Raw genomic sequence first — 55,282 nt, forward strand, 5'->3', positions numbered from 1 at the left:
CCGAATTTTGGTCATTGGAGACTGCGTTTACAGCTCCTGACCACCGGCCGCATGCCGATGACATCAGTATGGAGTACGCCCTGGTACTCCACGCCCAATATCCACCCATGCACCATTCGGGATTTTCTCGCGTTATGTGAGGAGGAGGGGTACATTGTGCAGCAGTGGCTCGCCATCGACGAGGATGGATTGAAGGCTCCGTGGCGCCGCTCAATCCGCTTCGCAAACCTTTTCGGTGAACAGGCGCTTTTTCTGCTGCGACGCGGGTAGAGGGTCAGTTCTTTTCTCTCTGTGCATCATTGATGCGCAGGAAGTTCGCGATTTTGCAAAACGCGTTAAATAATAATGATTTTTTAGAAATCGGACCTCTCAACTCCCTTGCAGGGCAAGGGAAGCTGCCTTACATCCGTTTGCAGATATCCTTGTGTGAAAGCAGGGAGATGCTGACGGTCTCTTCGTCATGCTGGTCGATTGAGCACACGGTGCTTTGCTTCTCTGACTTTGGTGGGAAAAGTGAAGTGGGCAATGTGCAGGGCTTTTTTGGCTCTTGCACATGTCCAGCTGTGTGTCTGCGTCTCAGTTTGAAGGTTCGTCTTTCATCAACTTTCTAGGCTCAAAGCAGGCATTTTATTCGTGCATTCAAAAGTGCGAACTAGCTGTGCGAGCCAGGCCTTGTTATCCCTCAGGAGGGGTCCATGACCAGTTTCGCAGAGCTCAAACTTGCCGAGCCACTTCAGAAAGCACTTGCTGAAGAAGGTTACACCACGCCAACGCCTATTCAGGCTGGCTCTATTCCTTACCTGCTGGAAGGCCGTGACCTTCTTGGTCTGGCCCAGACCGGCACGGGTAAGACAGCTGCGTTCGCGCTGCCAATCCTGGACTACCTGCTGCGGCATCGCCGTCCGGCAGCTCCCAAGAGTGTCCGGGTGCTGGTTCTGGCGCCGACGCGTGAGCTTGCTTCCCAGATCGACGAGAGCTTTGCTGCATACGCACGCCACATGAAGCTGACGCATGCAGTCGTGTTCGGTGGTGTAGGGCAGGGACGCCAGGTCGAGGCAACGCGCCGTGGCGTGGATGTTCTCGTGGCTGCGCCGGGCCGTCTGCTGGATCTGGTTGGGCAGGGTCACATCGACCTTTCTGCCCTGGAGGTTCTGGTGCTGGACGAAGCCGATCGTATGCTCGACATGGGCTTCGTTCGTGATATCCGCCGCATCATGGCTCTCTTGCCTGCGCGTCGTCAGACGGTTCTGTTCTCGGCAACGATGCCGCAGTCCATCAGCGATCTTGCGCATTCCCTGCTGAAGGACCCTGCTACTGTTCAGGTAACGCCTGAATCCAGCACGGTTGATCGCATTCGTCAGGCTGTGATGTTCGTGGAGACGGACAAGAAAAAGGATGCGACACTGATGCTCGTTGAGAGCTCAAATGTCGTACGTGCAGTCGTGTTCACGCTGATGAAGCATGAAGCGAACAAGGTTGCGGAATTCCTGAACAAGAACGGCATTACGTCCGAAGCACTGCACGGGAACAAGTCCCAGGGTGCGCGTGAACGTGCCATGGCTGGCTTCCGCAACGGGACGATCAAGGTTCTGGTCGCAACGGATATTGCCGCACGTGGCATCGACGTTGATGATGTTTCTCACGTCTTCAATTACGATCTGCCAAATGTTCCTGAATCTTACGTTCATCGTATCGGTCGTACGGCGCGTGCAGGCCGTGATGGTTGGGCAGTATCACTCTGCGATGCGGAGCAGCGCGCATGGCTTCGGGATATCGAGAAAAAGATCGATAAGGCTATTCCTGTCGTAACTGATCACCCGTACCACTCCGACGCTGCTCAGAATTCCACAATGCGTCCGCCAGTGCTTGGTGGTGGTCGTGGTGGTGGCGGTCAGCGAGGCGGTGGTGGAAATGGCGGCGGGCGCCGTCGTTCCGGCCCTCCTGCTGGCGGACGCAGTGGCGACGCCGCTCGCCGTGGCGGGGGTGGTGGCCGTCCGACGGGGCGTCGTTGATCTGTTCGTAGTGAATATTAAATAACAGTATGCATTCCTGAAAAGGAATCTCACTTCTCCGCCTATTAAGTTAGGCGGAGATTTTTTGTATTATCGATGATAAAATATTTCCTTAATATATTATTACTAAATAAAAATATGCTTCTAAAATAGTGCAAGATATTAATTTTTTATAATATTTATCTAATAACTGACTGTTTATTCGAGTGAATACAGCAGTTAATAAATATATTGTGGAATTTGTTATTTTTTATATTTGCAAATCATAAATTTATGATTTGCAAATATAATTACATAATCTGGAGTGAAAATTAGAAAACTAAAAATTTAGCGTGCAATCCAAGCGGCCGTGATCGCTGGGCTTATGAGGGTGCTGATCAACTGATTAAACTTGTAGAAACGGTCAGTCTTGGCATTCGCGATCAGGATCACGTCCTTGCTCTTGATGGGTATCCGCTGGGCAAGGAAGTAGCTTGAAGGGTTCATCATATCCAGCTTGTAGATTACGGGAATACCCTGGAGAGTTTCAGGAGTCTGCAAATTTAGAGCTTTAGCAGCTACAGTGTCCTCGAAACGAAATAGGAAAACAGCGTTAGGGTCCGCCAAGCTGTCATTCGGGCCGCCCACGCGTGCGATTGCTTCTGCAAGATTTACAGTAGGGGAATTAAAATCAACTTGCATGGCATTCTTGGAAGCTGCGCCAAACACAGTATAGCTGCGCGGCTGATAGACAACATGAATGCGATCTCCAGGTCTGGCTGGAATATCTTCCTTGGGATAGGTCTCTAATGTTCCTAGATCCGTCCCCCCAGACTTATTGCCGCGAACGAGTTGAACGAATGTATCTTCGGGAGGATAGTTTGCGCCTCCAGCAATGGCGACAACGTCCGAAAGGCGTTCCTGTGCTGTGCTCAGCAGAACTCGTCCCGGATGATGAACCGCCCCAGAGATGATAACGGTGTTGGAAATGTCGGTACCGATATGGACCATCACTTCTGCGTTCTGAGACTTCCCCGTTAGTGCCGTACGAATTTTCTCTGCAAGATTTTGAGGTGTCATCCCGACGACATGTAGACGCCCTACATAAGGGATGGTCAGTGTTCCATCAGCTTCCACTTCGGTGGGCGGAAGAGTCTGGTGAGTTACACTTCCCGTTGCACCGGATGCGGCTGAGAGATCGGTGTTGGAACTGACACTGGGGGCTGCCCCCGAGAACAGGCCGCTTCCGAGTTCGAAAACCGTAATGTTGAGCACGTCCCCCACGCCAATACGGTCATTAGGTATTAAGCGTGAACTATCAGCGTAAAGGGACGAGATAAGGGGAGGGTGTTCGGTGGCGAGCACCTTTGTGACTTCGGGCGTAACTTGTGTAACAAGGAAACCCAAAGGGTTCTTATTTTTGTCGGTAGCGGCTTTCAGTACAACACTCTCGGTGGGTGCGTTCCCCGGGAGTGCACTGCAGCCGCTGAGCGACAGGGCGCCGAGTAGTAGTGCCATTCTGAGGGGTGAGCGGTTGCTGCTTGGAAAACAATCGACACGCATAGAGTAGAGAAGCCTTCGAATGGGAGAAAAGAGAGGGTGTGCTCACGCGGCGGCAATGCTGTTATAGAAGGATGCCAGTCCTTGGCTATAGGCCCTTACTAAGAAAGAGATCTGCCTTTCGATTTTTTCGTAGTGCTTGATCGTTCTTAACGGACAGGAAAGAACTCAACATCTACCTGAAACACGGTCAAAGAATGATCGCTTTGGTCCTATAGTGGCCATTTTCCTTGTAATATAGCTCATAATTTCAGAACCCTCAAAACCTATAGGTTTTGAGGGTTCTCTATGATTTTATTTCTTCCGTTCTGAGGGGGGCAATATGAAGCAATGTGACTTCTTGGATGCTAAAGCGCGACAGGTTCACCTAAGTATGCTTGGCGATCTTACGGAAACTTTTGGTCGATCTCACGGCGGCTTTACGAGCAATCCATGCTCGATGTGACAATCAGGGACTTTGTACAAAGCCATAAATGTCCTGATGGCACTTCCAACTCCAAGCTACAGGGCCCATGGCCGTCGATCGGGGCTATGACAGCGACAGCTTTGACCATGATCTATTTATCCATGGGATCCTGGCGGGTATTCCATCACGCAGAATCCGAAGTGCGCCGTAGAAGCCAGACTGGCAGCGTTACAGGAATTGTCACCGCATCAGGAGGATGTTCAACTGTGTCTTATCGCAGCATGCTGTGACAAACCGCTCTATCTTTCATAGGCTTCTTCCGTCTCGCCGCTGCAAGGCTCTGGGGCCAGATCTTTTATTAACGTAATCTAAGGCATGGATTTCAAACGTTGAATTTCACGATGTTCAAGCTGCATGAGAACAGAACGACTTTCAATAACTCTTGTCCGCAAACTGGAATTTAGGCTGATCTGAAATCGCAGATGGGGCTGTTCACCCGCGCCCTTTCTTTTTACGTGGAGAGGTCAGCGGCGTCGTGAAATAATGCAGGGCACAGTGTCTTCCGCTTTGCGGCAAACAGTGAAACAAAAGTCCCCTTGGAGAAAACCATCAAGATCGGTTTGTTGAGCACCAAGCTAGACTTCACGAACTTTCAATTAACGGTTCTTGGATCTTGCTATGTTTCTTGAGTTTTTGCCGACGTTAGGGACCGCTGGAAGTCTGTATCAAATACAGACTTCCAGCGGTCTGTGCTTCGTGACAGTGCGATCTTAACGCTGGCGCAGCTGAATTAAATAATGTTTGGCTGCTGTTGTCCAGCGAGAAACAGGAAATAAATACTTAATCACAATGCTTGAAGTGCGACTTTTTTGTACTTTCCTGCTGACGTGCAAAGGTAAAGATTATCGTCATCCCACGTTACTTGCCCTTTCTTGCATTCTGTTGCGGGTTTGGGAGACGAGGTGGCAATAAGGCGCAAACCTTGAATATCCAGATAGCCGTTCTTGTCGAGGTGAGATGTTTCCGTGTGTTGTTGGTCAAACGTTTCTAGGAAAAAGCCAGCTTCGGTGGGCTGTGTCTTATAGAGTTGAATCATGTTCGTGGCATTGCGGATTGAGATTCCAGTTGTCCAAGGAAGCCACGAATGGTCATAGGCGACATGCATGATGTCCAGTGCGACCGAATTCGTCTGGTTTCCGGCCGCGCCTCCGCCAGTCAAGAATAGCCCACGAGACCATTTGCCATCCAGTACTTTGCCGTTAAAATTGACATCAACTTCCATATCTGTTGCAGAATTGGTGCTGAGGTTTAGAACATCGTTGTCAATTTCTGAACTGATGGACGTGTTCTTGCCACCGCCCGTCCCGGAATCCATGCCCCGGTAGATACAGGCAACCCAGTTTCGGTTCGGATTGGGATTATGAGGGTTCGGGCGATTGGGGCGGCACTCTAGAGAAACAGCCTGTGTGGTAACGTGGTCTTTTTGCGGAAGTGCCGCTGGGTCAAATACATATTTCAGGTTAGAAGTAACATTCCACGGATTTGTATAAGTGGCGTTGAATGTTCCGCGCCCGTTTTCAGGTGCACCGATACCTGGACCAGAAAAAATATTTCCATTTAAATGATAGGTGCCGAGCGTATTGCTGGGTAGAGCCTTGGAGAGGTGATATCCTTCGGTTGAAGGCGGAAAATAGACATCCGGAGCGGATGTGGTGGTGAATGCCTTTTCTATTTCTGTTTTTTCGGAGGTAACTCCTCGAAAATTTGCCGATTCTCCGTGTTCTGTGATGATTACGGGCTGTCCGAAGGCAACCCCCGACGCACCAATGAATGTCGTAACTGCAATAATTAATGTGAGTTTTCTTTTCATGATGTCATCCGTCCGTTGAAATAGGGGCTAATGTCCCGGTTACCGGTACGTTTCTATGATCTTGACGAATGATCGTACGATAAGTTTCACAAAAGCCTCGGCGAGTGATGATTATTGCTACTGTTGGGAGGCTAGACATCAAAACGACAGGAGGCCTTCCCTGAAAAGGATACCTCCTGTTTGATCCGTCAGATCGTTGCAGGCCAGTGAGTAGGAAATGAGGGGATCAATTCCTGTTCAATAGGGTGCTCCATTAAACCGAGAGGTTTGTCGAATTATCCATAGTATTGTCGTTGATGATGCTGCTCTCGATCATAAAGCCGTAAACTTTGTTGACGATGTCGAGTTTTGTTTTGCGGGAAGTTTGTGCGTGATCGTGGAAAGTTTTTGCCTTTTTATTCCAGTCGTAGGAGAAACTGAAATCATGCATGCCGATGATATCGAAGCCAGAGCCCATTTCGATCAGCGATAGGTGTTTGACGTCATAGTAAGGGACACTTACAGCCGCGCAAAGGCCGCGGGCCCCCATCATTGAAGCGACAAGGTGGGCATGAAAACGTGTCGAGAAAACAAAATCATTCGAACTGATTTGGAAGCCGTTTTTCCAGAGATCATTGAAGTCCCGAACAATGATATCAGTCCGTCTGGATATGCTAACTACCTTGTCAATGATAATGTGGTCAGAAATAGCGTCCAGAGTAAGAAATTCAATCCCATTCTGTGCCTGTGGGCAATGCTCGATAAGCTTCAGGAGAAAAGAGACGACGAGGAAAGGGTTGTTTCCTGGTTGAGCAGAGATAATTAATTTGCCTGGTCTGCCCACATTACTTTGAGGTATAGGAGAAAGGAAGACATCGTCACACGAAAAGGACGCCTTGTTTTTTAGGCCCCAATGAAGCAATCGCTGATAGCTTTTTTCGTCGCGGACATCGATCCATGAAAAGACCTTGAAGAATTCTCCGATGATGCGCTCGTATGCTTGATCGATAGGCTCTAGACCAAGGCCGGTACCGAAAAGCTCGAACCCGGCTTCTTTCTTTAGATTTGCCAGAATTGCGATGATTGCGTAGTTAAAATAAAACTCACTATTCATGTAGCCGCCGCCAATCATATGAACGCAGCGTGCTGATTTAATTAATTCGAGCCCATTGGCGAACGCAACTCCGCCGTCTTTCTGGAAGGCGAGGTCCAGAATGTAATCAATATCCCTGTCAATGGAATTTCTGGATGCAGTCCATAAAGTGTCGGTAAATCTTATATTTTTGTAGTCTTTAAATACCACTGCAGATACGCCGGGATTGCACGTATCGACCCAGATTTCTTCTAGCGGAAATTTGTTCGTCAGGAAATTGATCCATGTTTTAGCGATTAATTCGTCACCAAAATTCAGATAACCAGAGTGGCAAACCAAATATATCATAATGTTTCCGTTATGGCAGTTAATATCCTTGATTTTCTATTATTTATAAAAATATTAAAAGATATGATATATTTTGTACCAAAATGCTTCTTTCGTATGTGAAGCGGTAAACTGAAGCTGAAAGAGTGTGAGTTTGCTTTGGTCCTTCTTGCTTCTGTTATGTTCTCAAGGGGATGTCTATTCCGGAGGTTATGATAGCGACAGCGTCCGTCAAGAACTGTTAATCCACGGGATTCTGGTGGTTGTTCCATCACACAAATGCAACGCTATAAACAGACTCAAGTAGAGACGTCGTATCGCAACACGCTATGACAATACGGCTATGTCTTTCATGAGCTTTCTCGGTCTCGCTGCTGCAAGACTCTTGACCAGATCTTTTGTCAAAGTGACCTGGGATTCATAATTCGACAAATGCAGGAAACTTGGGAAAATTTTCTGGGTGCTTGTCGGAGATGCTTTTAACTTGTGGTACGGAGCAGCCGTGATGATTTTTTAGAATGCTGCAATTTTGTGAAAGAATAACGCGTTGAAAATTTTATATTAATTTTAGGAAAATAAAATAATATATTTTTATGTGAAAAATTTGGATACCGGTGAATCTTGGGGTTCTCTAAGAAAAAATTGAAGACTAAGCCATCGTATCGTTCGAACGCTGAGGGAGTTATTATTGAAGGCTTTCTGGTGGAGTATCCGCCAACTTGACCTTCGAAAAGGTGAATGCGACAATCTTTTTCTCTTTGAGAAGGTCTTAGGTGGGTTTGAGGAGTGCTAAATTTTCAAGGCGAACCTTGCGGTAGGGGTATGTAAAGAGGTTGTGGCGAAGGCGGGTCCTGTTTGGGAGCCATTTCGTGCATGATATTGTTTGGTGTCGTTCGTGCCTTATTCCGTTCTTTTGAATATTGCGGTTTGCGTTTCTGGCAGCCCGTTGTAAAGGTCGTCTTCGTTCATGAGTAATGTCAAGAAACTTGTCTCAGACTATTTGTTTCTAGGGTTCGTTGTCGTTCCGACGCTGCTTTCGATTCTCTATTTTGGGTTTCTTGCGTCGGATGTTTATGTTTCGGAATCGCGCTTTGTTGTGCGGTCTCCTGAAAAACCTTCGATGAGTGGGTTAGGTGTCATGTTTAAGAGCGCTGGGATTGCCAATTCCAGCGATGAGGCATACGCCGCTGACGACTACATTATTTCCCGTGATGCGCTGCATTCCATCAACACTGACAACGCATTTGTTCGTGCGTACAGTGATCCACGTGTTTCAGTTTTCAACCGCTATGACCCGATAAAAATCTCCTCGTCTTTCGAGGATCTGTATCTCTATTTTCAGCGTAAGGTTAAGGTTGATAACAATTCCACAACTGGAATTACAACTCTGACGGTACGAGCTTACCAACCTCAGAATGCCCAGAAGTTCAACGAAGAACTGCTGAAGATGGCTGAAGACACTGTCAACCATCTGAACGAGAGGGCACGTTCAGATCTAATTCAGTTTGCAACGCGCGAAGTGCGAGAAGCTGAGGCTGGTGCTCAAAAAGCTGCAATTGCTATTGCCGATTACAGAAATAGCCACAGGATCATAAATCCGGAGCAGCAGGCATCTGGGCAGTTGCAGATGCTTTCCAAGTTCGAGGATGCGTTGATTGCAACGCGCGCCCAGCTTGCGACGATGCAGAAAACGACGGCTAACAATCCCGGTATTGCAGTTCTTCAAAACCGCATCATGAGTCTCTCGAAAGAGATGACAAATGAGGTTACGAAAATTTCCGGTACTGAGGGCTCTCTTGCATCCAAAGCGTCGGATTATCAGGGGCTGATCCTTGCAGACCAGATTGCGGGTAAGCAGCTTGCCGCGGCTGTTTCCTCCCTTGAGCAGGCACAAATGGAAGCGCGGCGTCAGCAAAGCTATGTCGAGCGGATTGCTCAGCCTAGCCTGCCGGACGCTTCTGAGGAGCCTTATCGTATGAGGGATATTTTCGCGACATTCCTCATGGGGCTCATTCTGTGGAATATTGCCCGGATGCTGAATGCAAGCGTTCGGGAACATATGGATTGAAGGTCATGAGTTCGCATGGCTCTTTTGCCCGCTCTTTCGTTATCCAAAGGCGTGTCATCTGGGCGCTCTTTCTGCGCGAAACGCTGACACGTTATGGGCGGCACAACATTGGTGTGCTGTGGCTTTTTGGCGAACCGATGCTGTTTACGCTGGGAATCACGACGCTCTGGACGCTGGGACACATGTCTCACGCGTCTAATATTCCTATCGTTGCTTTCGCCCTCACCGGATATTCCACCGTTCTTGTATGGCGTAACATGCCCAACCGCCTAAATAAGGCGGTGGAGATTCATCTTGGCCTTATGCACCACAGGAATGTCAGGCCCATAGATATTTATGCAGCGCGTCTGCTTCTGGAAGTTGGGGGCGTTACCACATCATTTGTTGTTCTCTCCGCCTTATTCTGTAGCATAGGCTGGATGGATCCTCCGGAGAATATTCTGGAAGTGATAGGAGGATGGGTACTGATGGTCTGGTTCGGGGCGAGCTTGGCGATCCTCGTCGGTTCTATCAGCGAGCATTCAGAGCTCTTTGAGCGGCTCTGGCACCCCATAACCTATCTTATGATTGGATTTTCAGGACTCGGCTTCTTGGTGGATGCCATGCCTGCTGCATCGCAGTATTACCTCTTGATGATCCCGATGGTAAACTGTTCCGAAATTATCCGAGATGGGTATTTCGGGTCTCTTTTCACCGCACATTTCGATGTGATGTATGTTGTGATCTGGAACATCATTCAGTCTTTTCTTGCGATGATCGGCGTGAGGTTTGTTTCCCGAGGCATGACGTTGCAATGATCGAGTTTCGGGATGTCCGTAAAAATTATCATGTTCGAGGAGGGATTAATCGGGTTCTTAGGGGAGCCGATCTCTTAATCCGTCCAGGAGAGAAAGTTGGAATTCTCGGTCGGAATGGTGCGGGTAAATCGACCACAATCCGTCTCCTGAGTGGTTCGGAACTGCCGACTTCCGGTACTGTCGAGCGGCAGATGTCTGTATCATGGCCTTTGGCATTCGGTGGGGCTTTCCAAGGTGCTCTTACCGGGAGGGACAATGCGAAGTGTATTTCACGCATTTATGGGCGGGAAATTGAGGACACTCTGCAGTTCATTCAAGATTTTGCCGAACTTGGCCTTTATTTTGACGAACCAGTAAGGACCTATTCGTCCGGAATGGCCGCGCGTCTGGCGTTCGCCATCTCGATGAGTATTGAGTTCGACTGCTTTCTCATTGATGAAGTTGTCCATGTTGGAGATCACAAATTTCATGAAAAGTGCCAGATCGAGCTTTTTGAAAAACGAGCGAACCGGGCACGAGTTATCGTTTCACATAACGAGGATTTTGTCCGGGAGCATTGTGAGCGGGCATATGTGCTTAAAGATGGTCTATTCCACTCGTTCGAAGACGTTGATGAGGCCATCGACTTTCACATTAATACCCTGCATGGAAACACTGGCTCTGGGGATATGAGTAAGCTGACTGTTGCCGGACCACGGCACGATCCGAATTCGATTTATGTTCCTCATCCCGCGACCGAACGTCGATCCGATGTGCCGGAGGGAACCCAGATTACACTATCAATCCCACCGTCTTCCATTTTTCCAGACTGTCGACATGAAGCATGGCTTTATCGGCCAGCTGGGTATGACGGAAATAGTGCTCTGCCGCTGATGGTGTTTCAGGACGGGTGGTGGTTCAAAGCTGATGATGGTCCGTGGCAGGTACCCGTAGTTCTGAACAATCTGATAGCGGATGGCCTGCTTCCACCTATGGCTGTGTTGTTTGTAGAAGCGGGGAAGCCGAACCAGAAGCACGGGCTGGCGAGCGAGCAGCGTTCTTTTGAGTATGACAGTTTGACGGATCATTATGTCCGCTTTCTCGACGAAGAGGTTTTCCCCGAGGTCCGCAAGCATGTCACGATCACGGACGACCCCTCCCAGAGAGCGATCGGGGGGTTCAGCAGTGGCGGCATCTGTGCGTTCACAGCGGCGTGGCAGCGTCCAGACGTGTTTGGAAAGGTCTTTTCCGCTTGCGGCAGTTTCGTGGATATCCGCGGGGGCGGGGCGTACCCGGATATCATAATGCAGTCCGATCCGAAGCCATTGCGGGTATTCCTGCAGGTTGGGATCAACGCTCAGTTGTCCGGGCGCTTTGAAGGGCTGGACTGGCCGGCAGGAAATCGCACTATGGCTAGGGCTCTGGCCTTCAAGGGGTACGATTATCAGCTCGTGACCGGGGAGGGGGATCTTTCTCATGTTCATGGAGCCTCCATCTTGCCGGACGTCTTGCAATGGCTGTGGCGTTAAGGGCTCTTTTTAGGGTAGCTCGTTGACGAATTTTCTGAATGCCTCGGATGCGTCAATCTTTTTGGGAGTCTTGAATGCGTTATCTCGTTACTGGGGGCGCTGGTTTTGTCGGCAGTCATGTCGTTCTTGCTTTGCTGGACGCGGGTCATGAAGTTGTCGTTCTCGATAATTTGAGTACGGGTTACCGTGCAGCTGTTCCGGCGGGTGTGGCCTTTCACAAAGTGGATCTGCTCGACTATCAGGCAACTGCCGAAGTTGTTGCTCAGGGCCCCTGGGATGGTGTTCTGCATTTCGCGGCTCTGTCCCTTGTCGGGGACAGTATGCGTGACCCGCTGCACTATCTGCGACAAAATTACCTGACGGCGTTGAATCTCGTACAGACCTGCGTCGAGCAAGGGGTGAAGAAAATAGTTTTTTCTTCCACCGCAGCTCTTTTCGGGGGGCCTGAACGCTTGGATCCCATCCCTGAAACCGCGCCGGTTCAGCCCGGGTCGCCTTACGGTGAGAGCAAGTTCATGATCGAACGTGTGCTGCATTGGGCTGACTCGATATATGGTTTGAGGAGTGCCTGCCTACGGTATTTCAATGCTGCAGGTGCAGATCCGGAGGGGCGGGCAGGGGAAGATCATCGTCCTGAGACCCACCTGATTCCCCTAACCATTGATGCCGCCTTGGGGCGTCGTCCGGCACTCAAGCTGTTCGGTACGGACTATCCTACCAGAGACGGTTCTTGTATCCGCGATTATATCCACGTGACAGATCTTGCTGATGCCCATGTGCGCGCGCTTGGCCAGATCGACCATCGTAGTGTCACGTATAATATCGGTAACGGACAAGGATATTCCAATCTTGAGGTCATTCGCAGCGTAGAGCGGGTAAGCGGTCGGAAAGTACCTTGGGAGGCAGCGCCGCGACGTGCGGGCGACCCTTCTCTACTTGTGGCTGACTCCACCACTCTCCGGAAGGAGACTGGCTGGGAGCCGCGTTTTGGAGATCTTGATCGCATTGTGGAGACCGCGCTGCGTTGGCGCGAAAATCATCCCAATGGATATGCAATATAATCTGGCAAAAATTTTTAAACTTGGAATAACGTTATGAGATTTTGTATTGTCGGTGCTGGCTTCAGTGGAGCCATTATTGCTCGTCACCTCTCGGAGAAGGGTCATAAGGTCCTTCTTCTTGACGAACGGTCCCACATCGCCGGAAACTGCCATACCGAACGCGATGAAGCGACGGGCGTGATGGTGCATCGCTATGGCCCGCATATTTTTCATACTGCTGACCAGCGCGCGTGGGATTACATCCAGCAATTCGGGACGTTCCAGCCTTACATCAATCGGGTGAAGGCGATTTCCCAAGGGCGTATGTACACGCTCCCGGTCAATCTCCTGACGATCAATCAGTTCTTCAATACGACTATGTCCCCTAAGGAGGCACGTGCCTTTATCGAAGAAAAGGCTGACACGTCGATCAAGGAGCCGAAGAACTTCGAGGAGCAGGCACTCTCGATGATCGGTCCAGAGCTCTACAAAGCTTTCTTTTACGGATATACGAGGAAGCAGTGGGGACTGGAACCTACCGAGTTGCCTGCTTCTATTCTCAAGAGGCTTCCACTGCGCTTCAACTATGATGATAATTACTTCAATCATCCCTATCAGGGAATGCCGGAAGAGGGATACTCAGCCATTGTCGAGAACATTCTGAAATCCGAGAATATCGAAATTCGCCTGAATACGAAATTCGAAGATCTTTCCGAAGAATTCCAGCATGTTTTTTATACTGGGCCGATCGATCGTTATTTCGATTTTAGACTTGGACGGCTGGGGTACCGGACTCTTGATTTCGAACGCATCGACAGTGATGGAGACTATCAGGGTGCAGCAGTAATTAACTATTGTGATCAAGATGTTCCGTTTACACGCATCTCAGAGCACAAGCATTTTGCACCATGGGAAGCGGATTCTTTAAAGAAAACTGTCTCTTTCCGAGAGTATAGTCGTTTAGCTGAGCCAAAGGATGTTCCGTATTATCCGATTCGTCTCGCTAACGAAAAAACAATGCTCGACAATTATATTTCTCTCGCGCGGGACACTAAGGGTGTATCCTTCCTGGGGCGTCTAGGCACTTACCGTTACTTGGATATGGACGTGACGATTTCAGAAGCTTTGAAAGCTTGCGATCAAATCGATGAACTTTTGGCAGCAGATACCCCGCTACCGGCGTTCTTCATTGATCCTTCCTGAGTAAATTTTTTGTCTTGCTAGCCTTGCTATACGCGTTTCGCGGAAGTGAGGCTTTGCGGTATGAAGTGTGTTAGTAAATTTTTGCAGGTAACGGTTTCTTCATGAATGTTCTTAATCGCACCCCAGAGGTAAGCAAGTACTCGCATGCTGACCTTTTCCCGTTTTTTCCTATAAACTTCTCGCCAGACCAGAGAAGTAAGTCCCTGTATATGGTGAAGCCGTATACAGACCTTGATGACAACGGAAATGTTATTGTCGAACGTGGGCGTGTAGTTACATTTGACGGCTTCATGACTGCGCTTTATGAACGTGAAATCAACCACATTGTTCCGAATGCGAAGCTCTATCTTGAACTTGAAGTACAAGGAAGCTGTCGTGTTGGTCTGTTTCATCGCTCACAGGCTGGTGTGGTCACCGAATTTGCGATGGAAAAGCATGTCGGCAAAGATCCCCACGAAGTCCGTACAATTCGCATTGATTTCGATATTGTAGGAGCTGAGGCTAAACTTGGCCGATGGTATTTTACGATTGAAGCACTGGATTTCTATTCAGCGGCCCAAGAAACTAATGAAAAGTCCGAAGCGGACGGCGGCACTCTTCTGCATAAAGCGTACCGGAGTGCATGGAATGCGCTGGGTGTCGAGGGAACGCCAACTGACGTCATTCTGCGCCGCGCAACATGGGGTGTGTATAATGCGAAGCTGCAGGAAGTCCGTCCCTGCTTCGTAATTTGCACTTTCCGTCGTGAGAAACAACTTGCAGGCAATGTGGACCGTCTGGTCAGCGCGCTTGAAGCAGAATACCCCGGGTACGGTATTATCATTGTCGATAATGCCCGGACGGTAGAACGTCAGGAGCATTGGCCCGAAAACGTCCGCGTCATACAGCAGCGTAACGTTGGTGGAGCTGGTGGTTTCGGACGTGGTATGTTTGAAGCTTTGGAAAACGGCGGCTACACACATATCGTGATGCTCGACGACGATGCCGATGTTGAGAAAACGGCAATCGCGCGTATGACCAATTTGTTTCGCCTCAGCCTAGACCCGGAAGTGTTTATTGGCGGCGCACAGCTTGACGTATACGACCCGTCTCGCTTGGCAGATGGTGGTGCGCACTGGGTTCCAGATCGCTTCGAGCGTCCTTTCGCGCGACTTGCCCCGAGTGATTTGGGTGAGTTGTCCGCGAAAGACGCCCTCATGCGCAACCATTCGCTAAATTTTAACGGCTGGTGGCTGTTCGGCGGTCATGTGGATGGTTTCCGCAAGTTTGGAATGCCGCTTCCCTGTTTCGTGCATTTGGATGATGTCGAATATGGCGTGCGTCTGACAATGCGGGGCGGCCATGTACTGTCTATCCCGGGGATCGCAGTCTGGCATGAGCCATATTATGCAAAACCTGAAGGTTGGTTCGCGTACTACAATATCCGCAATGAGTTGATTCGTCTCTCCTGCCATATCGAGGTGCTGTATGCGCTTCTGGTCGGAGACAGCTTCGAGACGTCTCGCGAGGAGGTCGATAAGCGTATTTCCAAGATCATGCGTCGTGTCACGCGTTTGCTTCTTCGGCGCTTCCGCGGCTTTGCCGATATTTATCATTACGGTTCGGCTATGCTGCTTGTTCTGGCAGTTGAGGACTTTCTTAAGGGCCCAGGCATTCTTGCAGACACGGATGCTGCGGATCTGCATGCGGACATTATGAAGGTCTACAAACGCTTCAACGCCAATCACCGCTTCGAGAAGTCTCTTCCAGTTGGAGTGATTCCGACCCCACCTGGGACGTCTGACAAGTTCATTGTTCCATGGGTTAGCCGTACGAAACGCGGACGGGGTGTTCTTCTGCGGGGCTACAATCTCTACCAGCGTCTGAGCCGTAACGGGAACGTATCGCTGATGACGAGAAAGAAGACGCCGCTCGATGCGATCTCGGCACGTCGCCGTCAGATGACGGTCTTTAATAGCCGTAATGATATTAACTGGCGCGATATCCGCTCTGGTCGTGACTGGGCGTATTATGATCCTCAGCAGATCGGATACCATATCTTTTCGAACGACCCCGAGCTTTATAAGGAAGCGCGCGAGCGTCTGTCCAAGGCGCTACGTGCCTACCGCAAAGACGTCTCCAGCGTTCAGCTTCAATGGGCGAACGAGTACGATCGTCTGATTTCAGAGCCATTCTGGCGTGATCTGGTCCAGACGTTCGATCGCGTCTGAATGTAAGGTCAATGCCAGCTTGGTATCTGTTACAACCTTCGAGAGCATCTTCTTCCCTAGAGGTGTTTTCGAAGGATCTGTTTCCGCAGGCTTGGGTTGCTCATGCGCGATTTAGGCATGTGGGACTTCGGGTTCAGGCAAAAGCAGAACTGCTGGTAAAAATTTTCCGACACCTAAAAGGGGCAACTCCAGAATTAATTCTGGAGTTGCCCTCTGGGCCGGGTGAGATGGTTCTTGCTCTGCCGCCTCTGACTGAATGCGGGGACCGTCTTTCGTACACTCTGTATGAGGGCAATCGCGAAATTCTGTTGCAGACCCAGAGTATTGTAGTGGATTGGGTTTGTGATCGCCCTCCCGAACGCCACGTTGGTATTGCGGTCGTAGTATGTACCCGAGATAGGGATACGCAGCTTCAGGTGCTCGTTGATCAGATCGCCCCCCAAATAGGGGATGTGGAAGGCTGCATCATCGTCAATCAGGGAAAGGTCGCTCTCAAGGACAGATTAGTTTGGGGGGTGGATCAGAGAAAATATCGGATTTTTGAGCAGGATAACCTAGGGGGTGCGGGCGGCTTTACCCGCGGGATCATGGAGGCCTTTAAGGACCAAAATGTTACGCACGTCTTGCTTATGGATGATGATGTAGAAGTCGATGCAGGTTTGTTTTGTCGTCTGCGTTCCGCCTTGGCGTATGTTGTTTCTCCAAAGACATGCCTTGGCGGAGCAATGATCGATCTTGATGATCGGGATCGTCTCCTATCCATCGGGCATGGTTTTGATTATACCAAGGCAATAACGACAGATCTTTTGCCTCGTGAGGGAGTACGTTTAAGAGAAACGGAGGCTCGTTCCTTTCTTGAGCGACCTGTCGATGTCGATTTCTGCGGGTGGTGGTTCTTCTGCTTTCCTCGTCAGGCTGTAGAGGTTAGTGGGCTGCCATTGCCTTTGTTTCTTCGCGGAGACGATGCGGAATATGGTCTGCGCTTGAAGCGTGCAGGTTTTCAGACCGTTATGTGGCCAGGGATTTATGTTGCTCACCCGCATCTTCTGAACCAGACAAGACCATGGCATCAGTATTACGATCGACGAAACGCGCTTGTCTGCGCAGCACTTCAGTGTGGTTCCGTACCGTCTCCGGCTATCATTCGGCTTGTTCGTGGAGTTTTTAACGCTATTGCTTTGTATCGCTACGCAGAGGCACGTGCCGGGGTTCGAGCGTTGCAAGCATATTTTGATGGGGCAGAGGGTCTAGAGCGCTGGAGCGAGAAAGAGCATCGTGCCCTTGTAAAAGATGATGAGGTGATGTGTCAGTCTTTGGAGTATGGGCAGATTTTTTTAAAAGTGTTCCATACTTCTTTGTCACGAACCGCCATCACGGTTCTTCGGGTCTCTAGAGATATTTTGGCTCGAGAAAACGCTATGGCTACTTCGGCTGTAAAGGTTGATGCCGACTGCTGGAAGGTTGGGACGGTTAGTCGGCCTGGTAGTGTATGGCTAGTTAGCGATAGGCAGGTAACACACGTTTGGCGCGATCCGGTGCAGGCACGCGACATAGCGTTGAGTTTGCTTCGCGTAGTATTTTTTCTCACAATACGGCCGTCACGAAAGCCTGAAACTCTGCTGAGGTTGGCAACTCCATCATGGTGGGCCAGACGTCTAGGCATGTCGGCAAACTGAGGCTTTCTGGAGGGGGATTTCCAGCGCCGGACCTAAACCGTGCGATGCCGTTTTCACCCAAGATGCGTCAAAGAGTGAGCAGGATCGCTGCTCGCCAGATCGGATCCAGTCTTCTATAAAACAAACATGTCCTTCAATACATTGAGCGATAGACCAGCGTGCTGGTATTTGTCGTAAACCTAGATCATTCGGCGCATTACTCTTTATGAACTTAGGAATTTCAGGCACTAAGAAATTGTTCTTCAGGAATTGTGGAACTGTGTAAGTTCCTCCTTTTTACCCTCTAGATTTTGAGATGATCTGCGGTTGCAGCGATGCAGATGATGGCCATGAATGATGTGGCAGTTTTTTGCGTATCGTATGGCGACCGCTCTCCACTCTTTGAGACTTACCCACAGGTTCTCGACCGGATGTCGGTGCCTATAGGCCCCTTTAGTGCAGGCACCTGGCGGCGCGTTGCGTTTTACTGGGATACCCGAGCGTGGGTCCGAATGTTCGTGCTGTCGAGCAAGGCCATACCCAAAGCCAGATCCTGACCCTTCACCTGCTCAAACAAAGCCGGCCAAACGCCGGTTTCCGCCCAACGGATGAAGAGTTGGGCCGCCGTCAACCCAAGGCCAAGTTCCGCAGGAATTGATCGCCACTTCGTTCCGTTCTGGCCGCGCCAGAAAATTGCCGACATAGTCCGTCGCAGATCGCGAGGTGGGGTTTGCCTCGCAGGCGGACCGCCTCGATTCAGAGGCTCCCAGACCGACCACGCATCATCGGAAAATATAGGCTGCATTATGCTCATCACAAAAAGCTATGCACTTCGCTCCGTCACTCAAGATCTACCAGCCTTGCTCATAGCCGACTTGGAAAATTACAAGTGATATTTCTGCGCATAAAATTGGTGCCCAAAGGCAACAAATATCATGGCCTTTGACACGTCGATTTGGCGTTCGTAATCAAGCGCGAGCCGGCGCCAGCTGTTCTTCTAGGATCATCTGAGCGTCGGTACTGCCAGGGAGATATCTGTCAGAGCAGAGGTGACCATCATGAGGCGTCTGTCCTTATCGACGGCGATATGCTGCATGCCGTCATAAACTGGGAAGGACCTCCGCTCGGTTTATTCATGAAAGTGGGTCATGGTCAGTGATTACACGGAGGTGCCTCCTTTGCTGGACAGCTGCTCCCAAAAAAAAGCAGCATGGCTTCTGGCGGATGGGTGTTATGAAGCCGATTAGTTCAGGGGCTTTCTGGAGGAAAAGGGATAAAGCCTTGCGTTCCGGAACGAGATCCCGAGTATGTGCCATAAGATATGATAAGCGCGGCAGCCGCGTCGAAATCATGTTTGGGCGTTTCAAGGACGAGTGGGGCGTCGCAACTCGCTATGACAGATGCCCGAATGGATTCATTTCGGCCATCTGTTTCACAGCAACCGTCACTTGCTATGCGTCTTGAGCCTAGAAATCGGGCCTCAAAGGCACCATTTTTCAGGAACGAAAACGGACATCGTCGCGATGGACGAAATGCTCTGTGTCCCTTACCCCGAAAAGCGTTCGGCGTGGTCCGATCTTGTCGCGCTGCAGAACCCCAGCCGCGACATATCGATCAATTTTGGAGAGAGACACATAAAGCCGTATCGAAGCTTCGCAACGGCTTATGAAAAAGTCATTCGAAAGACGACTTGGCAATATAGAATCCATGGCACGCCAATCCAACGATGCCCCTTGCGGGGCTCACAACGACACTTGGTTCGTTGGTTTTTGGAGCATTCAAGGGGTCTGTAAAATTGCTGCTTCGATCAGAAGCAGGTAGTGCACCAGCCTTTGAGTGAAGGGCTTAATGCTCTGGTGTCAACTTACTTGGGAACGCTAGTTGAGCACCGACAACGATTTCAAGAAATTTCTGGACGAATTTTTGCAGATTTCTGCTTCAGTCGCGCTCTCAGATCATCTGGATACCTCTGGGAAAAGCAGGACATCAGTCGGCAGGTCACATCGATAGATTTCTAGGACGACGCATATCGCGTCCGGGCGCTGCACGATGACGCATTTTTTAAATGGGACCCAAGGTGGAACAAATTTTGGTAAATCAGATAACTCTCTGAGGAATCTGAGAATTTTGATTTATCTGGCGGAGAGGGTGGGATTCGAACCCACGGTACGCTTCCACGCACGGCGGTTTTCAAGACCGCTGCCTTAAACCACTCGGCCACCTCTCCAGACCCCGACCGTAAAATCGGGAGTCGTGTCCTGCGTGCAGGACATGGGCGGCTACATGCGATGAGATGGCGCTCACGTCAAGTCTCCTTCTTTGTTACATACCTTGGAGGGGTTTACTCTTCGAAACAGGACATGGGGCGTTTTGTAACGAAAAAACTGTCATCTTGAAGGGAATGGGGCGGGAACGCTTTTTCGCCTCTCATCACCATCAAGGATATAGCATCCATGACGGCATTTCGTCTTTCTGTTCTCCTGCCGGCTCTAGCTTCCGTTGGGCTGTTGGCTGGTTCCGCTCTGGCGCACGCCCATCCGGGTGCGCCTGGACCGCAGCCTGATGGCATGCATGGCAGGCCGGGTCCTGGGGGCATGCTTCCGCCGTTCCCGCCGGGAATAACTCTGACTGAGGCCCAGAAGGCTCAGGTCCATAAGATTTTCAGCCAAGGCCATGAAGAGATGAAAGCTCGGCATGAAAAGCTGAAGGCTCTTCGGGACAAGATCCGCACGGCTCTTTCTGTAGAGGGTGATCTGGATCGCACGCTTCTCGCTGATCTGACTAAGCAGGAATCCGATCTGCATGTGCAGGAAGCGCAGGCTCGATTGGAGACGCAGGAGAAGCTTCATGATATTCTGACGCCTGAGCAGCGCCGCCAGGCGAACACGACCATGGAGAAAATTCGTTCGCTCCATGATCAGTTGGACGCCATTATGGGCCATCCGCCTGAAGACGGGCCGCCGCCTGCACCCTGACTTCTAAGGTTGAGGCGCTCTATTGCTTGACGTACGCGTCACGAAGCGATAGAGCGAACCTGTTTCCGGACACGCCACATCGCGAAGGCTCGCGCAGTGGCGTGTTTCTGCTTGCTATAAGGTGGCCCGTTGTTCGATCAACTCTCAGGTAAGATGTCCGGTGTCCTCGAAGGGCTTTCCAAGAATGGAAAGCTCTCGGAGGCTGATGTCACCGAGGCCATGCGTGAAGTTCGTCTCGCGATGCTGGAGGCGGACGTCGCGCTGCCGGTCGTGCGGGACTTCGTCAATAAGGTTCGTGAGCGTGCAGTTGGTCATGAAGTGCTGGAAAGCGTTTCTCCTGGCCAGGCTGTCGCCAAAATCGTTAACGATGCCCTGATTGACGCGCTCGGCGGCGCCGGTGTTGCTCCTCTGAATCTTTCAGCCGTGCCGCCAGTTCCATTACTGATGGTTGGTCTGCAGGGTTCGGGAAAGACCACGACGTCGGGTAAGATTGCCCTGCGTCTCTCTTCCCGTGAGCGCAAGAAGATTCTTCTGGCGAGCCTAGACGTGCAGCGTCCAGCAGCGCAGCTCCAGCTTCAGCAGCTTGCTGAGCGCGTTAACGCGATTACGGGGCTGGTAAAGTCTCTGCCAATCGTAGCGGGGCAGTCGCCGGTAGATATCGCGAAGCGTGCGCTGGAAACAGCCCGTCGCGAAGGCTACGATATCGTCATTCTCGATACCGCTGGCCGACTGTCTATCGACGAAGCTCTGATGGACGAGGTTCGCGAGATCCGTTCTGTCACGAACCCGGCAGAAACGCTGTTGGTCGTGGACGCGATGACGGGGCAGGACGCGGTCAATACAGCCAAGTCCTTCAATGAAGCCGTCGGTATTACCGGCGTCGTCATGAGCCGAATGGATGGTGATGCCCGTGGCGGTGCCGCACTGTCCATGAAGGCCATTACGGGCGCACCGATCAAGCTGACGGGTTCTGGCGAAAAGCTGGAAGCGCTCGAAGAATTCCATCCGGAACGTGTTGCTGGCCGTATTCTGGGGCTGGGTGACGTTGCTGGCCTCGTGGAACGCGCAGCGGAAACGCTCGACCACGAAGAAGGCGAGCGCGTAGCCAAAAAGATGCTCGCCGGTAAGTTTGATCTGGATGACTACGTGTCCCAGATCAACCAGATCAACCGTATGGGGTCGATCTCGGGCATTCTCGGCATGCTTCCTGGTATGGGTAAGATCAAGGATATGCTGGGTGACAAGGAGATCGACACGTCGATCTTCAAACGTCACAAGGCCATCATTTCTTCGATGACCAAGCAGGAGCGCAAAACGCCGGGGATCATCAAGGCATCCCGTAAAAAGCGGATCGCCTCAGGTTCTGGAACGACGGTTCAGGAAGTGAACCGTCTGCTCAAGCAGTTTGACGACATGTCCACAATGATGAAGCGCATCAGCAAAATGGGCCTTGGTGGCCTGATGCGCGGAATGGGTGGGGCAGGTGGTCTGGCCGACATGATGAAGGGGATGGGCAAGCCCGGTGGGCGCCCGCCTTTCGTCTGATCAGCATCAAGTTTTCAAGTTTGTCTTTCAGGAGTTTTTCATGAGCCTCAAGATTCGTCTTTCACGCGCTGGTGCCAAGAAGCGTCCGTACTACCACATCGTCGTTGCAGACAGCCGCAGCCCGCGCGATGGCCGTTTCATCGAAAAGGTTGGCGCATACAACCCGATGCTGCCGTCCGACCATGCTGATCGTATCCGCCTCGATGGCGAGCGCATCCAGCATTGGCTGTCCAACGGCGCGCAGGCAACCGACCGGGTTGCACGTTTCCTCGGTAACGCTGGTCTGGCTCCGAAGCCTGCTTACAGCGAGCAGCCGAAGAAGTCCGCTCCGAAGGCCAAGGCTCAGGCTCGCGCTGCAGAAGCAGCCGCTGCTGCAGCTGCTGCAGCCTGATCTACTGCTGACGTTTCAGGACGCTTGATCCGTGCCACCCTTTAAACCTGACAGTGATGTCCTGATCGCGACCATCGGTCGTCCGCATGGCGTACGCGGTCTGGTTCATCTTCATGCTGCTACTGATGATCCGGCTTCTGTCGAGATGTTCGGTGCGCTGCATGATGAGCGCGGGGTTGTATGGACAGCAAGCTGGGTTTCTCCGGGGGTGGCTGCTCTGACAGATGCTCAGGGGAACACTCTGCCAGACCGCACAGCTGCCGAACGACTGGTTAACCGTCGTTTGTATGTTGCGCGTGAGCTTCTGCCGGCTGTCGAGGAAGACGAGTTCTATCATGCCGACCTGATCGGCATGACTGCAGTTTCCGAAGATGGCGAAGTGCTTGGAACCGTCTCCATAGTTCATGACTATGGTGCGGGTGTCAGCATCGAGATTGATCGAGGTCTGATTGTTCCATTCACGCTGGCCTGTGTGCCGCATGTCGATCTCGCGCACCGTCGCGTGACCGTCGTGCCGCCAGTTGAAGTCGAGGTCGAAGGTGATCTCGATGGAGAGGTACAGGTTCGGGCATGAGTTGGCGCGCTGACATCCTGACCCTGTTTCCGGACATGTTTCCGGGGCCGCTTGGATTTTCCCTGGCGGGCAGGGCGCTCGAACGTGGCATCTGGTCCTGTGAAGCGCATGACCTGCGTGCTCACGGACAGGGTCGTCATCGTGCGGTGGATGATACGCCATTTGGTGGTGGAGCTGGCATGGTGATGCGGGCGGATGTCTTGGATACGGCTCTCTCGGCGCTTCCCGCGCTGGATGGTCGACCCGTCATCTACCCAACACCCCGCGGACGTCGTCTCTCGCATGAAGATGCGGAGCGGTTTGTGGCTGGGCCCGGTGTTGTCGTCCTCTGCGGGCGTTTTGAAGGGGTAGACGAGCGCGTACTGGAAAAGCACGACATCGAACAGTTCAGTATGGGCGATGTCGTACTGTCAGGCGGAGAAATTCCTGCTCTGACTCTTCTGGATGCGTGTGTACGGCTGCTTCCCGGAGTTATGGGGTCTGAGATCAGCGGACAGGACGAGAGTTTTGCCGAAGGTCTGCTAGAATACCCGCAATATACCAAGCCGGCAGTCTGGGATGGGCGCGAAGTGCCTGAAATCCTTCTGTCCGGCCATCACGGCGCCATTGCCCGCTGGCGTCATGAACAGTCAATCGCAGTCACGAAGGCGCGTCGCCCCGATCTCTGGGATGCGTACCTGGCGCGACAGCAGGTTCATTGAATTTTTGTTTCCAGGAGTTTGGTCATGAACATTATCCAGCAGTACGAGGCGCGCGAAATCGAGCGTCTTTCCGCGGCTCGCGCCGTTCCGGAATTCATCGCAGGTGACACGGTTCGCGTTGGCGTCCGCGTTGTTGAAGGTACGCGTGAGCGCGTGCAGAACTTCGAAGGCGTTGTCATTGCCCGTTCCAACAAGGGCCTGAACAGCAACTTCACGGTTCGCAAGATTTCCAACGGTGAAGGCGTGGAGCGTGTATTCCCGCTGTACGCTCCGTCCCTCGCCAGCATCGAAGTGGTGCGCCGCGGTAAGGTGCGTCGCGCAAAGCTGTACTACCTGCGTGGCCGTTCGGGTAAGTCTGCACGTATTGCAGAGCGCCCGCGCGATCTGCCGAAGGCTGGCGAAAAAGCCGCTTCCTAAGTCAAGGTTGGAGTATAAGGATGCCCGTTTCTTCTTCGCCCAGAACACTGTTTGACAAGATCTGGGCCGATCACGTTGTTGACCGCCTCGAAGACGGGACGTGCATCCTATACATCGACCGTCACCTCGTTCACGAGGTGACAAGCCCGCAGGCTTTTGAAGGTCTGCGGATGGCCGGACGTCGCCTGCGCCGTCCGGACGCAACCGTCGCCGTGGTGGACCACAACGTCCCCACGTCCGACCGTTCCCAGCCGATTGAAGAGCCGGAAAGCCGCCTCCAGATCGAAACGCTGGAGAAGAATGTCGCTGAGTTCGGCGTTCCCTATTTCCCGCTGCGTTCCGCGTCTCAGGGCATCGTTCACGTTGTCGGGCCAGAGCAGGGCATTTCCCTGCCAGGCATGACGATCGTTTGCGGTGACAGTCATACCTCGACGCACGGCGCACTCGGCGCCCTTGCATTTGGTATTGGCACGTCCGAAGTCGAACACGTCATGGCGACCCAGACGCTGCTCCAGAAGCCCGCAAAAAACATGCGTGTTTCTGTTGAGGGCAAAGTGGGTCCGGGCGTGACAGCCAAGGACATCATGCTGGCCATTATCGGCAAGATCGGTACGGCAGGTGGCACTGGGCATGTGATTGAATTTGCCGGCTCTGCAATCCGCGATCTGGACATGGCAGGGCGTATGACGCTCTGCAACATGTCCATCGAGGGCGGTGCAAAGGCTGGTCTGGTCGCACCCGACGAAACGACATTCGCCTATGTGAATGGCCGTCCGTTTGCACCGAAGGGTGAAGCGTTTGAGCAGGCCTGTGCTTACTGGCGTACGCTGGCATCGGATGAAGGCGCTCATTTCGATACGGAAGTGACGTTGAAGGCCCAAGACATTGTGCCTTCCGTCACATGGGGTAACAGCCCGCAGGACGTTCTGCCGATCGATGGCATCGTGCCGTCCCCGTCTGATTTCAAGGATCCGGCACAGGCTGCGCAGGTTCAGCGCGCTCTGGATTACATGGGTTTGACGGCTGGCCAGAAGATTGCCGGCACGCCAGTAGATGTCGTGTTCATCGGCTCCTGCACCAACAGCCGTCTGGAAGATCTGCGTGCTGCTGCTGAAGTTGTGCGCGGTCGTCATGTTGCAGCAACGGTTCGTGCCATGATCGTTCCAGGCTCAGGCCTTGTGAAGGCTGCTGCCGAAGCCGAAGGGCTGGACAAGATTTTCCTTGATGCCGGTTTTGAATGGCGCGAGGCAGGCTGCTCGATGTGTCTGGGGATGAACCCGGATCGTCTAACGCCGGGACAGCGTTGCGCTTCTACGTCCAATCGTAACTTTGAGGGTCGTCAGGGGCCGGGTGGCAGAACGCATCTGTGTTCCCCATCCATGGCTGCCGCGGCAGCTGTCACGGGCACGCTATGTGATGTGCGTGAGCTGATGAAGGAAACCGTCTGATGGACAAGTTCACGGAACTGACCGCCATTGCGGCTCCGATGCCGAATGAGAACATTGATACCGATCAGATCATTCCGGCGCGCTTCCTGAAGACTATCCAGCGCACGGGTCTTGGCAAGAACGCCTTTGCCGCGCAGCGCTATGACGAGAATGGTAACGAGAACCCGGACTTTGTTCTGAACAAAGAGCCGTATCGTCAGGCTGAAATCCTCATCACCTATGACAATCTCGGTTGCGGCTCGTCTCGTGAGCATGCGCCGTGGGCTCTGCTGGATTTCGGTATCCGCTGTGTCATCGCGCCCAGCTTTGCCGACATTTTTTTCAATAACTGTTTCAAGAACGGTATCTTGCCGATCCGTTTGCCACGGGAAATCTGTGACGAACTGATGGGTGATGCACGCCAGGGTTCGAATTCCCGTCTGACGGTCGATCTGGAAAAGCAGATCATCATTCGCCCCGACGGGAATGTTGTGCCGTTTGAAGTTGATCCCTTCCGCCGTCACATGCTGCTCGAAGGTCTGGACGATATTGGCCAGACGCTGGCGCATGATGCGGAAATCAGCAGCTTTGAACATCAGGCCAGCCGCGCATGGGTGCCGTCAATCAACATGGGAACTGCAAAATGAGTGAAGCCCACAAGCTTCTTGTTCTTGCCGGTGATGGTATCGGCCCGGAAGTCATGCGTGCAGTTGCACGGATTGTGCATTGGCTGGACGCAAACCGTGGCCTGAAGCTGGACATTACGGAAGAACTCGTTGGCGCGGCTTCCCTTGCAGTCCATGGTGTTCCTATCCGTGATGAGGTTATCGACCTTGCCCGGAAGTCTGATGCGGTTCTGTTTGGCTCGGTTGGTGATCCGGCCTGGGGCCATGTCGGGTTCGACAAGCGCCCTGAAGTAGCCATTCTGAAGCTGCGCAAGGAGCTTGAGCTTTTCGCAAACCTTCGTCCGGCCCAGCTTTTTGATGCGCTGATCGATGCATCTGCCCTGAAGCCGGAAGTGGTTCGCGGTCTGGATATCATGATCGTCCGTGAGACGGTTGGTGGTATCTATTTCGGTGAGCCGCGTGGCATTGAGACGCTTCCGGATGGTTCCCGTCGTGGAATCAACACGGAAGTTTACACGACGTCCGAAATCGAGCGTGTTGCCCGCGTTGCTTTCGAGATGGCCCGTCAGCGCGGTAATCGCGTCTGCTCCGTCGAGAAGTGCAATGTGATGGAAAGCGGCCTCCTGTGGAAGGAAGTCGTCACGGATCTGCACAAGCGCGAATATCAGGATGTGGAATTGTCCCACATGCTCGCCGATAACTGCGCCATGCAGCTCGTTCGTAACCCGAACCAGTTTGATGTAATCGTTACGGGCAACCTGTTCGGCGATATTCTGTCCGATCTGGCGTCGATGCTCACGGGTTCTCTGGGTATGCTTCCGTCTGCAACGCTCGGCATTGTCCGTGAAGATGGCAAGCGCAATGCGCTGTATGAGCCGATCCATGGCAGCGCGCCGGATATCGCTGGCAAGGGCATTGCAAACCCGCTAGCGCAGATCCTGTCTTTTGCGATGCTGCTGCGTTACTCGCTCAACCGGGCTGAAGATGCGGAACTGATTGAAAAGGCAGTGTCCAACGTGCTGGCAAGCGGCCTGCGCACTGCTGACATCATGTCTCCAGGCATGGCTCGCGTTGGCACGGATATGATGGGACAGGCTGTTCTGCGCGAAATGGAAAAGCTGGCCTGATTTTATCTTAAATTGTCTCTGCTTAAGGGCCGGGTAGTTCCATAAAGGAGCCGCCCGGCTTTTTTTGTGCCCAAAAAACGTGTCAGTCATGTGCCGATGGGCTGTGGTCAAATGAGGGCGGACGGCGCTAGGGTCTCTGCGCGATAAAGCCACCGGGAACCCATCATGTCTCTCATTGCCGACCGTCTGAACCGTATTCTGCCGAGCCAGACGATTGCGATTACCCAGAAAGCCCGTGCCCTGAAGGCAGAGGGCCGCGATATTATCAGTCTTTCAGCTGGTGAGCCGGATTTTGATACGCCGGATTTCGTCAAGCAGGCCGCCATTCGGGCCATTCAGAATGGCGAGACGAAATACACGGATGTTGCAGGTACGATGCCGCTGCGTGAAGCCGTTGCGGCCCGACTGAACGCTGATTTCGATCTGGATTACCGCCCCGAGGAAATTTGCGTTTCGACGGGTGGCAAGCAGGTCATTTATAATGTGATGGTGGCCACTCTGAATGCGGGCGATGAGGTCATCATTCCGGCTCCGGCCTGGGTTTCTTACCCTGATATCGTCTCACTGGCAGACGGAACACCTGTCGTAATCCAGACAACGGCTGAGAATGGTTTCCGCCTGACGGCTGACCAGCTTCGTGCTGCCATTACGCCAAAGACGAAATGGCTGATGCTTAACTCACCCTGCAATCCGACAGGTGCAGCTTATGACGAGCATCATCTCAAAGCGCTGACTGGGGTTCTGTTGGAGCATCCGCATGTGTGGATCCTGACAGACGATATGTACGCCAAGCTGATGTACGAAGGCGCCGTCGCCAAGACGTTTGTGCAGGTTGAACCGCGTCTGCGGGACCGGACGGTGACGATGAATGGCGTGTCCAAGGCCTATGCCATGACGGGCTGGCGGATTGGCTTTTCCGCAGCGCCTGTGGAACTGACGCGCCAACTGATCAAGCTGCAAGGACAGAGTACGAGCAATCCATGCTCCATCGCTCAGGCTGCGGCCAAAGAGGCCGTTTCAGGCCCGCAGGATTTCATTGGGGAAATGGTGAGTGTTTATGAGCAGCGCCGCAATCTTGTGGTGTCCATGCTCAATGAAGCACCTGGCTTGAGCTGTGCAAAGCCGGAAGGCGCGTTTTACGTCTTTCCATCCATCGAGGGAACGCTTGGTAAAACGAGTAAGGGCGGCCATCTGATCGACAGTGACGAAGCCTTTGTCACGGCTCTTCTGGATGAGACGGGCGTTGCCGCAGTTCATGGAAGTGCTTTCCTGACGCCCGGATATTTCCGGATTTCCTATGCCACCAGCACCGAGCTTCTGAAGGAAGCCTGCACCCGCATTCAGCAGTTCTGTCAGGGCCTGTCATGACGTTTCGTATTGCATCACGTCTGGCAACACTCCCCAAGCCAGCCACTATCGCTATGGCAGCGCGGGCCCGCGAATTGCGGGCGGAGGGTGAAGACGTCATTTCACTTGCCCTTGGACAGCCGGATTTTCCATCACCGCCAGAAGCCATTGAAGCCGCTTATGCAGCCGGGTTGGCTGGTGATACGGGCTATCCTCCCATTCCGGGCCAAAAGGCGCTGATTGACGCCATTATTCGTAAGTTCAAGCGGGATAATGATCTGACGGTCACATCTGACCGTATTATGGTGGCCAATGGTGGCAAGCAGGTCATCTATAATGCTTTTGCGGCAACGCTGGATGACGGGGACGAAGTTATCGTTCCCGCGCCTTACTGGGTCAGCTATCCACTGATTGCCCGGATGCTGGGTGGGACGGCCGTTGAAATTCCCTGCCCGGAAGAAAATGGTTTCCGGCCTGACGCAGCGACAATCAAGGCTGCGATTACGCCTAAAACCCGTTGGCTGGTTCTCAATTTTCCGAACAATCCCACCGGTGCCATCCTTGAACGTCATGACCTTGAAGCCATTGCCGATGTCTTGCGCGAGGCGCCGCATGTTCTTGTCATGTCTGATGAAATTTACGAGCACCTGACGTTTGATGGTCGCAGGCATCTGTCCATCTTGCAGGTGGCGCCTGATCTGGCAGACCGCATTCTGGTCATTAACGGTATGGCCAAGGCTTATGCCATGACGGGCTGGCGCGTCGGTTTTGCATGTGGTCCGACACCGCTCATCAAAGCGATGATTGCAGTGCAGGGGAACACAACGTCCGGTGTCTGTACGCTTGCTCAGGCAGGCTCTGTCGCTGCGTTGAAAGGTGGGCTGGATCGTATTGAGCAGATGCGCGAAACCTACCAGCGTCGTCGGGATACGATGGTTGAAGCGCTTCAGGCTATTCCAGGACTGACATGTGCCGTTCCGGAAGGCGCTTTCTACGTTTATCCAGGTGTTGGCGGACTGATTGGCGGCACTTCTGCCAGTGGGCGATTGCTGGATACGGATGTGGCGTTTGCAGAGGCCTTGCTTGAAGAGGCTCATGTTGCGACCGTTCCGGGAACTGCGTTTGGCTTTAGCCCTTATCTGCGCCTCTCATGTGCAGCGTCCGATGACCAGCTTGCAGAGGCATGCCGCCGCATTGATGGGTTTGTAAAAGGTATCCGCAAAACCTGAGAAGCATGGACGGAAACGGAGCGGAGTGTCAGAATTGGATCATGACACAGACAATCCCTCCGTTCTCTGACCTGTCTTTCCCCCGTCCAGACGAAGCGTCTCTTAAGGCGCGCTACGCGGACATTTCGTCGCTGCTTGATCGCGGGCAGCGCGAAGAGGCTCTCAAGGCTTTTGATGCCGTTCGGCGAGAGTATGAATCCTGGGCCTCCCACGTTCATCTCCAGTTTTCCCACAATACACAAGACGAGACGGCGAAGACGGACCGTGACTACGCGGATCGCCTTTCGCCTGTTGCGACGGACCATGAAGTCATCATCAAGAAGCGTCTGCTGGCAGACCCTGATCGTGCCGGTCTGGAAGCACTCCTGACGCCACATGTGGTTCATCTGTGGGAAGCAGACACCACGACGTTTGATCCCCGGATCAGCACGGATCTGGAAGAAGAAGCGCGCCTGACGGGCGAATACACGGCGCTTCTGGCCTCGGCAAAAATTGCCTTTGATGGCAAGGTTCTGAACCTGTCAGGGCTTGTGCCATACTTGCAGGGGTCGGATCGGGACGTCCGCCATGCTGCTGAGCAGGCACGCTGGGCCTTTTTTGAAGAACATGGCGAAGAACTGGATACGCTTTATGGGCGTCTGGTTGAGCTGCGTGACCGGATGGCGAAAACGCTGGGGTTCGAGAACTATATCGGGCTGGGTTACCGCCGGATGCGCCGGACAGATTACGGCCCGGAGCAGGTGGCATCCTTCCGGGAAAAGGTTCTTAGTTCAGTTACCCCATTGGTTCAGTCACTGCTGGAACGCCGTCGCCTTAAAATGGGATGGGACAAGGTCTGGGCCTGGGACGAGGCACTGATCGATTTGCAGGGAAATCCGGAGCCGGCAGGCGATCATGATCTGCTCGTGGCGCGGGCAGAGAGCATGTTCCGTGCGCTCGACCCCAAAGGCGAAATGGGTGATTTCTACGTTCAGATGCGGGATCTCGGATATCTTGATCTGAAAAACCGGGACAACAAGGCAGGCGGTGGCTTCTGCACCTCATTCCCGACCATTGGTAGCCCTTACATCTTTGCCAATTTCAATGGTACTCATAACGATATCGGCGTGTTTACCCACGAGATGGGTCATGCTTTCCAGAACTGGAAAAGCCGCGATCAGGACTGGGTCGATCAGCTCTGGCCGACCATGGAAGCCGCCGAAATTCATTCCATGGGTCTGGAATTTCTGACCTGGCCGCAGATTGATACGCTGGTTGAAGACGGGGCAGGGGACCGGTATCGCCGGATGCATCTCATCGATGCGCTTTCATTCTTTCCCTACGGTGTCTGTGTCGATCACTTCCAGCATGAAGTGTATGCCAATCCGCAAATGACAGCGGCAGAACGGCACGAGACCTGGGCACGCCTGGAGAAAATGTACATGCCCTGGCGGGACTGGGGCGATCTGGCTTATCCGGCAAAGGGTGGTCGCTGGCAGGCCCAACTCCATATCTATCGTCTACCATTTTATTACATTGATTATGCTCTGGCTCAGTGCTGTGCACTGCAACTCTGGCTTCGTTCCCGTATGAACCGGGAAGCCACGTTCGAGACATATCGCAAGCTGTGCTCGGAAGGCGGCTCCAAGCCGTTCTCACAGCTTGTGGCTGATGCCGGTCTGGTATCCCCGTTTGAGGAGGATGCTTTGGCGGAAGTCGTTCATGAAGCCGAGCAAGAACTCGGAATCTGAGGCAACGCTTCTGGCTCTGAAGGGTAACTTCAGAGCCAGAATGAACGGTTTATCCGCGGCTGTTCCACTCGGAAATCAGGTCAAGAACGGCCTGTGGGGACATGCTGCGCGCATTTCCGAGAGCCTTGGAGCCGTCACCATTCAGGGCCTTTCCATCCGGCGTGACGATAATAACCGTTGGAACAGCCTTGATCGTCACGTCGTATTTCTGGGCCAGATCGAGATTGGTGTTAATGCGCCCGACATTCACCGGGACGATCACAAACTGGCTGTCCAGCCATGCCTTGGCATCGGGCAGGGCAAAAATGCCGGAGAGCATTTTGCAGTCCGGGCACCAGTTGCCGCCGAAATCGAGAAGCACCTTACGGCCCGTTTTGGCAGCGAGCGCAAAGGCATCGCGCACCTGCTCCTGGGCGACGGACGTATCTGGATAAGGTGTTGCGACCGGCGGGGCTGATGTTTCCGTCAGTTTGGGCGCAGGCGTACTTGCAGCCTGTGCTGAAAAAGGTGCGGAAAGCGCCAGACCCAGTCCGGCGGCGGCAAGAAGGGAAACGCGCATAAAAAAGGCTTTCATTGATCGAGTGGTCTGCATCACATAACGCAGTGTCACAGCAAAACGATTAAAGCCTACTTCATTCGGAAGGTCATGCTTTTGATAACGCAACACGGTTCACCCTCATCGCCCTCCGCTCAGCAGGGTGCAGAAGTCAGTATTCTGGAGACACTCTTGAGGACAGTCGTCCTCGTTGGGCTAACCTTGGCGCTTGCCGCCATTTTTCGTTTCTGGGAACCTGCGGTAAAGCTTTCTCAGAAGACTGCGGCGACGCATGCTTGGCAGTCGCTTTACAGCGTGTTTCATATTGAAACGGCGCTCGGGCGGGAACAGCTCATTCTTGTGGGTATTATTCTGTTCTGTTTTGCCGTGGCACTGATTGTTCAGGTGGCTGGGCTTTTTGCTCTTAAGATGATCAGAAACAGATCCTGAAGTCTCAGGCTGAGCGCCGTCTTAGTCCGGACAGTGCTGCAAGAAGCCATGCTAAAATCAGCAAGGTACCGCCATAGGGGGCTATGCGGGCTACTGAGAGTGTCCCGATTTTCAAATCAAAAAGCGCGAAAAGCGTGACGGAGACACAGAAGAGCAGCGTGCCTCCCAGCATCGTCAGACATGCAAGCCGGGCCAGACGTGGCACCAGAAAGGATGCGCCCAGCGAGAGCGCGCAGAGTGCGATGGCGTGCCACATGAGGATGTCCACCCCGGAGTGCAGAACAGCACGACCATTGGGGATGGCAAACATATGGTCGGGGAGGTGAGAGGCAAGCGCCCCGAGAACCACTCCGGATGCGCCTTCGACCGCTCCTGCAATGAAACAGAAGCGGAAGGCACCGGAAAAATCATGCGTGCTAGAATTTGCGGACATGGCCTGAATGTATCATGAGTGGTGCCGAACATGAATGGACCGCTTGAAGCCGGGACCATTCAGCCAGAGTGGCTGGGACATTGTCCTGGTCTCGCAGATGGAAGGAATGTCTCTTCATGACAGTTACTGCACGCTTCGCAGCTCTTGCCTCGATTGCCATGCTGGCAGGATTGAGCGCCTGTAATGCCCCGGATGCACCGCCAGCACCAGCGCTGCCGTCTGCTGCATCAACCTATACGCTTTCGACGGCGGATGCCGCATTTCTTCAGCAGGTCGATGCGATGGATCTGACGCAGGTGAGCATTGCGACACTGGCTGCGACGCATAGCAACAGCGATGTTGTGAAGGCTTTCGCTGCAACGGTGGTCAGTGATCACACGACCAACCGCAAGGCTGTTGCCAAGGTGGCGAGCGACGCCAACCTGACCGTCACTGACAAGCTGAATGCTGGCGACGAGGCGCACGTTGCATCCTTCGGTCATCTGTATGGCGCTGCTTTTGATCGTGTTTTCCTGCGTGAAATCGTGAGCGTTCAGACGCCTGCTCTCAGCAGTGCTCTGACAACGGCATCGCAGTCTGGCGGAACGGCCGATATCAAGACGCTGGCATCAGACACCACGAAGATGCTCAAGGACCACACGACTCGTGCGCAGGACCTGAGCGGCGCGAAGACTGTTAAAGGTCATCATCATCACTTCGGTCGTCACTGAGCTTTAGAGGGCAATTATGACGGGTGTTCGGCTTGATCGTATTGTAACGCGTGGCGGCGATTCAGGGCAGACTTCACTGGGAGACGGAACGCGTGTCTCAAAAGCCTGTCCGAGAATTGAGGCCATGGGGACGGTCGATGAGCTGAACGCTCTACTTGGTTTGCTCGATTGCTCTCTGAGATCAGAGGAAAGTATACGAGATCTTTCCTCTGATATTCGGAAGATACAGTCCTGCCTTTTTGATTTAGGGGCAGATTTATGTATTCCGGACAAAGAACGCCCTCAGAGTCTTACAGTAAAGGCTGTTAGTTGGCTGGAAGAACGCATCGAAGACATGCGTCTTCAGCAGCCGGCGCTTAAAAGCTTTATTCTGCCTGGCGGTTCTCTTGTTTCTGCACATGCCCACATGGCCCGGACTGTTGCGCGGCGCGCGGAACGGCGGATTGTGATTTTGGAGCATGGTCCACAGGAAGGGCTCAGGTTTCTAAACCGCCTTTCTGATTATTTCTTCGTTCTTGCACGTCATGCCAATGCTCACGGAGCAGATGACATTCTCTGGCAACCGGGTCAGTGGCAGTAAAAGAAAGATGAATACAGTCTTATTGTGTTGATGACAGGACATATAAGATCTGATAAAAGAATTCAGTCTGATACACCGGAATGAGTTAGAAACCCGGCAGTGTCGACTTTCATTTCCTTGTCAGGACATGCTTTTTTCTGATCGGCTTTACGCCTTTCAGAGCCTCCGTCATTCTAGGTGGGCATTCTGATCAGGTGACATAGAACAAATTTTATAATTGGTTGAAAAAACGAAGAATGCAGGACGATCAGCAGGTTAGTGAAGACAAACTGCGAGAGGCGCTTGCTCGTCTGGGATCAGGATCTTCCCGTCCCCAGAAGGCGCGTCCCATCACGCCAACAACAGAACGTCGCCGTCGCTTTGTGCGAGATGGTCAGGTTGTTGTTGAGCATCAGGCCAGCCGTGGATTTGCACAGCGTAGCAATGCTCCGAGCCAAGACGATCAGGACGAGATTGAACGTCTTCGTCAGTCTGTAAAGCGTGAGCAGCGTCGCTGGGAAGAAGCCGAGCGTTATCTGGCTGAAGCCCGCACGCAACTCAAAACATATGAAACGCGCGAGGCTCACGCCAAAATCCAGATTACGGAACTCAACCGTCATCTGCGTGAGCATCAGGACCAAATTCAGTCTCTGAAAGCACAGCTTCACCAGTCCCGTGAGCAGGCTGCTGAAGCTGCCCGCCGTTCGCCGCGCCCTGTTGGACGTCCGCGTAAGGAAGTGCAGGACGAAACTGTGGTGAAGAAAGTCGAGAAGGCCGCTGTTGAGGCCCCGGCTGTTCTTCTTGATGAGCCGGAACCTGTTCAGTGGTGGGTAAAGGCCTGAAGTTCAGGCTGTCGGGCGTCTTACAGAGCGCCCGAACCATATCATGATGCCTAAAAACACAGCCCAGCCTAATCCTGACCGAACCATGTCCGGAATGGGCAGGGCCAGTGTTTCCGTGCTGCCTGTGGCACCTACAAGGGCTGCCACGGCCACGCCAACCAGACTTTCTCCCACAATAAAGCCCGATGCGATCATTGTACCCTGTTCTTTTGTGGACTTGCGCAGCAGCCAGCCGAGGCCTGCTCCGATCGCGATCGTCACGGACACGTTGGCCGGCAGGTAAATTCCCATACCAACGGCTAGAGGCGGCAGAGCGAGATTACGTCGCTTCAGAAGAATATCCGCAATAACCAGTACAATCCCGATCACCGCCCCGATTTCCAGCATCAGCCAGTCGAGGTTGTGTGAGAGAATACCTGTCGCGATGGCTGCCATGAGCGCGGGTTGTGGCGCTGCGAGAGCTCGGGTCGGATCCATATCCGCACGCGGCATCGCTCCAACAAATCCGTAGGCCTGATAAAGTGTCTGCAAGACCCATGGAATAACCACGGCACCAACAGCGCACCCTATGAGGAGAGCAACTTCCTGCTTCCAGGGAGACGCTCCAACCAACTGTCCGGTCTTGAGGTCCTGCAGGTTATCATTTGATACGGCAGCAGACGCCGTGATGGCAGACAGTACGAATAATCCGAATGCAATAACCGTCGGGCGTTGGTCGGGCGAAAGAACGCCGCCACTTTCCAGTCCCCAGAGTGTGACGGAAATGGCAATGATCGCGATAATTCCGACGCCCGAAATCGGGGAAGACGATGATCCGATTATGCCCGCCATATAACCGCAGGCACTCGCAACCAGAAAGCCGAGACCGAAACAGGCGCCCAACCCCAGAACAACGAGCGTCACAAGGGATGCACCGTGTGGCATTGCAGGCCACAGGAACTGGGTAAACAGTCCAGAAAGAACGAGAGCCAGCCCGATGCTCAGGCCGATCAACGTGCGCGGCGCGAGATCCAGATCGCTCTCATCCTGTGACGCGCGATGCTTAACGGACAGAGATTCTTTCAGTCCGATCGCAACAGGTTTGGCCAGTGCGAGCAGCGTCCAGATTGCGGCAACAGCAATTGTTCCGGCGCCGATGAAGCGCACTTTATGAAGCCACAAACCTGTCGCCGCGGCCATGGGGTCCGCGGCCGGGTTCAGATACCCCAGAATGGGAACCATGACGCCCCAGCCCATCAGAACACCCAGTAGCATGGCAATGCCACCGCCGATGCCGACAAGATAACCCGTTCCCAGAAGTGCGAGGGAGAAGCTGATATCCAGACGAAACACGGACGCGCCGAAGCTGGTAGCGGCCGAAACGCCGTCGGACAGTAGCCTGAGCCCTGATGTCGCCAAAGCAACGGCAGCAGAGACAAGGCTTCCTTTTGTCAGGTAGCGTAGGCTCTCGGCATCGCCTTCAGGGGAAGAGGCTCTCAGGATTTCAGCGCAGGCTGTGCCTTCCGGATACGGGAGGTCAGAATTCTTCACCAATGCTCGACGCAGCGGGATCGTGAAGATGACGCCGGTCATGCCTCCTGCAAGTGTTAGGAGGAGTGAGACAAAATATGGAAATTCGTGCCAATACCCGACCATGATGAGGCCAGGCAGCGCTGCGAAGACGCAGGAGAGTGTTCCTGCCGCAGAAGCCTGCGTCTGCACCATATTGTTTTCGAGCATCGTCCCGCCGCCCATCAGGCGGAGTACGGCCATTGAAATGATGGTCGCGGGAATAGAGGAGCCAAAGGTCAGGCCGATCTTCAATCCCAGATAGACGTTTGCTGCCGTGAAGACGACGGTGATCAGGGCACCCAGAATGATGCCCCGCAAGGTCAGTTCGCGGCTGTCCATAAGTTTCATGGTGGGGCGATCCTGTGATGTCGCGTTGTTTTTTCGGGCATTACGCTGCGGAGGCCCGCACCGCAACCATTCATCAAAAAGCAAATGACAGGCTGGACTGATAATAGAGCCCGCTTTTTGCCCCGGCATTTTTCAGATCATGCGATGCCGCAAACCAGGCGACGACATGTGTCCAGTTCCAGTGTCGGGATACGGCCCATGTCAGCAGACCATTAGGGGCTACACCGATGAAGTGGCTGCGAAACCTGGGGAAATTATAAGCTGAACTGATTGAATAGACGGAAGACGCTGTGGTTTCCCTCCATAGAATCGGGACTTTGATCCGCAAAGACACCTTACCGTAGGACCCCACGACGATGGGGGACAGATTGATCAGGTTCGCTGCGCCAATGTAGCCCGTATAGTCCAGATACGGATTTTGCGGGGCAAATGGCGCACTGTAAGTCCCGACTGTTCCGGTACGACGGTTTTCATTGCCGCCGGAATAGACGTCCGTCTGAATTCCGAAGAAGGGTTTGAGAGGCAGATTGGAACGTCTGTATCCCAATGTCGTATTCACGGAATAAGCAGAGACCTGGCGCCGGGCAGTGGTTCCGTATTGTGTGAAATTGCCTTGCTGCCACAGGACGCCAATGGCGTATTCCAGTTGCTGGGCTGTGCCGTACCACCGAAAACCGAAATTGTTACGATTTGTCGCGCCCGTTACGGAGCTGATTTTGCTCGCACTGACCAGTGGGACAGAGCCTGTCTTTCCACCAAGATGAAAGCCAATCCAGAACAGATCGAGATAGGACTGAACACGCTGTTGGCCCAGATGAAACGCCGGGACGTCAAAGGTTGTGTTGAAGCCATAGAGGCGCGTGTTCCAGTCCTGCGTGTCGTGGAACATGGCCGTTGGGGTGATGTCTGTCGCAACGAAGTCATAGAGATCGAACCGGACATGTGGAAAAATCGCGTAAGCGCGCGGTCCGTTCCAGGTAATCTGGATATTCGGGGGTTCCCGGTCATACAGGACATAGGACGGCGCATCGAGAAACTGCTGCCTTCCAAACATCAGGCCCGTCTTTGCTGTGCCAATCGTGCGTTTGTATTCGATAAAAGCCTGATGCAGGTCCAGACGCTTACGGTAAGTGCCACCATAGCCATATCCGTTCCAGCCTGCGGCCGTACCGTTTACGAGCTGCGCGAAGATACGCCAGTGTTCTCCGATATGAAGGTCGGCTCCCAACATATTGCGCGTGACGAAGCGACCTGAACCGGAGTGGGTATTCGTCCCCAGCATCGGATAGTCATTGTACCAGTTGCGGAGGCGGGTGCGTTCGGAGAGGGACAGCCAGATTGTGCGTTCACTGTTCAGAGCAATGAACTTCAATGGATCGAAAATGTCGCTCTGATGGCGTTTGTCACGCAGATATGACCAGTCTTCCGCCCATGGCGCGACACCATAGCGTCCGACAGGCCCAAAGCCCGCGCCTTCGCCGTTGCCGCGATTGAATCCACCCCATCGGGGCTGGCGTCCGATCGGCGCCACATTCTGGCTCGGCGTCAGGCGGCGTGGTTGTTCCAGAAACCCTGCATGAGGAAAGTTCTGGATTTCCGGACGTTCTGAGTGATGGACCTTGATCCTTTCTTCTTTCGATGCCGAAACGTCAGGAGTCGCAGAAAAGGCTGAAGACCCAAAGCCTGCCAGGCAAGCCAGGGTCGTTTTCAGCGTAATCCGGATTTTGACGTCAGGTGAAAGAGAAGGAAAAAGGCCCTTACTGCGTCCGGCCACGGAACTTTACGACAGGGAGGTGCTGCTGATTGTAAGTCAGCTCATCCTTGGTCAGCTGATAGCCGATTTCGAGCGTGTAGGGATTTTCCTGAATATTTTTGGATGCAGGAAGATCAACAAGGCGCAGATCCGTACGAACAGACTGGTTGCTGACATTCGGTTCCAGCTTGAATGTGTCCGTGAAGACCTTCTTATCCACAATTTTTCCGTCACGCATGATGACGATGAAATAGGGGACGTCGATGGTGCCGGTCTTGGAGGCAGGTCCTCGCGTCAGGTTCATTGCCAGACTGACGCGGGTACGAATCATCTGCTGGTCTTTGGGGCCTTTGGGGCCACGTTCGCAGTCCCCTGAAATGGCGGTGAGCTGTGCGTGGCTGACCAGATTTCCGATGTCCGGATCTTTGCCGTCATAGACAAACCGGTCTGCTGCGGCGCTGGGAATATCCGTGACCGGGCATGTGGGGGCAAAGAAGCCCGGATTGGATTCGTCACATCCCGCGAGTGTTGAAATCGCGACGACGGCAAAAGCCGGGACAAACAGGGACGTGGCAAGGCGCCGAAAGGCTGGCATCTGCTGTAGAAACTCCCACAAAGCGGCCCGGACGTTGCGACATGCGTCAATCCGGTCGATACTGGTCCTACATATCGAACTCCGCCCGCTTGGGGAACACCATGTCAGATCAGACAACTCTTGCACCTGAAGGTGCTGCACACCAGAAGACGCTCCGCGTCCTGCTGGCCGGGCCTCGCGGCTTCTGCGCCGGTGTGGATCGTGCCATCCGTGTCGTTGAAGAAGCGCTGCGCCGTTATGGCGCGCCCGTCTATGTGCGTCACGAAATCGTCCATAACCGTACTGTGGTTGAAGGACTGGAGGCCAAGGGCGCCATTTTCGTTGAGGAACTCGACGAAGTGCCGCCCGACGGGCATGTCGTTTTCTCAGCGCATGGCGTGCCGAAGTCAGTTCCAGCCGAAGCGCAGCGCCGCAATCTGCTGTACCTAGATGCAACGTGCCCGCTGGTTTCCAAGGTGCACCGTGAAGCAGAGCGCCATTTTGCAGGTGGTGGCCCAGAGCAGCTCCATATTCTGATGATCGGTCATGCCGGCCATCCGGAAGTAGTGGGCACAATGGGCCAGCTTCCGCCAGGCGCTGTCACGCTCATCAACGATGCTGAAGAAGCCCGTACGATCCAGCCAAAGGATCCGGCGAAGCTGGCCTTCATCACGCAGACGACGCTGTCCGTGGATGATACGGCTGAGATCGTCGATATTCTGCGGACTCGCTTCCCGCTGATTGAAGGCCCGAAGCGCGAAGACATCTGCTACGCGACGACCAATCGTCAGGAAGCTGTGAAGGCCATTGCGCCGGAAAGCGATCTGGTGATCGTGATCGGTTCGCCGAACTCTTCCAATTCGCAGCGTCTGCGGGAAGTAGCCGAGCGTTCTGGTGCCCGCCGTGCACTGTTGGTGCCGAAGCTGGAAAATCTGGACTGGTCTGTGCTGGAAGGCGTTGAAACGCTGGGCATCAGTGCGGGGGCGTCTGCTCCGGAAAGCCTGGTGCAGGAAATGGTGACGGCGCTTGCTGCGAAGTACACGCTGAAGATCGAAGAGCGAATCATGAAGGAGGAAAACATCAATTTCCGTCTTCCAGGTCCGCTTGCTGGTGAGGACAACTGAGTCTTCATGGCCGTCTATACTGAACTGGCGGCCGAGGCGCTTGAAGCGTTTCTTGGCACATATGACATCGGTGCCCTGGTTTCTTTCCAGGGCATTGCCGAAGGCGTCGAAAACAGCAACTTCCTCCTCCAGACCACGGAAGGGAAGTTCATCCTCACGCTCTTTGAGCGGCGGGTCAAAGCGTCTGACCTTCCATGGTTTCTGGGGCTGATGCAGCATCTGTCGGGGAAGGGCATGAATTGCCCGCAACCCGTACAGGCAAAAGACGGGATCGCTCTCAGGGTATTGGCAGATCGGCCTGCGGCGATCACCACGTTCCTTCCGGGGCAAGCTGTCCCTCAGATTACGGCATCTGCCTGTCATGCACTGGGACAGGTTCTTGCGACATTCCATAAGCTGGGGCAGGACTATACAGCGGAACGCCCTAATGGGCTGTCTGTGGAAGCCTGGCGCCCACTCCTTGAGAGCTGTCAGGGCAGTGGGGATGACCTGCTGCCGGGTCTCACGCAGGAACTGTCTGAGGCGCTGTCATGGATTGAAAAGTCTTGGCCTGCTGCGGGCAGTTTGCCTCGTGGGCAGATCCATGCAGACCTCTTTCCCGATAATGTCTTCTTTCAGGGCGACCAGGTCTCTGGGCTGATCGATTTCTATTTCGCTTGCACGGACCTGTTTGCTTACGATCTGGCGATCTGTCTGAACGCTTGGTGTTTTCGCGATGAGAAGGTTTTCGAACCGGCTTTCGCTCACGCCATGATCGAAGGTTACGAAAGCGTCCGCAATTTAGAGGTGGCTGAAAAGGAAGCTTTGCCAGTTCTATGTCAGGGGGCTTCAATCCGGTTTCTGCTGACGCGCCTCTACGACTGGATCAATACTCCGGCTGACGCATTGGTGACCCGCAAGGACCCACTGGCCTATCTGGGGCGTCTCCGACATTTCTCAGGTGTCGCCCATGTCTGATGCGAGCGCGGATCAGCTTCCGGTCGAAATCTGGACGGATGGTGGTTGCAAGCCCAATCCCGGCCCAGGAGGCTGGGGAGCACTGCTTTGCTTTAAGGGCAAGGAGAAGGAGCTATGGGGCGGCCATCCGGAGACGACCAATAACCGCATGGAACTGACGGCTGCGGCTGAAGCTCTGGAAGCTCTGAAGCGGCCGTGTCGGGTCACTTTGCATACAGACAGTGAATACCTTCGGAACGGTATCACGCGGTGGCACAGTGGTTGGGTACGGCGGAACTGGCGTAATTCAGCTGGTGATCCTGTTGCCAACATGGATCTGTGGCAGCGCATTCTCGATGCGGCCAAACCTCATGAAATCGAATGGCTCTGGGTGAGGGGACATTCTGGTGATGTGAACAATGAACGTGTGGATGTATTGGCAACCCGGGGGCGGGAAGAGCTCTGAAAAAGTCATGTTTTCTGCGGGTTACTGAAGAAAGTTCAGAAAAATGCAGAAATATGAAAAAAGGGGCTTTACCGACCCCGGCGGTTGGACTAAATACCTCCTCACCGGTCCCGAATAGCTCAGTTGGTAGAGCAAGCGACTGTTAATCGCTGGGTCGTAGGTTCGAGTCCTACTTCGGGAGCCACTCTTTCTTCTTGAAAGAATTGGTTCGGTACAGTGAAAAGCCCCTTACGGGGCTTTTTTCATATCTACTGTACTGATTGACCATCACCGGAAGCTCGATGCCGTTCCGGTGATGAGTTCGTGGGATCTGCTCAGAGTTCTTCTGGTCTGACGTCTTCCAGGCGATCCAGTGCCCACAGGCTGGGAAAAAGACGAATCCATGTTGCCGCGACAAGAATTGTTCCTACGCCGCCTGCGATAACAGCTGCTTCTGGCCCGATGGCTGTTCCCAGCATTCCGCTCTCAAATTCGCCCAGCTGGTTGCTGGAGCCGATGAACAGCGAATTTACAGCAGAGACCCTTCCGCGCATGGCGTCTGGTGTAGCCAGTTGAATGAGTGAAGACCGGACGACAACACTGATGACGTCTGCTGCTCCTAGAACCATCAGGGCGACGACTGATATCCATGTGATGTGCGAAGCGCCGAACACAATGGTCGCGATTCCAAAAACAATCACGGAAACAAACATCGTAATTCCAGCACGGCCCCCAAGTGGATGGCGAGACAGCCAGGCCGATGTAAAGAGCGCTCCGAGGGCGGGGGCTGCGCGCAGAAAGCCTAGCCCTATTGGTCCCACATGGAGAACGCTATCCGCATAGACTGGGAGCATGGCAGTGGCGCCGCCAAGAAGAACGGCAAACAGATCCAGGGAAATTGCACCAAGAAGGTCGCGGCGTCTGTTTAGAAAACCAAGACCCGCAAATACAGAGGCGAACGTTACAGGTTCTTTTGATGCGACCTTATGGCGCAATTTCAGAGCCAGCGTTCCTAGAAACGCCAATGCGAATCCAAGCGTTGCAAGGCTGTAGCAGATGACTGATCCGAGCCCGTAGAGAAGGCCGCCCAGGCTGGGTCCCACAATGGATGCCGTCATGAACAGCGAAGACATCAGGGCCTGCGCTCTGGGCAGAAGCTGAGGGGGGACAATCGCTGGAAGAAACGCCTGCTGGCACGGCATCTCGAAGCTGCGTAACGTGCCGTAGAACGCTGCAAAAGCGTACACGTAGGCCGGGGTCAGGCAATGCATAGCTGCGATGGCGGCAAGGGCACCCGTGCTGAGCACTTCCAGAATTTGGCAGATCAGCACCACGCTACGACGATTAAAACGATCCGCGACGTGTCCGGAGATGAATGTCAGGGGAACCATCGGTAGAAACTGTGCAAGGCCCAGATAGCCCAGCGATGATACGCTATGGGTCAGAGCATACATCTGCCAGCCGATGGCAATTGTCAGCGTCGTAGCAGAAAGCTGGGAACAGATTCGGCTGATAATCAGTGGGCCGAGGCCGGGAAGGGCCCGTAATGCTGGTTCAATCATTCAGGCACATTAGTCACTTCCGGCGTGCAAGTTTATTGCAAAATTCCGAGCCGGAAGGCAGATGAGAGACATGAATGCTACATCCACACCCAAACCCGTAACGTACGCAACCGTCACCTGGGACCAGCTCCATCGTGACGCCCGTACTCTTGCTGCGACGCTCATGGAAAAGCACGGTCCGTTCCGCGGTATCGTTGCGATTACGCGTGGTGGCCTGATCCCCGCAGCTATTCTTGGCCGTGAAATGGGCTGCCGCCTGATCGAAAGCGTTTCTGTTATCAGCTACGCTGGTGAAGAAGGTACGCAGCACCAGCCTAAGGTTGTGAAAGCACCAACCGCCGCAGGTGACGGTGAAGGCTTCCTGATCGTCGATGATCTGGTTGATTCCGGCATTACGGCTCAGTTTGTGCGTGAAATGCTGCCCAAGGCTGTTTTTGCCTGCCTGTATGCCAAGCCGGACGGAAAACCGCTGACCGATCACTATGTCACGGAAGTCGCTCAGGACACCTGGGTGCTGTTTCCGTGGGATACGGCACCACTTTTTGTGCCTCCGCTCGTAAGAAATGAAAAAGATTGAAAAAACCCTATTGCGTCCGGAACTTATACCACCTAAGTTCCGCCTCGGTTCGGGGCGTGGCGCAGCCTGGTAGCGCGCCTGTTTTGGGTACAGGAGGCCCCCGGTTCGAGTCCGGGCGCCCCGACCAGTCTTTGAGGTTTCTTTACTGCGCCCTTAGCTCAGTTGGATAGAGCAACAGCCTTCTAAGCTGTGGGTCGCTGGTTCGAATCCAGCAGGGCGCGCCATTTAGCGCCACTTTCGCCCTGCTAGGTTTGCAAAAGTTTGCAGATGGTTTGCAATGGCTATGGGTAGGTTCTCAAACCGTTCACATCAGCCGGCCGCGCGTAGCAGCAATCGAAACAATCTTAGACGTCTCGCGCATCTGATGGCGCTCCCAAACTTCCATTCCTGCGACAGCTACTTCCGTCCGTCTCGGCAGATACGTGTCGATGATGCGCTGGCAGTAATCGATTGCATGTCCAGATATGGCAGCAATTTGTGGCGTCGTTGCTCCAGCTTCTGCCAGGCGAACAATTCCCGTCCTTCTCAGATCACGACGCTGCCGGTGATTCGCGGCAAGTTCATCCTTAACCTGTTCTCGTGTCGCGCCACCTTTCAGCAGCTGACGCGCGTAAGCGTAGGCAAGCCGCTTCATGACGGCATCCCAAGCGCGGGCAAAATTTCGCGGTGCCCAGACTTTTCCGGTCGGGCTAGGGACAAGAAGCTTCTGCGTAGCTGGACCGATTCGGACGGCAATGACGCTTTCAGAAGAACGTTCAGCTTCAATATCTTCCAAGCGCTTCTTAATGTGCGGCTCCAGGCGCGCATGTACTGGAACGTCAATCAGTGCGCCGGTTTTTTCTTGGCGCAGTGCGATGAACATACGGCCGCTGCGGATCGAGATGCGGCTGTCATCCATGGTCAGCACGTCGCCTGGTCTCTGCACGGTATAAAGCAGGAGCAGGTATGCCAGCTGAAGAGACGGGCGCGCGCGTTCCAGGAACGCATCTTCCATCTCATAGCTCCAGATCTCGCTACGCTTCGTCGTGTGCTGCCGTTTGAATCGTTCAGCCACGTTTGCGTCAATGATCCCCGCATCCTTCGCACGGCCGAGAAGCATCTGGAGAAGAGAAAGAACCTGATCGGCCTTGCGCGGCGTTGCGCTCAATCTTTCCCGGATTGCCAGGACATCTTGTCTTGTGATGGCACGGGCAGGGTGCAGACCCCAATCCTCGCGCATCTTGTCCAGGTAGTTCCGGTACAGGTTGCGCGTTCGTGGCGACAGGCTCCGGTAGGCTTCCGATTCAAGATAATCGATAATCAATGCGCCAATGGTACCCGGATTAAGTCCGGCCGCCTGCAATGGCGACAGGTTTTCCAAAGAGGCAAGCGCTGCCTCTCTGTTGTGGCCCAGAAATTTCCGAGTCTGTCGGTCGTAAAAATACTCAATGATGCTGCCGTCGGCGCGTGTCTTGCGCACGACGTTCAGCCCTGTTCTGCGTGAGCGTGGCACTCATATTCTCCGCAAGAGGTGATGAAAAGCCGGGCTTCGCAGGAACGGTGGCGCTGGTTGCAGCCGGCGCCACCACTCCAATTCCTGAATCCCGATCCGCGTAGAGGTCCAGCAGTTTGCGGTCCCACGTCAAGCGGCCGCCTTTGCCGCCACGGATCCGTGGGGGTGGCCAGACGCCAAGTGAAACTTCCTGATTGAACGTGGTGATGCCAATTCCGACATAAGCCGCGGCTTGTTCACGGGTAAGGAAACGCGGCTCAATCATGCCGGGTCTCCTGCATGCTCGGCTGTTTGAAGCATTACAGGTGGATGTGAGTGCGTTCCCCAGACCCGCAATTCCACCGATCCGCCATTGTTAAGCATTTTCAGCTCGTCTGGCGTTGGCTCCCACCGCGTCACGAGGCAGTTATCAACCCGACGCGCAAAGAGATCTCGCACACCATCACGGCCGCCGCGCAGAACAACGTCAGATCCTTCGATGTTGAGCGGGACCATTACGCCTCTCCTCCAAGCATGAAGCAGAGGCGAGTCTTCTTCAGTTCATCGGTGGCATCCGTCAACGCTTTTAAACGCTTATCCTCATGCTCCAAACTCTCCTTTTTTACTGCCTTCGAGTATTCTTCAGAAGTTTCAAGTAATTTGGTAAGCCGAGAAATTTCCTCTTTCAAATAGTCAATATTGAATGGCCGCAAGTAAAGAGGTTGATATTTATCTATCCCAAGATCATTCAGAGGGGTTCCGTCAAAGTTTACTATCCGAAATCGTCCTTTTGGACCTTCTAATATAAGGCCACATTTAGCATCGCACTCCTTGGAATCTCGGGCTCTCTGTGCCGCCGCGCCTCGGGCTTCGGCTTCTTGGATCATTGCCCGCGCAAGCAACCGAAAGTTATGTTCGGCCTGTAATCCTCCAAGATGATAGGTCAGGGCATCTTCCTGTGCATCACGCGATCGGAATGCGTTTTGTTCCGTGTTCTTGGTCATTTCGTGTCTCCTTCCATGGCTGGCATTGCCCATTCCGGAATGACGAATGAATGTTCAGAGCCCGGATCGCGTCCCCGATTAGGCATAATGACGCCGCCCGCATCCGGACAAAGCGGTATTTCTAGAACGGCAGGAAGGCCGGCTGGCTGGGCGGTTAGACGAACCGGGAAGTTACCTTCTTTCGTGTATGAACGAACGGCATGTGAGGCTCTGGCGAGCTGCTTTGTTGGAATTTCCAACCATGGGCAGACCTCGGCGCGTGCCTTTTCTGCCAATACGTCGCGCCAGTTTGGAAACTCACGTTCGGCTGGAAGGGCAGAGACAAAACCTCGCTCCATAGATGTGCCGGTACGGTCTAACGCTTCCCAGACAAACCAACGTGTCCCAGGTGCGCGATCCAGAGCCGGATCAGCCTCAAATGAAACAGAGCGAACGTCCCATTCCCGGCAAATGTGGATCAGACGTGCAGTCTTCGACCAGTCCAGTGTGAAGGCCTCAAAGGCCGGATCACACAGAAAGCTGGACCGGGCGTAAAGCATCATCGCGCCATCAGTGGCGACGCAGACGGCACGGCCGCCGTGATATTCCACGCGGATGCCGCGCAAATTTTCACGCACACACCTGCTATCGACGCCGTAGGAGACGAAAGCCAAGGCGCGGCCTTCGACATGAATGCCTTTCATAACGCCAGCTCCGGTGTGTGGCCTTCGTCCAGGCGTGCTTCACCGGGTCCGAACGGACGGGCCCAGGCGATGATGGTTCCACGTTGCTTGATTGCTACGGATGAACCTTTCTGGGCCGCCCAGGACAACGCATGCTTGCTGGCCATAAATTGCGAGTGAAAGCGGCTGACGATCACGCCCTTTGCGTCGCAGATCCCGAAACGTGGCTTCGGTGCTTGGGTCATCCCGCATTTTCCTTTGTGCAAGTGACGCGGCGAGAGCTGATCCATCTCTCAATTTCAGATTTCTCGTAAGCAAGCCTGCGTTCACTTAATTTGATAAAGGCCGGCCCTGTTCCTTCCTGCCTCATGGTCTGAAGAGTTCTACGACTGAGATTCAGGATTTTTGCTGCCTCGATCTCGTTGATGAGGTTCGACATATTCTCGCTCATGGGTGCCTCCGGAGAGGTGCGCCCATGGTGATGCCCCGCAGACACTGAACCTGCTTCCAGCAATGAGCAGCAAGTCGAGCTGCGTCGATCTCAACGATCGGAACGACCGTTACTGGGCGGCAATCCCCTGCGGCTGGCTCCGGGAAATCAGGAACGCTTTCGGGTAGAAGGTTCAACGTCAAAAGACGGGACAAGCCAGCGGCAAAATCGTCGGCGCAGCGCTCCCAGATCTGGGCCATGCGCTCGTCGCCAAGTCTGGCGTTGCGGGCTGCAAGATTGCGCGTTCCGGTCAGACGGTCCTGTAGGCTCCGTGCCTGATCGTGGACGTCTGGTTCAATGCTGTCCTGCAGGAAGCGGTCAAAGCCGCTCTGGGTTCGTGTGTGCTGCAGGAGTGGGTGTCTGGACGACATGTGTTCTCTCCGTCGCGTGGGGCGATGAAGAGATTAATCCAACATAACGTTGGATTTGTAAACAACATAATGTTGGATATTGTTCTTGTTATGTTCTCATTGAACTAATAAACGAGAGCTCGCATCTCAGTTCAATGAGTAAATTGCGAGGTTTGCGAGTGCTTAGGAGAAAGAGAATGAGTTAGCCTCAATCTTCTGAGACGAATTATATGAGGGTACCACCATAAATGCCCTGTGAACGTCTCTTGGATCAAAACCATAAGAGACAATTAGTTGAATGAATACAGAAAACATTTTCTTAATGGCGGCAGTTTCGTCGGTGCTAAAAGCTTTGCCAAATGGATCGCTTGAAGAAAAATCCTCCAAAGTTTTAATGTCTTCCCAGAGGCCCACTTCAAGCGTCTTCTCCTGACGATCAAATACAATGCCATAAAGACTTGTGTCAGACATCTTAAGCCGCCTTATCAATATCTCCGGCAATCAGTCCGTTGAGATTGACGCCTGTAATTAAGTGGATTTGAGCCAGTACGCTTAAGGGTGGCTCGCGAGTGCCGCGCTCATAAGTTGAGTATCGTTCAGCTTCTAAACCGAGCAGTTCAGCGAACTCTTTGCGGGTAAGTCCAGGGCGGCCGATCTCGCGACCGAATGCTTCTCTAAGCATGCTTAAACGTGCCGAGAAGGCAGATCTGATGCTGGATGCTGAGATTTTGATCTGCTGTGCCATCGAGGCATTTTGCAGGCATGGCGTCGCAGAATCACGGAACAATTTGCACTGGACAAATCCAACGTTATGTTGGATCATTCCGTCATGAACCTGATTGATGCCTTCCTGACGCAGGAAAAAATGTCCGCCAGAGCGTTGGCAGAAAAAGTGGGCGTATCTGCGGAAACAGTTCGCCTTTGGCGGATTGGCAAACGACGTGTCTCAATTCGAAATATAGCGGCATTTTGCGTGGTTTCTGGCATGCGCCCCGAGCAAATCAGGCCAGATATTTTTCTCAAAATTCCGGAGAAAGCAGCATGAAAATCATCCATGCCGTCATCCGTAAACTGCGTCCGCGCGCCCGTCATCCGGATGGTGTCCGGAATACAGAAAAGAATGACTTCTTAATGATGGCACGTAAATGGAGCGGCAATTCCTCGTCATCCGCGGATGATCTCCGGCATGTTCTAGAGGTGATTCACACTATTGGTCGAAGCGGAGGTTCAGTATGAACCGTCATGTGCTTCCTGCTCCGTGTGATGAAGTGTGGTTCGAGCCTCTTGGCGGTCCGCTCACCGATGAATCATCCCTACGCATAATATTTGCCAAGCCTGTCAGGGGAACAACGATCCGATTGCAGATCGCCGTTGGTGAAGAACTGATTGTCTTACATCTAAACCAGATTGCTCAGATCAAAGGCCGACAAGTCTTTGAAGCCAGTGCAGTGCATTTGGAAGGTGTTCAAGACCAGTCGCCACAAGATCCGTTGTTCCAGCCTTCAGGGCCGCTTCGGGGAGGGCTTTAAGATGTTCCTTGAGAACCGACTTTGTTTCTTCAGGCTCGTCCAGGTCATCAATTTTCTTGTTAATGAGTTGACGCAGGGTAGCGGCGTCAAATCTTACGGTAATAACCGAAAGAATTGCGTGAAGCCCTCCGTCATCAGCCAGAAAATCAAGTCCCTTGGCAGTGATGATGGGATAGCCCCAGCCCATACCATTTTCACCCATCCACTCCTGAATGTGGGCGATGCAGAGTCCGTGCTCGTCCAAATACAGGAGGTTCGCCAGAACAGTCTTAGGCTGCGTGGCATATTCAGGAGGAGGCTGATTACAACGTTGCGGATAAGCATCTGCCAAGGAGCGCAGCAGACGAAATTGCATTTCGCGGTCAAGTTTTGCGGGCAGATGCCAGTCTTCGCTTTGTCCCATGTTTCACCTTCACTGAGCCTTCGCAGTTCCATGATGGGCAATAACGGTCTGGGACGCGAGACCTCTGTCAAGATTGGCGGTGTGGCATGAGCGTTCTGGCAATCAAGACCGCTACGCAGGCTGCGATCCGCGAAGTCGGAAGCCTGGACGCCGCGGCATCAATCGCTCGCGTGGGCCGATCACAGCTCTCCGAATATCAGAGCCGCAATTACCCGGCCGTTGTTCCGGTGGATGTGGCGATCGTCCTGGATGAGTTCGCGCAAGCGCCGCTGATCCTGTCTGCAATGGCGCAGGCGGAAGGTTACTCCATCGCCCCGATCCATCTTGGAAAAGGCGACGTTGCCGAGATCATGGAAAGTGTCGCGATCAAATCCGGGTCCACAATGGCGACAACGGTGCGTGTGCTGGCGGACGGTATTGTGACGGTGGATGAGGCGCATGACCTGATCGCGGATCTGATTGATCTGCAGCGTGTCGTCGCTCATGCCTTGCACGTCGTCCAGGGGCACGCAAAAGGAGGGCCGCGTTAATGACTCGTCCTTCTTTGGATTATGACCGGCTTGCTCCTGCTGTTCGTCGCTTGCATGCGGGTGGTTCGTCGGTGCGTGCAATCGCAGAGTACGTTGGAATTTCACCGCGTAGCGTTACCAGCATGATCGTCCGGCTGGATCTCCCGCGCCGTCGTAAATCGACTTCCGTGCGTCGTCGCGTTTCACGGGCTGCGCTTCCGGTCGGTGCTGGACTGGAGGTCGCCCGTGTCTGAGTTGCTTGATCCCTTCCAGTTTTTTACAGAATTGAAAAAAGATATCGCCGCCGCTGGCAATCAGAGCCGTTACGCCGCGAAAATCGGTGTGGCGCACACGACCGTTTCTGCCGTCCTTCATTCCGAGCGTAACCCATCCCCGGAATTTCTGTCCGGCGCGGGTTTTGATCGTCTGGTGCGCTATCGCCGTCTGCGTGGCGGCATTCATGCGCCGCTGATCAACGGAATGGATTTTTTTACAGAAGTGAAAAAACAGATCCGCGAAGCCGGGTCTCTGACAACCTTCTGTGCCCGCCATAAGCTGCCGATTGGCAGTGTTTCCAATTATCTGAATGACAGCCGTCGTGCGTCCGATGCCCTTGTGAAGGCTGTCGGTTATGCGCGCCTGACGCGGTACCGCAGACGCGCTGTCCGGAGTGCTGCGGCATGAGTGGTGACTTTAATCCGGGTCTGTTTGGCGGGGCCATGCGGTCGGTTCCGAACAACACGTCCTGTGAATGTGCACTTCTTGGCTCTGTTCTCATGCACTCCAAGAAGACCATGGAAGCCGTGGAGGAAATCCTGCGGCCAGAGCATTTCTATGATCGCCTGAATGGCGTGATCTATGAAAAGGCTCTGATGATTTACAATGAAGGGCGAACCGTCGATCCTTTCACGATCATCCGCCATTTCGAGCATCCTGATCTCGATCTCTGGGGCGAGGTCGATCCCAAGGTCTATATCAGCAAGCTGGCCACCGCTTATGTCAGTGACCGGCTTGCTTATGACTACGCGCGGGAAATCCGTGAAACGGCGATGCGTCGTGACCTGATGGCGCTTTGTCAGCAGACATCTGATGCCTGCTGCAAACCGGAAGACCAGAAGGCAGAAGAGATCCTTGAAGGGCATGAAGCGGCCCTGATGCAGCTGGCTTCGGGCAATACGGAAACCCAACCGAACGTCACCTTCCATGAGGCCCTTTGCACGGCCGTCACGAAAGCAAAAGAAGCCGTTGCGCGCGGCTCTGCGCTTGCAGGTCTGTCGTGGGGATACAAGTCGCTGGATCGTCTGACGAACGGTCTTGTCGGCGGGAATATGTACGTCCTCGGCGCGCGGCCTGCCATGGGCAAGACCTCCCTCGGGTTGGGCATCGGGCTCCGGATCGCGTCCAACGGTGCCCGGGTCCTGTTCTGGTCGGGTGAGATGACGGCTGACCAGCTCGGCGCGCGCGGTGGTGCGGCCAAGAGTGGGTTGAACCTGCGATCGGTCTTTTCAGGGCGTCGTTGGGATGTTCCTGAGGAAGCCATGACGGGCGAGCAGCCACCGCTGGAAGACTGGCAGTGGGCCGCGCTCAATCGTGCCTGTGACGCGGCTTATCATCTGGCTCTGGAAACAGACACGCGCGGGGGCTTGTCGGTTGCGATGTTGCGGTCACGTGCGCGGCGTATGAAGCGCTCCAAGAAAGGTCTCGATGCGATCGTGCTGGATTATGTCCAGCTGATGCGCGGATCGCCTCGTGTGCGTGGTCGCCTGCGGTACGAAGAAATGACCGAAATCAGCAATGAGCTGAAGGTTCTGGCCAAGGAACTGGATGTGCCGGTCATTGTCCTGGCGCAGCTCAACCGTGAATCAGAGAAGCGCGAAAACAAGCGTCCGCAGATGCAGGATCTCCGGGATACCGGCGCTCTGGAGCAGGATGCTGATGTCATCGGCCTTATTCATCGCGAGCACTATTATCTCAAGAAAGAGGCCTCATCCGGTGAGCTGACGCGGCGTGATCGGGAAAGTCCTGAGCAGTTCAGTCTGCGCTGTCAGGAGTTCAATGATCGCCTGGATAAGGCGCGGGGCAGGGGTGACGTGCATATCGTCAAGAACCGTCACGGCCCGGAAGGCCGCTGCCGGATGCTGTTCGATGATGAGACCACCTGGTTCCGTGACGAAAGTGAAGATCCGCGCAGCCCCGCATGGGGCCGTGAACTGGCAGACGCCTGATGAGCAGTCGCCAGCGTCCTGGAAAGCATGCGCGGTCGGTAATGTCCGATCGTCGCTGGCCGCTTCTGTCGCTGGCGGCGCGCGCTTTGTGGCTTGGCAGCACGGACGTCGGGGATGTTGTCCCGGCTGTTCGTGCGCCTGGTCGTACAGGCGTCTCTGTCGAAGATTATGCCCGCTACCTGGCCACGGACACGGATGTCGTCCGACTGGCTGTCGGTGAGTTGGTCCAGTGCGACGTCATGGAGCCGGTCGGTTCCGGTTTCCGTCTCAAATCCTACTGAGTTTCTAGGTTTTTTATCCCGCCCTTGCTGCGGGTTCAGGAGTTTCTGACGTGAAGATCAGCGCAACACATCGCACGCAGCTCGCAAAGATCGCCCTGATGCAGGTCGAGAACCTTGCGCTGAATGCCCTTGATGCCGTGATGGTTCTGTCATGGGTGCGGCTCTGCACCTATTTGATCCTGAACTGCCCGGACGGCGTCCTGAACGTGTCGTTCCCTGGTGCATTGTCTGCGCTCGCCCGCACCAAGGTTTTCTGCGACGAAAACCTAATCGAAACCTACCTGAAAACCTACGCGGAAACCCAACTGATAACCTGGGATCAGCAGGCGAAAACCATCAGTCTGCCGTCTGATCTTGGGGCGACGGCTCGCCAGATCGCATCCCGTGAGAACGGAAGAAAAGGCGGAAGACCGACGGGAAAAGCCAAGAAAGGAAAGGTTCAGGACAATCGTCAGAGCAGCATCATGCTGCCGATTTCAGGAGGCAAAGACGTGGCGCAGGAAAACCTAGAAAAAACCCACCCTACACGTACGCGCGCGGAAGCTAAGCTTAGCTTTAAATCTTCTTCAGAAGATAAGCTTAAGCTTGATGCAGCATTCAATCGCATTGGACCCAAGGCCTATGAGGCGGCTGATCTCGATCCGGCGCGCGACATGGGAAATTATGGCATTGCCCGGCAGTGGTGTGCGGATGGTCTGGCCAAGGGACTGACGGAAGCGGAGATTGAGCGGCTGGTCCTGTTCGTGGTTCGCGAAGTCTCGGCGCGTGAACGGGCCAAGGGCAACGGCATCAGCTTCGGGTATTTCCACAAGGCCGTCACGCAGGCGATTGCTCGTGGCGATGTGCCGGAAGAACCAAAGACATTGGACCAGCTCAAGGGTGAGCGTGCCTGGGAAGAGGCTATGGCAGACTACAACCAGCGTCGTGCCTGTGGCGAAACAGGCCTGCGTCGTCCGGAATTGGCTGATTTCATGGGGCAGGTGGCAGCATGAAGCGTCGGCATCGCATGGACCTGTCGCATGACGTTCCGAAACAGGTTGCTGAATGGATGGATGAGGCCGCTCTGACACTTGCTGCGCTGCCTGCCCACGGTCTGCGTCCTTCTGGGGCTCGTGGCTTTTGGCCTGACATTGTTCCAGATGAAGAGGATCTGGAATGGACGCGTGACAGTGACATCCTGCCACCACGGCCAACGCCGGATGACGTGTCGAGAATGGACCTCGTGTTCTCCTGGCTAACGTTCCTTGGCGAGCGGAATGAGAATCGCGAGTTACGGCTTGTCGTGCAGCTTTACATGCGTGTGCATCCGATCTCAGGGAAACACCTGCTGTCATGGGAGAAAATCGGCAGAAAACTCGGCATTGGACGCAATACAGCGCAACGCCGCTACCTGACGGCCTGCTGCCTGATTGCAGAAAAAATACGAACCGGACAAATTCCGGTTGACCGTTTGGACCAAAATGCGCAATTTTCAACGTCATAGTTGCGAGGCGTGCATCCGGAAGGGTTCACGTCTTTTTTTATGCCTGCTCGGGAGGTTGAAATGCCACGTCTCAAGTGCGTTGGATCAAGCCTTCAGACGGTTGATACCCGCATCGCCAAGCCTCTCCCGAAACGGGCAGAGGCTTTTTATTTGTCTCGTCCATGGCGCCAGCTGATGAGCCGGCTTCTGAAAGAGCGTGGTCGCGTCTGTCAGGACTGCGGGCGATCGGACTGTCGGATCTTCGGGGATCACCGACATGAGCTGAAGGACGGCGGTGCTACCCTCGATCCTGCCAATATCGTCCTGCTCTGCGGCTCCTGCCACAGCAGGAAGACGGCCAAGGCAAGGGCAGATCGCAACCGGATGCGTCCGGACTGATCATGAGAGGATCGAAAACCCTCTGAAAATGGCTGAAAACCGCCAGTTTTCGTATGAAATCGAGGTCAGGCCGAGTGCCGGTGCCTCCGAGGGGTGGGGGCGGGTCGAAAGTTCAGCCCCCTCGGGCACGACAACCGCGTCAGGCTCACGCGCAGATTTTTTGCCTATGTTTGAAAACAATCAAAGAAATCAAAGGGGAAGGGACCATGGCACGCGGTGGAGCACGCCCCGGTGCTGGCCGGAAAAAGAAGACGCAGACCACTGAGGATTGGGCAGGACCGATAATTGCTGACAGCAGCACT

At 53.8% G+C, this 55,282-nt stretch carries 61 protein-coding genes, 4 tRNA genes and 1 pseudogene (2 of these 66 running past the window's edge); 43 read left to right on the forward strand and 23 right to left on the reverse strand.

Annotation, left to right across the window (positions count from 1 at the left end; genetic code table 11):
• Positions 1-270: the final stretch of a methionine biosynthesis protein MetW gene (gene metW / locus M2305_RS10960; RefSeq protein WP_064273068.1), read on the forward strand. 330 nt of this gene lie to the left of the window's left edge; the window shows 270 of its 600 coding nt (coding positions 331-600); its start codon lies beyond the left edge, outside the window; its stop codon occupies positions 268-270.
• A 425-nt stretch (positions 271-695) separates the two neighbouring features.
• Complete coding sequence (locus M2305_RS10965; protein WP_211497284.1) at positions 696-2,012, forward strand: DEAD/DEAH box helicase; 1,317 nt, start codon at positions 696-698, stop codon at positions 2,010-2,012.
• Positions 2,013-2,339: 327 nt separating this feature from the next.
• On the opposite strand, the gene M2305_RS10970 is transcribed toward M2305_RS10965, so the two are convergent.
• The 3 genes from M2305_RS10970 to M2305_RS10980 form a co-directional block, all read right to left on the reverse strand.
• Positions 2,340-3,356, reverse strand: a complete 1,017-nt coding sequence (locus M2305_RS10970) for a polysaccharide biosynthesis/export family protein (RefSeq protein WP_264649357.1) — start codon at positions 3,354-3,356, stop codon at positions 2,340-2,342.
• 1,445 nt (positions 3,357-4,801) lie between these two features.
• The gene (locus tag M2305_RS10975) at positions 4,802-5,827 is read right to left on the reverse strand and encodes a hypothetical protein (protein WP_264649358.1); all 1,026 of its coding nucleotides are present in this window, start codon (positions 5,825-5,827) and stop codon (positions 4,802-4,804) included.
• A 253-nt stretch (positions 5,828-6,080) separates the two neighbouring features.
• On the reverse strand, positions 6,081-7,247 hold the full coding sequence (locus tag M2305_RS10980) for a polysaccharide pyruvyl transferase family protein (protein WP_264649359.1): 1,167 nt from the start codon (positions 7,245-7,247) through the stop codon (positions 6,081-6,083).
• Positions 7,248-8,193: 946 nt separating this feature from the next.
• Here M2305_RS10980 and M2305_RS10985 point away from each other — a divergent pair.
• From M2305_RS10985 to M2305_RS11020, 7 genes are all read left to right on the forward strand, one after another.
• Positions 8,194-9,294, forward strand: coding sequence for a hypothetical protein (locus M2305_RS10985; protein WP_264649360.1), 1,101 nt, complete (start codon positions 8,194-8,196; stop codon positions 9,292-9,294).
• Between the two features lie 5 nt (positions 9,295-9,299).
• Positions 9,300-10,091, forward strand: a complete 792-nt coding sequence (locus M2305_RS10990; RefSeq protein ID WP_249196811.1) for an ABC transporter permease — start codon at positions 9,300-9,302, stop codon at positions 10,089-10,091.
• Positions 10,088-11,599, forward strand: a complete 1,512-nt coding sequence (locus tag M2305_RS16305) for an ATP-binding cassette domain-containing protein (RefSeq protein ID WP_338085671.1) — start codon at positions 10,088-10,090, stop codon at positions 11,597-11,599. The genes M2305_RS10990 and M2305_RS16305 overlap by 4 nt, the downstream gene beginning before the upstream one ends.
• Positions 11,600-11,673: 74 nt before the next feature.
• Positions 11,674-12,660, forward strand: a complete 987-nt coding sequence (gene galE, locus M2305_RS11005; RefSeq protein WP_264649361.1) for a UDP-glucose 4-epimerase GalE — start codon at positions 11,674-11,676, stop codon at positions 12,658-12,660.
• Positions 12,661-12,693: 33 nt separating this feature from the next.
• Positions 12,694-13,842, forward strand: a complete 1,149-nt coding sequence (glf, locus tag M2305_RS11010; RefSeq protein ID WP_211508332.1) for a UDP-galactopyranose mutase — start codon at positions 12,694-12,696, stop codon at positions 13,840-13,842.
• 209 nt (positions 13,843-14,051) lie between these two features.
• Complete coding sequence (locus tag M2305_RS11015; protein ID WP_249196812.1) at positions 14,052-16,052, forward strand: glycosyltransferase; 2,001 nt, start codon at positions 14,052-14,054, stop codon at positions 16,050-16,052.
• A gap of 119 nt (positions 16,053-16,171) precedes the next feature.
• A complete protein-coding gene (locus M2305_RS11020; RefSeq protein WP_264649362.1) occupies positions 16,172-17,728 on the forward strand; it encodes a glycosyltransferase in 1,557 nt (518 codons plus the stop codon).
• A 463-nt stretch (positions 17,729-18,191) separates the two neighbouring features.
• Here M2305_RS11020 and M2305_RS11025 read toward each other — a convergent pair whose 3' ends face one another.
• The 3 genes and pseudogenes from M2305_RS11025 to M2305_RS11030 all read right to left on the reverse strand — a co-directional run bounded on the left by M2305_RS11025 (position 18,192) and on the right by M2305_RS11030 (position 19,934).
• Positions 18,192-18,521, reverse strand: a complete 330-nt coding sequence (locus tag M2305_RS11025; RefSeq protein WP_338085672.1) for a transposase — start codon at positions 18,519-18,521, stop codon at positions 18,192-18,194.
• A gap of 69 nt (positions 18,522-18,590) precedes the next feature.
• Positions 18,591-18,695: pseudogene (locus M2305_RS16360) on the reverse strand (IS5/IS1182 family transposase); the annotation flags it as partial.
• Positions 18,696-19,844: 1,149 nt separating this feature from the next.
• A tRNA-Ser gene (locus tag M2305_RS11030) sits at positions 19,845-19,934 on the reverse strand.
• 226 nt (positions 19,935-20,160) lie between these two features.
• Between M2305_RS11030 and M2305_RS11035 the strand changes: the two genes are divergently transcribed.
• From M2305_RS11035 to M2305_RS11090, 12 genes are all read left to right on the forward strand, one after another.
• Positions 20,161-20,682: a Spy/CpxP family protein refolding chaperone gene (locus M2305_RS11035; protein ID WP_264649364.1), complete on the forward strand. Its 522-nt coding sequence runs from the start codon at positions 20,161-20,163 to the stop codon at positions 20,680-20,682.
• A gap of 129 nt (positions 20,683-20,811) precedes the next feature.
• Positions 20,812-22,227, forward strand: coding sequence for a signal recognition particle protein (gene ffh, locus M2305_RS11040; protein ID WP_064273075.1), 1,416 nt, complete (start codon positions 20,812-20,814; stop codon positions 22,225-22,227).
• Positions 22,228-22,267: 40 nt separating this feature from the next.
• A complete protein-coding gene (gene rpsP / locus M2305_RS11045; protein ID WP_099212690.1) occupies positions 22,268-22,618 on the forward strand; it encodes a 30S ribosomal protein S16 in 351 nt (116 codons plus the stop codon).
• Between the two features lie 31 nt (positions 22,619-22,649).
• Positions 22,650-23,192 carry a ribosome maturation factor RimM gene (gene rimM / locus M2305_RS11050; protein ID WP_086633643.1) on the forward strand — a complete coding sequence of 181 codons (543 nt, stop codon included), beginning with the start codon at positions 22,650-22,652 and terminating at the stop codon, positions 23,190-23,192.
• Positions 23,189-23,893: a tRNA (guanosine(37)-N1)-methyltransferase TrmD gene (trmD, locus tag M2305_RS11055; protein ID WP_046901338.1), complete on the forward strand. Its 705-nt coding sequence runs from the start codon at positions 23,189-23,191 to the stop codon at positions 23,891-23,893. The genes rimM and trmD overlap by 4 nt, the downstream gene beginning before the upstream one ends.
• A gap of 24 nt (positions 23,894-23,917) precedes the next feature.
• Positions 23,918-24,310: a 50S ribosomal protein L19 gene (rplS, locus tag M2305_RS11060; protein ID WP_010504000.1), complete on the forward strand. Its 393-nt coding sequence runs from the start codon at positions 23,918-23,920 to the stop codon at positions 24,308-24,310.
• 20 nt (positions 24,311-24,330) lie between these two features.
• Positions 24,331-25,758, forward strand: a complete 1,428-nt coding sequence (leuC, locus tag M2305_RS11065; protein WP_264649365.1) for a 3-isopropylmalate dehydratase large subunit — start codon at positions 24,331-24,333, stop codon at positions 25,756-25,758.
• Entirely contained in the window at positions 25,758-26,384 is a 627-nt protein-coding gene (leuD, locus tag M2305_RS11070) for a 3-isopropylmalate dehydratase small subunit (RefSeq protein WP_264649366.1), read from the forward strand. The genes leuC and leuD overlap by 1 nt, the downstream gene beginning before the upstream one ends.
• Positions 26,381-27,490, forward strand: coding sequence for a 3-isopropylmalate dehydrogenase (gene leuB / locus M2305_RS11075; protein ID WP_264649367.1), 1,110 nt, complete (start codon positions 26,381-26,383; stop codon positions 27,488-27,490). Before leuD ends, leuB begins: the two co-directional genes overlap by 4 nt.
• A gap of 165 nt (positions 27,491-27,655) precedes the next feature.
• Positions 27,656-28,858 carry a pyridoxal phosphate-dependent aminotransferase gene (locus M2305_RS11080; protein WP_264649368.1) on the forward strand — a complete coding sequence of 401 codons (1,203 nt, stop codon included), beginning with the start codon at positions 27,656-27,658 and terminating at the stop codon, positions 28,856-28,858.
• Positions 28,855-30,066, forward strand: a complete 1,212-nt coding sequence (locus M2305_RS11085) for a pyridoxal phosphate-dependent aminotransferase (protein WP_264649369.1) — start codon at positions 28,855-28,857, stop codon at positions 30,064-30,066. Before M2305_RS11080 ends, M2305_RS11085 begins: the two co-directional genes overlap by 4 nt.
• A 41-nt stretch (positions 30,067-30,107) precedes the next feature.
• Entirely contained in the window at positions 30,108-31,796 is a 1,689-nt protein-coding gene (locus M2305_RS11090) for a M3 family oligoendopeptidase (protein WP_264649370.1), read from the forward strand.
• Between the two features lie 49 nt (positions 31,797-31,845).
• On the opposite strand, the gene M2305_RS11095 is transcribed toward M2305_RS11090, so the two are convergent.
• The gene (locus M2305_RS11095; protein WP_369826510.1) at positions 31,846-32,370 is read right to left on the reverse strand and encodes a thioredoxin family protein; all 525 of its coding nucleotides are present in this window, start codon (positions 32,368-32,370) and stop codon (positions 31,846-31,848) included.
• 72 nt (positions 32,371-32,442) lie between these two features.
• On the opposite strand from M2305_RS11095, the gene M2305_RS11100 reads away from it, so the two are divergent.
• Positions 32,443-32,781 (forward strand): hypothetical protein, encoded by a 339-nt coding sequence (locus tag M2305_RS11100; protein WP_086633637.1) that lies wholly within the window; start codon positions 32,443-32,445, stop codon positions 32,779-32,781.
• Positions 32,782-32,785: 4 nt separating this feature from the next.
• Here M2305_RS11100 and M2305_RS11105 read toward each other — a convergent pair whose 3' ends face one another.
• The gene (locus M2305_RS11105) at positions 32,786-33,214 is read right to left on the reverse strand and encodes a DUF423 domain-containing protein (protein ID WP_264649371.1); all 429 of its coding nucleotides are present in this window, start codon (positions 33,212-33,214) and stop codon (positions 32,786-32,788) included.
• A gap of 116 nt (positions 33,215-33,330) precedes the next feature.
• On the opposite strand from M2305_RS11105, the gene M2305_RS11110 reads away from it, so the two are divergent.
• The 3 genes from M2305_RS11110 (at position 33,331) to M2305_RS11120 (ending at position 35,325) form a co-directional block, all read left to right on the forward strand.
• On the forward strand, positions 33,331-33,924 hold the full coding sequence (locus M2305_RS11110; protein WP_099212111.1) for a DUF4142 domain-containing protein: 594 nt from the start codon (positions 33,331-33,333) through the stop codon (positions 33,922-33,924).
• Between the two features lie 16 nt (positions 33,925-33,940).
• Positions 33,941-34,504 carry a cob(I)yrinic acid a,c-diamide adenosyltransferase gene (locus tag M2305_RS11115; protein WP_064273085.1) on the forward strand — a complete coding sequence of 188 codons (564 nt, stop codon included), beginning with the start codon at positions 33,941-33,943 and terminating at the stop codon, positions 34,502-34,504.
• A 236-nt stretch (positions 34,505-34,740) separates the two neighbouring features.
• A complete protein-coding gene (locus M2305_RS11120) occupies positions 34,741-35,325 on the forward strand; it encodes a hypothetical protein (protein WP_046901350.1) in 585 nt (194 codons plus the stop codon).
• 3 nt (positions 35,326-35,328) lie between these two features.
• Here M2305_RS11120 and M2305_RS11125 read toward each other — a convergent pair whose 3' ends face one another.
• The 3 genes from M2305_RS11125 to M2305_RS11135 all read right to left on the reverse strand — a co-directional run bounded on the left by M2305_RS11125 (position 35,329) and on the right by M2305_RS11135 (position 39,572).
• On the reverse strand, positions 35,329-37,224 hold the full coding sequence (locus M2305_RS11125; RefSeq protein WP_264649372.1) for an OPT family oligopeptide transporter: 1,896 nt from the start codon (positions 37,222-37,224) through the stop codon (positions 35,329-35,331).
• A 73-nt stretch (positions 37,225-37,297) separates the two neighbouring features.
• Positions 37,298-38,998 (reverse strand): alginate export family protein, encoded by a 1,701-nt coding sequence (locus M2305_RS11130; protein WP_264649373.1) that lies wholly within the window; start codon positions 38,996-38,998, stop codon positions 37,298-37,300.
• Positions 38,982-39,572, reverse strand: coding sequence for a hypothetical protein (locus M2305_RS11135; RefSeq protein WP_064273425.1), 591 nt, complete (start codon positions 39,570-39,572; stop codon positions 38,982-38,984). Before M2305_RS11135 ends, M2305_RS11130 begins: the two co-directional genes overlap by 17 nt.
• A 101-nt stretch (positions 39,573-39,673) precedes the next feature.
• Here M2305_RS11135 and ispH point away from each other — a divergent pair, with 101 nt between their 5' ends.
• The 4 genes from ispH (at position 39,674) to M2305_RS11155 (ending at position 42,261) form a co-directional block, all read left to right on the forward strand.
• Positions 39,674-40,675, forward strand: coding sequence for a 4-hydroxy-3-methylbut-2-enyl diphosphate reductase (gene ispH, locus M2305_RS11140; protein ID WP_046901354.1), 1,002 nt, complete (start codon positions 39,674-39,676; stop codon positions 40,673-40,675).
• Positions 40,676-40,681: 6 nt separating this feature from the next.
• On the forward strand, positions 40,682-41,632 hold the full coding sequence (locus M2305_RS11145; RefSeq protein WP_264649374.1) for a homoserine kinase: 951 nt from the start codon (positions 40,682-40,684) through the stop codon (positions 41,630-41,632).
• Entirely contained in the window at positions 41,625-42,077 is a 453-nt protein-coding gene (rnhA, locus tag M2305_RS11150) for a ribonuclease HI (protein WP_046901356.1), read from the forward strand. The genes M2305_RS11145 and rnhA overlap by 8 nt, the downstream gene beginning before the upstream one ends.
• Positions 42,078-42,185: 108 nt before the next feature.
• A tRNA-Asn gene (locus M2305_RS11155) sits at positions 42,186-42,261 on the forward strand.
• A 130-nt stretch (positions 42,262-42,391) separates the two neighbouring features.
• Here M2305_RS11155 and M2305_RS11160 read toward each other — a convergent pair.
• Positions 42,392-43,618, reverse strand: a complete 1,227-nt coding sequence (locus M2305_RS11160) for an MFS transporter (RefSeq protein WP_064273089.1) — start codon at positions 43,616-43,618, stop codon at positions 42,392-42,394.
• A 61-nt stretch (positions 43,619-43,679) separates the two neighbouring features.
• Between M2305_RS11160 and gpt the strand changes: the two genes are divergently transcribed.
• The 3 genes from gpt to M2305_RS11175 all read left to right on the forward strand — a co-directional run bounded on the left by gpt (position 43,680) and on the right by M2305_RS11175 (position 44,419).
• On the forward strand, positions 43,680-44,195 hold the full coding sequence (gene gpt, locus M2305_RS11165; protein ID WP_086633629.1) for a xanthine phosphoribosyltransferase: 516 nt from the start codon (positions 43,680-43,682) through the stop codon (positions 44,193-44,195).
• Positions 44,196-44,245: 50 nt separating this feature from the next.
• A tRNA-Pro gene (locus M2305_RS11170) sits at positions 44,246-44,322 on the forward strand.
• Positions 44,323-44,342: 20 nt separating this feature from the next.
• Positions 44,343-44,419 (forward strand) — tRNA-Arg (locus M2305_RS11175).
• A gap of 80 nt (positions 44,420-44,499) precedes the next feature.
• Here M2305_RS11175 and M2305_RS11180 read toward each other — a convergent pair.
• From M2305_RS11180 to M2305_RS11225, 10 genes are all read right to left on the reverse strand, one after another.
• Complete coding sequence (locus tag M2305_RS11180) at positions 44,500-45,687, reverse strand: site-specific integrase (protein ID WP_264649375.1); 1,188 nt, start codon at positions 45,685-45,687, stop codon at positions 44,500-44,502.
• Positions 45,620-45,952, reverse strand: coding sequence for a DNA-binding protein (locus M2305_RS11185; protein ID WP_203547545.1), 333 nt, complete (start codon positions 45,950-45,952; stop codon positions 45,620-45,622). The genes M2305_RS11180 and M2305_RS11185 overlap by 68 nt, the downstream gene beginning before the upstream one ends.
• Positions 45,949-46,182, reverse strand: coding sequence for a hypothetical protein (locus tag M2305_RS11190; RefSeq protein WP_264649376.1), 234 nt, complete (start codon positions 46,180-46,182; stop codon positions 45,949-45,951). The genes M2305_RS11185 and M2305_RS11190 overlap by 4 nt, the downstream gene beginning before the upstream one ends.
• The gene (locus M2305_RS11195) at positions 46,182-46,670 is read right to left on the reverse strand and encodes a hypothetical protein (protein WP_264649377.1); all 489 of its coding nucleotides are present in this window, start codon (positions 46,668-46,670) and stop codon (positions 46,182-46,184) included. Before M2305_RS11195 ends, M2305_RS11190 begins: the two co-directional genes overlap by 1 nt.
• Entirely contained in the window at positions 46,667-47,353 is a 687-nt protein-coding gene (locus M2305_RS11200; RefSeq protein WP_264649378.1) for a hypothetical protein, read from the reverse strand. The genes M2305_RS11195 and M2305_RS11200 overlap by 4 nt, the downstream gene beginning before the upstream one ends.
• Complete coding sequence (locus M2305_RS11205; RefSeq protein WP_264649379.1) at positions 47,350-47,577, reverse strand: hypothetical protein; 228 nt, start codon at positions 47,575-47,577, stop codon at positions 47,350-47,352. Before M2305_RS11205 ends, M2305_RS11200 begins: the two co-directional genes overlap by 4 nt.
• Positions 47,574-47,783, reverse strand: a complete 210-nt coding sequence (locus M2305_RS11210; RefSeq protein WP_264649380.1) for a helix-turn-helix transcriptional regulator — start codon at positions 47,781-47,783, stop codon at positions 47,574-47,576. Before M2305_RS11210 ends, M2305_RS11205 begins: the two co-directional genes overlap by 4 nt.
• On the reverse strand, positions 47,780-48,193 hold the full coding sequence (locus M2305_RS11215) for a hypothetical protein (RefSeq protein ID WP_264649381.1): 414 nt from the start codon (positions 48,191-48,193) through the stop codon (positions 47,780-47,782). Before M2305_RS11215 ends, M2305_RS11210 begins: the two co-directional genes overlap by 4 nt.
• A 162-nt stretch (positions 48,194-48,355) precedes the next feature.
• On the reverse strand, positions 48,356-48,643 hold the full coding sequence (locus M2305_RS11220; RefSeq protein WP_264649382.1) for a hypothetical protein: 288 nt from the start codon (positions 48,641-48,643) through the stop codon (positions 48,356-48,358).
• Position 48,644: 1 nt separating this feature from the next.
• Positions 48,645-48,917 carry a helix-turn-helix domain-containing protein gene (locus tag M2305_RS11225; RefSeq protein WP_264649383.1) on the reverse strand — a complete coding sequence of 91 codons (273 nt, stop codon included), beginning with the start codon at positions 48,915-48,917 and terminating at the stop codon, positions 48,645-48,647.
• Between the two features lie 84 nt (positions 48,918-49,001).
• Here M2305_RS11225 and M2305_RS11230 point away from each other — a divergent pair, with 84 nt between their 5' ends.
• Positions 49,002-49,217, forward strand: coding sequence for a helix-turn-helix domain-containing protein (locus tag M2305_RS11230; protein ID WP_264649384.1), 216 nt, complete (start codon positions 49,002-49,004; stop codon positions 49,215-49,217).
• Positions 49,214-49,408: a hypothetical protein gene (locus M2305_RS11235; RefSeq protein WP_264649385.1), complete on the forward strand. Its 195-nt coding sequence runs from the start codon at positions 49,214-49,216 to the stop codon at positions 49,406-49,408. The genes M2305_RS11230 and M2305_RS11235 overlap by 4 nt, the downstream gene beginning before the upstream one ends.
• A 180-nt stretch (positions 49,409-49,588) precedes the next feature.
• Here M2305_RS11235 and M2305_RS11240 read toward each other — a convergent pair whose 3' ends face one another.
• Positions 49,589-50,104, reverse strand: coding sequence for a hypothetical protein (locus M2305_RS11240; protein ID WP_264649386.1), 516 nt, complete (start codon positions 50,102-50,104; stop codon positions 49,589-49,591).
• An 86-nt stretch (positions 50,105-50,190) separates the two neighbouring features.
• Here M2305_RS11240 and M2305_RS11245 point away from each other — a divergent pair, with 86 nt between their 5' ends.
• From M2305_RS11245 to M2305_RS11285, 9 genes are all read left to right on the forward strand, one after another.
• Positions 50,191-50,634, forward strand: a complete 444-nt coding sequence (locus M2305_RS11245; RefSeq protein WP_211501793.1) for a hypothetical protein — start codon at positions 50,191-50,193, stop codon at positions 50,632-50,634.
• Positions 50,634-50,867, forward strand: coding sequence for a helix-turn-helix domain-containing protein (locus tag M2305_RS11250; protein ID WP_264649387.1), 234 nt, complete (start codon positions 50,634-50,636; stop codon positions 50,865-50,867). Before M2305_RS11245 ends, M2305_RS11250 begins: the two co-directional genes overlap by 1 nt.
• Positions 50,860-51,297 (forward strand): hypothetical protein, encoded by a 438-nt coding sequence (locus tag M2305_RS11255; RefSeq protein WP_264649388.1) that lies wholly within the window; start codon positions 50,860-50,862, stop codon positions 51,295-51,297. Before M2305_RS11250 ends, M2305_RS11255 begins: the two co-directional genes overlap by 8 nt.
• Positions 51,294-52,838, forward strand: a complete 1,545-nt coding sequence (locus M2305_RS11260; RefSeq protein WP_264649389.1) for a DnaB-like helicase C-terminal domain-containing protein — start codon at positions 51,294-51,296, stop codon at positions 52,836-52,838. The genes M2305_RS11255 and M2305_RS11260 overlap by 4 nt, the downstream gene beginning before the upstream one ends.
• Positions 52,838-53,119 carry a hypothetical protein gene (locus tag M2305_RS11265; RefSeq protein ID WP_264649390.1) on the forward strand — a complete coding sequence of 94 codons (282 nt, stop codon included), beginning with the start codon at positions 52,838-52,840 and terminating at the stop codon, positions 53,117-53,119. The genes M2305_RS11260 and M2305_RS11265 overlap by 1 nt, the downstream gene beginning before the upstream one ends.
• 50 nt (positions 53,120-53,169) lie before the next feature.
• Positions 53,170-54,111, forward strand: coding sequence for a hypothetical protein (locus M2305_RS11270; RefSeq protein WP_264649391.1), 942 nt, complete (start codon positions 53,170-53,172; stop codon positions 54,109-54,111).
• Positions 54,108-54,602: a DUF6362 family protein gene (locus M2305_RS11275; protein ID WP_264649392.1), complete on the forward strand. Its 495-nt coding sequence runs from the start codon at positions 54,108-54,110 to the stop codon at positions 54,600-54,602. Before M2305_RS11270 ends, M2305_RS11275 begins: the two co-directional genes overlap by 4 nt.
• A 60-nt stretch (positions 54,603-54,662) precedes the next feature.
• Entirely contained in the window at positions 54,663-54,980 is a 318-nt protein-coding gene (locus M2305_RS11280; protein WP_264649393.1) for an HNH endonuclease signature motif containing protein, read from the forward strand.
• A 206-nt stretch (positions 54,981-55,186) separates the two neighbouring features.
• Positions 55,187-55,282, forward strand: the 5' end (the start) of a protein-coding gene (locus M2305_RS11285) for a hypothetical protein (protein ID WP_202208726.1). It continues 204 nt past the right edge of the window; only the first 96 of its 300 coding nucleotides appear in the window; its start codon is at positions 55,187-55,189; the stop codon falls past the right edge of the window.

The sequence above is a fragment of the Gluconobacter cerinus genome, assembly GCF_025961355.1.
GTDB classification, from domain to species: Bacteria; Pseudomonadota; Alphaproteobacteria; order Acetobacterales; family Acetobacteraceae; genus Gluconobacter; species Gluconobacter cerinus.

Coding starts and splice junctions, on each gene's coding strand:
- M2305_RS10965 (WP_211497284.1), top strand. CDS start 696: ATGACCAGTTTCGCAGAGCTCAAACTTGCCGAGCCACTTCAGAAAGCA.
- M2305_RS10975 (WP_264649358.1), bottom strand. CDS start 5,827: ATGAAAAGAAAACTCACATTAATTATTGCAGTTACGACATTCATTGGT.
- M2305_RS10980 (WP_264649359.1), bottom strand. CDS start 7,247: ATGATATATTTGGTTTGCCACTCTGGTTATCTGAATTTTGGTGACGAA.
- M2305_RS10985 (WP_264649360.1), top strand. CDS start 8,194: ATGAGTAATGTCAAGAAACTTGTCTCAGACTATTTGTTTCTAGGGTTC.
- M2305_RS10990 (WP_249196811.1), top strand. CDS start 9,300: ATGAGTTCGCATGGCTCTTTTGCCCGCTCTTTCGTTATCCAAAGGCGT.
- M2305_RS16305 (WP_338085671.1), top strand. CDS start 10,088: ATGATCGAGTTTCGGGATGTCCGTAAAAATTATCATGTTCGAGGAGGG.
- galE (WP_264649361.1), top strand. CDS start 11,674: ATGCGTTATCTCGTTACTGGGGGCGCTGGTTTTGTCGGCAGTCATGTC.
- glf (WP_211508332.1), top strand. CDS start 12,694: ATGAGATTTTGTATTGTCGGTGCTGGCTTCAGTGGAGCCATTATTGCT.
- M2305_RS11015 (WP_249196812.1), top strand. CDS start 14,052: ATGGTGAAGCCGTATACAGACCTTGATGACAACGGAAATGTTATTGTC.
- M2305_RS11025 (WP_338085672.1), bottom strand. CDS start 18,521: ATGAGCATAATGCAGCCTATATTTTCCGATGATGCGTGGTCGGTCTGG.
- M2305_RS11035 (WP_264649364.1), top strand. CDS start 20,161: ATGACGGCATTTCGTCTTTCTGTTCTCCTGCCGGCTCTAGCTTCCGTT.
- rpsP (WP_099212690.1), top strand. CDS start 22,268: ATGAGCCTCAAGATTCGTCTTTCACGCGCTGGTGCCAAGAAGCGTCCG.
- trmD (WP_046901338.1), top strand. CDS start 23,189: ATGAGTTGGCGCGCTGACATCCTGACCCTGTTTCCGGACATGTTTCCG.
- rplS (WP_010504000.1), top strand. CDS start 23,918: ATGAACATTATCCAGCAGTACGAGGCGCGCGAAATCGAGCGTCTTTCC.
- leuC (WP_264649365.1), top strand. CDS start 24,331: ATGCCCGTTTCTTCTTCGCCCAGAACACTGTTTGACAAGATCTGGGCC.
- leuD (WP_264649366.1), top strand. CDS start 25,758: ATGGACAAGTTCACGGAACTGACCGCCATTGCGGCTCCGATGCCGAAT.
- leuB (WP_264649367.1), top strand. CDS start 26,381: ATGAGTGAAGCCCACAAGCTTCTTGTTCTTGCCGGTGATGGTATCGGC.
- M2305_RS11080 (WP_264649368.1), top strand. CDS start 27,656: ATGTCTCTCATTGCCGACCGTCTGAACCGTATTCTGCCGAGCCAGACG.
- M2305_RS11085 (WP_264649369.1), top strand. CDS start 28,855: ATGACGTTTCGTATTGCATCACGTCTGGCAACACTCCCCAAGCCAGCC.
- M2305_RS11090 (WP_264649370.1), top strand. CDS start 30,108: ATGACACAGACAATCCCTCCGTTCTCTGACCTGTCTTTCCCCCGTCCA.
- M2305_RS11095 (WP_369826510.1), bottom strand. CDS start 32,370: ATGAAAGCCTTTTTTATGCGCGTTTCCCTTCTTGCCGCCGCCGGACTG.
- M2305_RS11100 (WP_086633637.1), top strand. CDS start 32,443: ATGCTTTTGATAACGCAACACGGTTCACCCTCATCGCCCTCCGCTCAG.
- M2305_RS11105 (WP_264649371.1), bottom strand. CDS start 33,214: ATGTCCGCAAATTCTAGCACGCATGATTTTTCCGGTGCCTTCCGCTTC.
- M2305_RS11110 (WP_099212111.1), top strand. CDS start 33,331: ATGACAGTTACTGCACGCTTCGCAGCTCTTGCCTCGATTGCCATGCTG.
- M2305_RS11115 (WP_064273085.1), top strand. CDS start 33,941: ATGACGGGTGTTCGGCTTGATCGTATTGTAACGCGTGGCGGCGATTCA.
- M2305_RS11120 (WP_046901350.1), top strand. CDS start 34,741: ATGCAGGACGATCAGCAGGTTAGTGAAGACAAACTGCGAGAGGCGCTT.
- M2305_RS11125 (WP_264649372.1), bottom strand. CDS start 37,224: ATGAAACTTATGGACAGCCGCGAACTGACCTTGCGGGGCATCATTCTG.
- M2305_RS11135 (WP_064273425.1), bottom strand. CDS start 39,572: ATGCCAGCCTTTCGGCGCCTTGCCACGTCCCTGTTTGTCCCGGCTTTT.
- ispH (WP_046901354.1), top strand. CDS start 39,674: ATGTCAGATCAGACAACTCTTGCACCTGAAGGTGCTGCACACCAGAAG.
- M2305_RS11145 (WP_264649374.1), top strand. CDS start 40,682: ATGGCCGTCTATACTGAACTGGCGGCCGAGGCGCTTGAAGCGTTTCTT.
- rnhA (WP_046901356.1), top strand. CDS start 41,625: ATGTCTGATGCGAGCGCGGATCAGCTTCCGGTCGAAATCTGGACGGAT.
- M2305_RS11160 (WP_064273089.1), bottom strand. CDS start 43,618: ATGATTGAACCAGCATTACGGGCCCTTCCCGGCCTCGGCCCACTGATT.
- gpt (WP_086633629.1), top strand. CDS start 43,680: ATGAGAGACATGAATGCTACATCCACACCCAAACCCGTAACGTACGCA.
- M2305_RS11185 (WP_203547545.1), bottom strand. CDS start 45,952: ATGATTGAGCCGCGTTTCCTTACCCGTGAACAAGCCGCGGCTTATGTC.
- M2305_RS11190 (WP_264649376.1), bottom strand. CDS start 46,182: ATGGTCCCGCTCAACATCGAAGGATCTGACGTTGTTCTGCGCGGCGGC.
- M2305_RS11195 (WP_264649377.1), bottom strand. CDS start 46,670: ATGACCAAGAACACGGAACAAAACGCATTCCGATCGCGTGATGCACAG.
- M2305_RS11200 (WP_264649378.1), bottom strand. CDS start 47,353: ATGAAAGGCATTCATGTCGAAGGCCGCGCCTTGGCTTTCGTCTCCTAC.
- M2305_RS11205 (WP_264649379.1), bottom strand. CDS start 47,577: ATGACCCAAGCACCGAAGCCACGTTTCGGGATCTGCGACGCAAAGGGC.
- M2305_RS11210 (WP_264649380.1), bottom strand. CDS start 47,783: ATGAGCGAGAATATGTCGAACCTCATCAACGAGATCGAGGCAGCAAAA.
- M2305_RS11215 (WP_264649381.1), bottom strand. CDS start 48,193: ATGTCGTCCAGACACCCACTCCTGCAGCACACACGAACCCAGAGCGGC.
- M2305_RS11220 (WP_264649382.1), bottom strand. CDS start 48,643: ATGTCTGACACAAGTCTTTATGGCATTGTATTTGATCGTCAGGAGAAG.
- M2305_RS11225 (WP_264649383.1), bottom strand. CDS start 48,917: ATGGCACAGCAGATCAAAATCTCAGCATCCAGCATCAGATCTGCCTTC.
- M2305_RS11230 (WP_264649384.1), top strand. CDS start 49,002: ATGAACCTGATTGATGCCTTCCTGACGCAGGAAAAAATGTCCGCCAGA.
- M2305_RS11235 (WP_264649385.1), top strand. CDS start 49,214: ATGAAAATCATCCATGCCGTCATCCGTAAACTGCGTCCGCGCGCCCGT.
- M2305_RS11240 (WP_264649386.1), bottom strand. CDS start 50,104: ATGGGACAAAGCGAAGACTGGCATCTGCCCGCAAAACTTGACCGCGAA.
- M2305_RS11245 (WP_211501793.1), top strand. CDS start 50,191: ATGAGCGTTCTGGCAATCAAGACCGCTACGCAGGCTGCGATCCGCGAA.
- M2305_RS11250 (WP_264649387.1), top strand. CDS start 50,634: ATGACTCGTCCTTCTTTGGATTATGACCGGCTTGCTCCTGCTGTTCGT.
- M2305_RS11260 (WP_264649389.1), top strand. CDS start 51,294: ATGAGTGGTGACTTTAATCCGGGTCTGTTTGGCGGGGCCATGCGGTCG.
- M2305_RS11265 (WP_264649390.1), top strand. CDS start 52,838: ATGAGCAGTCGCCAGCGTCCTGGAAAGCATGCGCGGTCGGTAATGTCC.
- M2305_RS11275 (WP_264649392.1), top strand. CDS start 54,108: ATGAAGCGTCGGCATCGCATGGACCTGTCGCATGACGTTCCGAAACAG.
- M2305_RS11280 (WP_264649393.1), top strand. CDS start 54,663: ATGCCACGTCTCAAGTGCGTTGGATCAAGCCTTCAGACGGTTGATACC.